Raw genomic sequence first — 56,701 nt, forward strand, 5'->3', positions numbered from 1 at the left:
ACGTCGACCGTGCGGTCGATGACGTACGTTCCCTCGCCCCAGACTTTTTTCAAGATCGATTCGCGGGTGAGGACCCGGCCGGGCGCCGAAAGGAGCGCCTGGAGAATGCGGAATTCCTTCGAGGTCAGGGAGACGGCTTTTCCCTTGAAGCGGACCTCGTGGCGGGAGACGTCCATCCGCAATCCGTCGTATTCGAAGACCTTCTCTTCCATTTCTTCCGGCGCCTTCTGGCTGCGGCGGAAGATGGCCTTGATCCGGGCCACGACCTCGCGCGGGCTGAACGGCTTTGGGATATAGTCGTCGGCGCCCAGCTCCAAGCCCACGATCCGGTCCGTCTCGTCCCCCTTTGCGGTGAGCATTGCCACCGGGGTACGCGCGATTTCCCGGTCGGCGCGGATTTTCCTCAACAGCTCCAGCCCGTCCATCTTCGGCAGGAGGATATCGAGCAGGATCAGGTCCGGTTTTTCCGCCCGGGCCTTCGAAAGGCCCTCTTCGCCGTCCTGGGCGACCAGGGGCTGGAAGCCTTCTTTGCGCAGGTAGTGGACCAGGAGATCCCGGATCTCCTTCTCGTCCTCGACGATGAGAATGGATCGGCCCAACGCTTCTCCCGGGGATGCCGGATCGCCACTCATTATATCCCGTCGCGGAGCCGATTCCCCGATGGAAAGACATGTGCGATCCACTATTGCGGATAAATTTCCAATGGAGGGTCCCGCAAAATGTCTCCGGCGGAGCGTCTTTCCCCCCGGGGGATCATCTCAGATTTCCTCTCCACGGTATGGGCAGGGCCGTCTGCCGGGCTAATCCTAGCGTTCCAGCGCATTCCTCATGATCCGGAAGAGGTCCGTGTTGTTGAGCGCCCGCCCGACCTCGGAACTCCCTGGCCCCTGGCCCCAGACAGGAACGTCGGACCCGGTATGCCCGCCCGTGGTCCAGCCGGCTGTTACGTACTCCCCGGGGCGAAGGAGCCGGTCCGCCGGCCCGTTGACGGCGAATCCCCCCGTCTCGTGGTCCGGGGAAACGATGAGGAGGGTATGTTCCCTCCTTTCGGGACTGGCATCGATCCAGTCCAGGACGGTCTTGACGGCCTCGTCGAAAGCCAGCGTCTCACCGACCTGGTACTGCACGTTATTTGCGTGGTTCCCCCAGTCCACCTGGGAGCCCTCCACCATGAGGAAAAAGCCGATTCTCCTTTTCTCCAGAAGGCCCAGCGCCGCTGCGGTCATCTCCGAAAGCCGGGGTTCCGAGGTGCCGGGTGTGCGCAGGCGATCGGGGGTCATCCCCTTCATGGCGAACAACCCGAGCAGCTTGCAAGCGCTATCCGATACGGCCGCATCGAGCTCTGCCTTGGTGCGGACGATCGTGTAACCGGCCTTCATGGCACGCGGGATCAAGTCGCCGGAACTCCCGCAGGGGTCCGCTTTTGCCGGTTGAAATTTGCTCAAACCGCCGCCCAGGAGCACGTCGGGCCGGGTTGTTTCAATGTACTGCCTCGCAATTTCCGTTTCGCAGCTGCGGTTCGCCACGTGGGCGCCGAACGCGGCCGGAGTCGCGTGCGTGATCGTTGAGGTTGCCACCAGGCCCGTGGCCATGCCCATGCCCTTGGCCAATTCCAGGATGCTGGCAGGGTTGGGCCGTCCATCGCCGTGGAAGCAGATCTCCCCGTTGTTGAATTTCTCGCCGCAGGCCCAGGCGGAAGCCGCCGAGGCGGAATCGGTAATCGTGCTGTTTCCCGAGTAGGTTCTCTGGTAGCCGATGTGCTCCAGGGTTTCGAAGTGGAGCAAGGGGCCGTCGATGCCGTTTTTGTAGATTCGGGCCGCGGTCACATCCGCCAGGCCCATGCCGTCGGGGACCATGAAGATGATGTTTTTTGCTTCCCGCCGGTTTACGTATTGCGAATCGAATGAACGTGCAGGGGAAGGGATCGCTAGCGGCAACGAGATGGAGGCCGCTGCGAGAAGCGACAGCCACCGGACACGGGGTTTCATCGTTCCTCTCCGTTGTCCGGTCGGGAAGCCGGCGTCACCGGGAGAGCGGCGCCGTAGGAGGAAGGGACGACGATCCGGAGCTTGACGTCCGTCATCTCGAACCGGACGGGAAGCGGGCTCAAGTAGTCGCCGTCCACCTGCGCGGCGGAGGGGATCCGGGAGCGCACGAGCACCGACTGCGCCTCCCGGATTTCCACGGCGGAGGAGGAAGCGTGTTTCCCCAGCAGCGCGTTGATCGCGAAGCGGAAGATCGCCCATCTCCCGGTTTTCCGCAGGGCGACGACCTGCAAGGCGTTCCCTTCGAGATTGCCGTCGGGGGCCATCGTCACGCCGCCACCGTACTTCTTTCCCCGGCAGACGATCACGGCCTGGGCCTCCATTCGTTCCCTGTCCGGGAACTCCATCCATAGCGTGGGCTGGGAGCGGAGCAGGTGCCGCATCCCGGAAAGGACGTACGCCCCGATCCCCAGTACGTTTTTCTGCCGGTGGCCCATCCGCTCCAGGACCTCGGCGTCGAACCCGGCGGAAGCCAGAAGGACGAAGTACCGTTCCTCCGCCCGGGCCAGCAGGATCTCGATCGTCTTTCCCTCGTCGAGCAGGTTAAGGCACCCTTCCACGCTCTTCGGAAGCCCCACCTCCTGCGCAAATGCGTTCCCCGTTCCATGGGGGATAACGACAAGCCGCGTACGGCTCCCCGCCAGCCCGTTGGCCGCTTCGTTGATCGTCCCGTCCCCGCCGACGGCGATGACGGTTTCCGCGTCCGCGTAAGCGGATTCCCGCGCCAGGAGGACGGCTTCGCCCGGTCCCGAGGTTTCGACGATCTCGAAGGGAATCCCTCGCTCCGAGAGCAGAACGCGAATCCGATCGATCTTCGAGAAGATTTTCGGGCCGGCGACGGGGTTGTAGATCACGCGGGGCATATCCACACCGTATACGCACCCAGGCTCGGAATCAAAACATAAACCGGGATCACTCGTACTTGATGAAAATTCTTTTCGACTCATCCTCCGTTTCCGCAAATTCCTTTCGTGCCAATTTCAACAGGCCGAGGGGGTTCTTCCCTCGTTCCGTCTTTCGTCGCTCCACCAGAATCCCGAGAGGGATCATCTCTTTGGTCTTGTCATCCAGCCGGTAGACGGTGACGGTTTCCAAGGCCGGTTTTCTCCTCTGGGAGAACTACTTCCTGTGCCTCCTCACCGATAGCGGGCGATGCATCATCTCAACCCGGACTCGCCTTGCCGGTGAGGAAGTCTTTCAGGTTATCCTCGGTAACGTGCCATCGCTTTCCGAATTTGACTCCCTTTATCCTTCCTTCCCGGAGCATCTTCTGCACGGTAACGCGGTTGAGGCGGAGGAGTTCTACGAGATCCTCCACCTCATATACCTTGATCCCGCTGATCACCTTCATTCCGAAGATTACTTCCCTTGGGGCGGTTCATCCTGTTTCAGGTAGAGATGAGCCATCCGGTTCACCTTCCCCATGATGATCAAAAGCACAAACAGGGCCGCTATCAGCCCACATCCCTTCAGCAGCACCATCCAAACCACCGGTTCCTCCTGTTATTCGATTTTTCCTTCTGCCCGCAAACCATCCAAAGGAACAGGATTCCAAGAGCGCAATAAAGACCCCACCCATCCCTTGTGGGGAAACAGGCCGAAAGGACAATTCCAAGGAAGATGCCGGAAGGGAGGAGATCCCCTCGCGGTCAAAGAGGGAGGCCGCCTAAAGGTCGTTCTGAAGTGTGGGAACTTTCCGTATACTATCTCCATGGTTGCTTTATATGACTGATTTACTGTTTTTAATATATCTTGTCAAGACTTTTCATGGCCACTCAGGTCATACCATCACTTCATGTTATATAACCATTTCTTAATGTGGATTTACAGATCGGTCCAGGAGTGGGGAATTCTGTCCGAAATCAGGGTGTACGCGGTATCATAATCTTATGGAAAAATCAATCCTCGGACGGCGGGGGGGGGCTCCGCTCATCGTGGCGCATCGCGGGGCGCCGGATCGCGCCCTGGAAAACTCCCTCGCCGGAATCGCCCTTGCCGCGGCCGACGGCGCCGACATGATCGAGTTCGACGTCCGCCTGACCTCCGACGGCGAGCCGGTGGTCCTTCACGATGCCCGTACGGGGCGAACGGCGAAAAAGGACCTTCCCGTCGCCTCGACTCCCTCGGCGCGTCTGCGGGAGATCCAGCTCAAGAACGGGGAGCCGATACCGTTTCTCGCCGACGTGCTGGAACTCCTCCGGGGGAAGATCCCGATCAACATCCATGTCAAGACTCCCGGGGGGGTGGCCGCCGTGTGCCGGGTCCTCTCGGGCGCGGGATACGAGGGGAAAGTGGCGCTTTCTTCCGGCTTGCGGAAAGAGTGCCTGGCGGCACGCTCGCTGCGCCCCGATCTCCCCTGCGGGCTCGTCACGGACCGTCCCTCCGCCTCCGACATCGCCTTCTGCCTCCGGCATTCGCTCCCTTCGATCCATCCGGATCACCGGAGGCTCTCTCTCCTTCGCGTCTGGAAGGTGAAACGAGCGGGGCTGCTGCTGATCCCCTACACGGTGAACGATCCGAAAGTTTTTTTCCGCCTGGCCGACGGCGGCGCGGACGGCGTCTTCTCGAACTGTGCCGGAGTCCTGCGGGCGGCGTGGCGGGAGCGGACCGCCGCGGGAACGGGTGATCCATAGCACCGTGCGCATCGCGCCAGGGGCGCCCGGTACCGGCTCCGCCGTACCCTCCCGCAGTATGCGCCTTCCGTTAGGTGCACGTACCGCCGCGGCTGCAAGTTCCCTTTCCTCGCGGGATGCCGCATCGGAGAGGAAGCCCCCTGCGAGGAATCCAGCGGAACCTGGAAACGCAGCCGATCGCGGCGACGAGAACGCAACGACGGACGGACTCAGCGGCCGAGGTTCCCGGCGAGGATGTATTCCTTCGCGGAGTTGACCGCCGTTGCGGCCTCTCCCGACCCCGCTGTGATCAGCAGGACTTTTCCCGGGTAGGTGACGATGTCGCCTGCCGCGAAGACTCCCGGCAGGTTGGTGGACATGTCGGGGGCGACGGCGATCCCGCTCCCAACGATGTTCAGGCCCCACTGGCGGAACGGCTCCAGGTTGGTGAGCATACCGATCGAGAGGACGATCGCGTCGACCGCGATCTCCTCCTCCTTGCCGCTCCGCTCGTTCCAGATCACCGCGCCGGTGACGTGGTCCTCACCGAGGACGGCCTTCAGGGTGAAGTAGGGGAACTTCACGTTGACACTGGAGGCAAGGAGCCTGTCGACCATCGCCTCGTGGGCCTGGAACCTGTACATCCGGTGGGCCAGGGTGACCTCCGAGGCGATTCCCTCGAGGGAGAGCGCCCAGTCCACGGCGCTGTTCCCCCCGCCCACGATGAGGACCTTCTTTCCGCGGAGCGCCTCGAAGGACCTGAGGTAGTAGTGGATTCCGTGCCCCTCCATGTCGATGAGGTGCGGGATATCGAGCTTGCGGGGGACGAAGGCGCCGCACCCTACCGCGATGATGGCCGTCTGCGCGTAATGGATCCCGTTGACCGTCGTCAGTTCGATCACTCGCTCACCAAGGACGCGGAGCCCGGTGACCCGCTCGGAAAGGACGATCGTGGGCCGGTATTGCATCGTCTGCTCGGTGAGCAGCCGGACCAGGTCGGCGGCGACGATCTTCGGGTGGCCGGCCACGTCGAAGATCTCCTTCTCCGGGTACATGGAAATGAGCCGACCGCCCACCTGGGGGTACATTTCGATGAGCTTGGTCCGGCAATCCCGGAGACCCGCGTAGTAGGCGGCATAGAGCCCCACCGGCCCGGCGCCGACGACGGTGATGTCGTACAACTCGCTTCGCAGCACCATGGCGCATAATATAGCAGAAGAATTGCCGAAAACGCCGGCGTTTCCTTTTACCGGCACTTGCCGGCCGCCTATGGTATAGTCTTACGAATTGCCCGCGGGAGAGACGATTGACGGAGTTGAGATATCTGCCGGTGGCCTGGAAGCGGGGGACCGATTTCCTCGGCAGCCGGTACGCGATCCTTTGCGGAGCCATGACCTGGGTGTCCGAGTCCAACCTCGTATCCGCCATTTCGAACGAGGGGGGGTTCGGGGTCCTCGCCGGGGGAAACATGCCCCCGGACCTGCTGGCGAAGGAAATCGAAGCCACCCGCCGGAAGACGAGGTTCCCCTTCGGGGTCAACCTGATCACGGTCGCCCCGAACTTCCGGGAACAGATCGACGTGGTCGTCCGGGAAAAGGCCCCGTTCGTCTTTTTCGCAGGGAGCATCCCTTCGGGGAAAGACATCGAGCAGGTCAAGGTTTCCGGGGCCAAGCTGATCTGCTTCGCTCCGGTGCTCTCCCTCGCCAGGCGACTCATCAAGCAGGGGGTGGACGCCCTGGTCATCGAGGGGAACGAGGCGGGCGGCCACATCGGGCCCGTCGCCACATCCGTCCTCGCGCAGGAATTTCTCCTGAGCATCACCGAGGTTCCCATCTTCGTGGCGGGGGGGATCGGCACGGGGGAGATGATCGCCCAGTACCTCATGCTTGGCGCGGCGGGGGCCCAGCTGGGGACACGGTTCGTCGTGGCGGAGGAGTGCGTGGCGCATCCCCGTTTCAAGGAGGCGTTCATCAAGGCCCAGGCCCGGGACGCCATGCCGAGCTCGCAGTTCGACGCGTCGCTTCCGACCATCCCGGTGCGCGCCATCTTGAACGAGGGGACGAAGGACTTCAACCGCCTCCAGTTCGAGCTTCTGAGCAAGGTCAAGTCCGGCGAGATTCCCCGCGAGGAGGCCCAGGTCAAGCTCGAGGAGTTCTGGGTCGGCGCCCTGCGCCGCGCCGTGGTGGACGGGGACATCGAGCATGGCTCCCTGATGGCGGGCCAAAGCGTTGCCTTCGTCAAGAAGATCCAGCCCGTGCGCGAAATCATCGAAGACCTGGTGTCCGCGGCGGAGCGCAAACTGGCCGATCTGGCAAACGGTGGACCGCAACCCGCCGGCGGTCAACTTCGCCGATAAGCGCGTAGAACGTTTTTCCGACACTTTCCCACAACCAGAAGGAGTCGCTCCATGTTCCGCATTCTCCCGACTGACCAGGAATTTTTCGTCCTGTTCGAGAAAGCGTCGAAGAACATCCGGGAAGGTGCCGAGCTCCTCAAGAACCTCCTGGACAACTTCGAGAACGTCAAGGAGATGGCTCGTCAGATCGAAGAGGTCGAGCACCGGGGAGACGCGATCACCCACGACATCGTCAAGAAGCTGAACACGACCTTCATCACCCCGATCGATCGCGAGGACATCCTGGCGCTCGCCTCGTCGCTCGACGACATCATCGACCTGATCCACTCTACCTCCACGCGCATCACCCTTTACAAAATTACCGAGTCGACCCCCCAGGCCAAGGAGCTGGGGTTCCTGATCCTCAAGTCCGTACGGGAGCTCCACCGCGGGATCTCCCACATGGGGAAGAACATGGGGAAGAGGATGGACGGGGTGTACGAGCACTGCGTCGAGGTGCACTCGCTGGAGAACGAGGCGGACCGCGTCTGCCGCGACGCGATCGCCTACCTCTTCGAGCACGAGAAGGACCCGATCACGATCCTCAAGTGGAAGGAGGTCTACGAGACCCTGGAGACGGCCACCGATCGCTGCGAGGACGCCGCAAACGTACTCGAAGGGGTAGCGCTCAAGAATGCCTGAGAGCTCGTTCGCGCTCCTTGCGCTGGTCATCGTTGCGGCGCTCGTATTCGACTTCATCAACGGCTTCCACGACACCGCCAACGCGATCGCCACCTGCATCTCGACCCGCGCTCTCTCGATCCGGGACGCTATCCTCATGGCCGCGGGGCTGAACTTCGTCGGGGCGCTGGTCTCCACGCACGTGGCCACGACGATCGGCAAGGAGATCGTCGACCCGTCGCAGGTGACCCAGGTCGTCGTCCTGTCCGCCCTGATCGGCGCCATCTTCTGGGACCTCCTCACCTGGCGCTACGGGATCCCGTCCTCCTCCTCGCACGCGATCATCGGCGGGCTCATCGGGGCGGTGGTGGCGGAACGGGGATGGGGCGTACTCAAATGGGAAGGGATCACGAAGATCCTTGCGGCGATCGTCATCTCTCCGCTGGCGGGGACGCTGATCGCCTTCCTCATCATGGTCGGCATCTTCTGGATCTTCCGGGGCTATCACCCCTCCCCCCTGAACCGGGGGTTCCGAAAGCTCCAGATCGTGTCGGCCGCCTTCATGGCGTTCTCCCACGGCTCCAACGACGCGCAGAAGTCGATGGGCGTCATCACGCTGGCGCTCACCTCGTACGGGGCGATCCATACCTTTCACATCCCGCTTTGGGTAATCCTCTCCTGCGCCGTCTCGATGGCCGTGGGGACGGCGATGGGGGGATGGCGGATCATCAAGACGGTCGGGACCGATATCGTGAAACTTTCGCCCGTCCACGGCTTCTGCGCGGAAACGTCGTCGGCGGGAGTCATCCTCACCGCCTCCGCGATGGGGATCCCCATCAGCACCACCCACGTCATCACCTCGGCCATCCTGGGCGTCGGCCTTTCCCAGGGACACCGGAGGGTGAACTGGATGGTGGGCGCAAGGATCGTGTGGGCCTGGATCCTCACCATCCCGGCCGCCGCCGCCGCCGGGTACTTCTCCTACGACATCCTCGGGCCGCTCTTCCTCCTCCATCGATAGCGGCCGCCCGCAAGGAGGTTCAGACGATGATCCGAAAGATCCAGCACATCGGCGTAGCGGTCCGGAAGCTCGACGACGCCATTCCATTTTACCGCGACGTCCTGGGGCTCGACCTGGTCGGCATCGAGGAAGTCGCCGAGCAGAAGATCCGGGCGGCGGTGTTCCGCGTGGGGGAGAGCACCATCGAGGTGATCGAGTCGACCTCGCCGGACGGCCCGGTCGGGAAGTTCCTCGAGAAGAACGGGGAGGGGATCCACCACCTCTGCTTCCAGGTGGAGGACGCGGCCGCGGCGCTCGCCCGCGCAAAGGAGAAGGGGGCCCGCCTGATCGACGAAACCCCGAGAGTCGGCGTGCACGGCATGAAGATCGGCTTTCTCCACCCGAAGTCGACGTTCGGCGTCCTGACCGAGTTCGCCCAGGAGGGGGACGACCGCCCGTGAGTACCTCTTCCCCCGCTCCGGCTTCCGTCCGAACGCTGCTTTTGTGCTTCCATAACCACCAGCCGGTGGGGAACTTCGATTTCGTCCTCGAGGAGGCAAGCAGGAACGCCTACCTGCCGTTTCTCGAGACCCTCGAGCGCTTTCCCGGGATCAAGCTGACCCTCCACTATTCGGGCTTTCTCCTCCATTGGCTCGCCGACAACCGACCGGACATCCTGCGGCTCCTCAAGGAGTTGGCGTCCCGGGGACAGGTGGAGATTATCGGCGGAGGGATGTACGAGCCGATCCTCGCGCTCCTCCCCGAGCGGGACCGGCTGGGCCAGGTGCGCGCCCTGGCGGAGAGCGTCCGGACCTTTTTCGGGAGGCGGCCGGAGGGTGCCTGGCTCGCCGAGCGGGTCTGGGAACCCGACCTGGTGGCGCCGCTCTCAGCGGCGGGAGTGAAGTATTTCCCCTTGGACGATTACCATTTCCTGCGGGCGGGGCTGGAGCCCATGGAGCTGGACGGAGTCTACCTCACCGAGGCCGGCGGCGCGTCGGTTCGCGTGTTCCCGGGAAGCGAGCTCCTCCGGTACCTGATTCCGTTCGGCGACGTGGAGGAGACGCTGCGCGCCATCGACCGGATGACGTCGAGGGATGTTCCTTACCCGGCGGCGATCTTCGCGGACGACGGGGAGAAGTTCGGCGTCTGGCCCGGGACGCGGAAAAGCGTTTACGAGGAGGGGTGGCTCCGGCGCTTCTTCGAGGGGATCTGGGCGAGGCGGGACGGATTCACGACCATGACCTTCGGGGAATACGCCGCCCGAGCGCCGGTGCGGGGAAGGGTCTATCTTCCCACCTGCTCCTACATCGAGATGGGGGAATGGGCTCTTCCGCCGGGCCGGGCCGCGCGGTTCGGGGACCTGCTCCGCGACTTCCGCGCGGGCGGGATGGCGGAGATGAAGCCGTTCGTACAGGGGGGATTTTTCCGGAACTTCCTGCGCAAGTACGAGGAGGCCAACCAGCTCCACAAGCGGATGTGGTGGGTAAGCGGAAGGGTGGAGGAGGCCGCCCGCAAGGGCGCCGACGCTGCGGGGCGGGATTTCCTCTACCGGGCCCAGTGCAACGATGCCTACTGGCACGGGGTTTTCGGCGGGTTGTACCTGAACCACCTCCGCGAGGCGGCCTACCGGAACCTGCTCCGTGCGGAAGAGGCGTCGGACCGTGTGCTTCACGCCGGCAAGACCCGCTGGACGGAAACCGTCCGGGGCGACCTCGACCTCGACGGCGGGGCGGAGGTGCTCCTGAAGACGCCCGCCCTCACGCTCCTCGTCCACGCGCACGACGGCGGCGCCATCACGGAGATTTCGCTCCCTCCGCGGGGAGTGACGCTCGGGCACGTCCTGACCCGGCGGGAGGAGGGGTACCACGCGAAGCTCCGGAAGGCGGGCGGGTCGTTCGACGGCTCGACCAGCATCCACGACATCATCGTCCTCAAGGACCCGTCGGTGCTCTCGGCGCTGTCGGTCGACCCCTGGCAGCGGGCCTCCTTCCGGGAGGCGATCTACCGGGAGGAGGATCCCTTGGAGAGGATTCTCGGGGATGCCGTTTCCCCCCTGTGCGCCACCGCGGGCAGGGAAACACGCGTGGAGATCACCCGCAGCGGCCCGCGGATCGTCCTCTCCCAGCACTTGCCGCTCTCGGCTCCGGGGGTCGAGCTCACGCTGGAAAAAGTGCTGAAGGTCAACGCGGGGGACGAGGGGTTCCACGTCCGGTACCGCCTCATCAACCAGGGGAAGGAGACGGTCTCCGGCAGGTTCGCTTCGGAGTGGAACCTGAACTTCCTTTCGGGGAGCGGGCCGGACCGAAGATATGAAGGGGTGGGGCAGGATGCGGCGCTTTCCTCCCGCGGCGTGACGGCCGTCCTGCGGGAGTTCCGGATCGTGGACGGATGGCGTAAGGTGTCGGTCAACGCGAAGACGGACCGGGAGTTCGCGCTCCTGCGCTATCCGGTGGAGACCGCATCGCTGTCGGAGTCGGGTGTGGAAAAGCTCCACCAGGGGGTTTGCCTGCGGCTTCTTTTCCCCATCCGCATTCCTCCCGGAGATAATGAACAGTATTCATTGTTTTGGTCCGTATTTTCTATTGCCCCCTGATTTGCAAAACGGTATGTTAAGGCAATTTCGGATCGGTGCTGAACTACCATTCAGAAGGAGGGAGACGATGAGAGTCGCGAGAGGATTGTCCGTACTGGTGGTCCTGATGTTCTCGGCCACGTCGGCGATGGCGGCCGGATTCCGACTTCCCGAGGCGGGGGCCAAAGCGATGGGGATGGGGTTCGCCTTCACCGCGCAGGCGGACGACCCTTCCGCGATCTATTTCAATCCCGCGGGCATCGTCCAGCTCGAGGGGAGCAACTTCAAGGGTGGTATCACCTACGTGAAGGAAAACGGGGGAACATTCACCGGCACGACGCCCCTCACCGGCGGGGCAACCGTAGCCGAGACGCAGAAGGACCTGAATTTCTTCATCCCGAACCTGTTTTTCACGAGGAAGGCTTCCCCGAACTTCGCCTACGGCGTCGGCGTTTTCTCGCCGTTCGGTCTGGGCCAGGAGTACGAGAACCCCAACACGAGCATCTTCCGGAACCAGACCACAAAGATCGACCTGATGACGATTGTCGTCAACCCCACGGTGGCGTGGAAGGTCAACGAGGTCCTGTCGATCGGTGCGGGGATCGATTTCATGTACGGGAGTGCAATATTGGAGAAAACCCCTTTCAGCGTCGCATTGGGAGGCAATCTCTACAATTCGAAACTGGAAGGAAACGGGGATGCCTGGGGATACAACTTCGGGATATTGCTTACGCCATCGAAGGATTTGAAAGTGGGAGTTTCCTACAGGAGTCCATTTTCATTGGAGGTCAAAGACGGGGATGTGGAAATCAGAAATATCAATGGCCCCACGTCCGCCACTTTTTTCGGAGGGGCGACCTCATTTGACACCAAGGGATCCGCGACAATCAACATGCCGGCGACCGCTACGATCGGAGTTGCCTACACAGTCAACCGGCTGACCCTTGAAGTGGACGCAGACTGGACCTTCTGGCACAGTTTCCATAGTCTTGATATCAACATAAAGGATGAAAGGCCTCCTGTCCTGGTGGATACTACCACGGCGAAAAACTGGAAAGACGTGGTGGCGTTGCATGTCGGGGGAGAATACCGTGTATCGGATCCTTTGGCGCTCAGGCTCGGGTTCCGCTACGATCCCACGCCGGTCCCGGCCGAGACGATGGGTCCCGAGCTTCCCGACGCCGACAAATTGTATTACACCGCCGGGGTGGGATACAAATTGAGGAACTGGACGTTCGATATTGCTTACATGTACGTAGACAAGAAGGACAGAACGGTGAACAATCAGACCGCCTCCGCAGGTTTCAACGGCACATGGACGGGAGATGCTCACCTCGTGGCGCTCGACGTCGGGTACAAGTTCTAAACGCCCGGCGCAAGCCAGGAACTCCGAGGGGGCGGCCATTCGGTCGCCCCCTTTTTTTCCGAATCCATCCGCGCCTCTTCCGCTTCTAAAGGTCGATTTCGGACTTCTATAAGGTACATCCACAACATTTAAGGAGGTGCAAGGATGCCTGCGATGGTAAAAAGCCGTGCGCCGGAGTTCACTCTGGACGGGGTGGTCGGGAAAGAGTTCAAGACGGTAAAGCTGACCGATTACAAGGGGAAGTGGGTCGTTCTCTTCTTCTACCCGCTCGATTTCACCTTCGTATGCCCCACCGAGATCCTCGAGTTCTCCCGCAGGGAGAGGGACTTCCTCCGGGAGGACTGCCAGATCCTCGGCGTGAGCGTCGACAGCAAGTACTCCCACCTGGCATGGGTCGAGCACGGGCTTGGGGAGATCTCCTTCCCGCTTCTGGCCGACATCCGCAAGCAGACGGCCCGCGATTACGGCGTTCTCCTCGAGGATGCCGGCGTCTCCCTTCGCGGCACGTTCATCATCGACCCCGAGGGGGTCATCCGGTGGATGCTCGTCCACGATCTGGGCATCGGCCGAAGCGTGGAGGAGGTGCTCCGCGTCCTGCAGAGTCTGAAGACGGGGGAGTTGTGCCCCGCGGAATGGCGGCCGGGGAAGGCGTTCATCCGCGCCTGAGGGGCGTGCCGCCTGCGCCGCCTCGGAGGGGGGCTCCGTTCGTGGCTTCTCGCCGTGCGGTGGACCCGCACGGCTGCGCTTTACCTCACTGCGCCCCCCTCCTGCGGCGGCTCCGCCGAACCCCCTGCAGTTTGCACCTTCCGCTTGTGGCACGCACCACCCGCGAAGCGCCTTCCGTTGAGGGCGCGTACCGCTGTGGGTACGAGTTCCCTGTCTCCGCGGGATGACGCAGCGGGGGGTTCCTCGCAGCGGCCTGTGGAGCGAGGTGCGGATTGCGGCGAGCGTAGCGGAGAGGAAGCCCCCCGCGAGGAATCCCGCGGAACCAGGAAACGCAGCCGATCCCGCCGGGGTGCGTATGTGGCGGGGCGGGGCTAGAGCGCGGAGAGCTCCTTCTCGATCAGTTGGACGTGGCCCTTTTCGAAAGCTGCGAGGTGGTCGAACACCTTCTTCACGTCCGGGCTTTTCGACTTCGAAGAGGCGTCGCTGAACAGCCCCAAGGCTTCCTTCTCGAGCGAGAGCGCCAGCTCCAGGACTTCCTTCTTCCCCTTCAGTTTCGCGATCTTTCCGAGCAGCTCCTTGTGGGTGTCCTGCACCAGCTCGTCGATGTCGGGAAGTCCTTCCCTGCCGAGAATGTCCTTGTAGGGGGCCCAGCACTCGGAGCGCACGTTCTCGTCGAATTCGTTCTCCAGGATGAGAAAGTGCCCCTTCTCGTCCATCGCGAGCTTTTCGAGGGTCTTCCGGAGCGATTCGTCCGCGACGAGCTTCCGGGCGCGCTTGTAGAAGACGTACGCGGCGATCTCGGACTCGATCCCCAGGTTCAGATACTTGAGCGCCTCTTCGCTGAATTTCATCGATGGGGTCCTCCGGCGATAGTGGATGAGGCAGCGCCAAGAATACCACGGCGGGAGAGGCACGTTCAACCCCGGCGGGGCTGCGCTGCCTCCCTCGGTTTCACCTGCCGGGGCTTCGTTTTCGCGGCGCACGGCCGCGGCCCTCACACCGCTCAGGTGCCCCCGTAGCCGATGGTCACCTTGCCTTCTTCCAGGAGGACCGGCACGTCGCGGCCCCCCCGGGTCAAGGACGTCATCTCGGCCATCGCCGCCTTGTCGTGCTGCACATCCTTGTACGTCACCTCCGCACCGGCCTTCTCGTAGTCCCTACGAGCTTGGATGGTGTAGGGTCAGCTGTCCTTCCCGAAGATCGTCACCTTTCGCTGCATGTCTAGCCTCCTACTCCTGCCATGGCTCTCAGTCGTTGGATGCGCAGCTCCGTCGGCGGGTGCGTGGACATCAGCGCGGAGGAATCGGCCGTGAACGTGCGGAGCGGGTTCACGATGAACAGGTGCTGGGTGCCCCGGTTCTCCCCCGGCACCTCCGCCCCTTCCCGGGAGATTTTCTCCAGCGCGGAAGCCAGCCCCAGCGGGTTTCGCGTGAACTCCGCCCCCGCGGCGTCGGCGTGGTACTCCCGCTGCCGGGAGATGCTCATCTGGAGCAGCCGGGCGGCCAGCGGGGCGAGCACTGCGAGCACGATTCCCAGGAGCAGGAAGGCGACGTTTCCACGGCCTCCCCCCCCGCCCCCGCTTCGTCCCCTTCCCCGGAAGAAAAACGTGTCGCGCAGGAACAGGTCCGAGAGCAGGACGATGGCGCCGACGAGCACGACCGCGTTGACATTGTACAGCGTGTCGCGGCTTTTCACATGCGCCATCTCGTGGGCGATGACGCCCTGGAGCTCCTCCCGGCTCAGTCGGCCAAGGAGACCCGTGGTCACCGTGATCGTTGCCTCTTCCGGCTTCCTCCCCGTGGCGAAGGCGTTGATTCCCTGTGCGTCCATCACGTACACTTTCGGCATGGGCAGTCCCGCCGCGATTTTCATCTCCTCGACGACGTTCCGAAGCTGCTGATGTTCCTCGGGATCGGCTTCCCTGGCATCGTGGATCGAGAGGACGATCGAGGAACCGCTGAAGTAGGCGGTGGAAGCCAGGATGGCGTACAGGATCAGGGCGAGGGATAGCCCGAGCTCGAGACTTCCGTAGGCTTTCCCGATGACCCCCCCGAGCCCGAAAAAGGCGACGAGCAGAAGAAGGAAAAGGAGCCTCGACATGCGCACGTTGCTCGCCGCGGCCTCGTTGAAGGGAAGCATCTGCACGGGGCGCAGGGACGAGAACCCCCTGTGCGCGAAAGGCTCCTGGCAGAGGTTGCAGTAGACCGCGTCGGCGGGATTTTGCGTCCCGCACTTGGGACACGATCGCCCGAAGGTTTGGGGGACATTCCGATCTCGAGTCTCGCGTCGAGGAGTGTCCCCCCCCATGGGTTTACCTCAGGTCGGCTTTCGGGACGGCCTTGTCTTCCTCTCCGGCGGTGAAATATTCCGAGGGCCTGAAGTCGAACACCGATGCGATCACGTTGGAGGGGATCGACTGGATCGTATTATTGTACGTCATTACCGAATCGTTGTAGTACTGGCGCGCGAAGGAGATCTTGTTCTCGGTGCCGGTCAGCTCTTCCTGCAGCGACGCCACGTTTTGGTTGGCTTTGAGATCCGGGTAGTTCTCCGCGACGGCGAAGAGGCTTTTCAGCGATTCCGTGAGAGCGTTCTCCGCCTCGGCCTGCGCGGCGGCCCCCTTTGCGGAGACGGCCGTGCCCCTCGCCTCGACCACACGGGTAAGCGTCTCCTGTTCATAGGTCATGTAGTCCTTGACGACCTCGACAAGGTTGGGGATGAGGTCGTGGCGGCGCTTCAGCTGCACCTCGATCTGGTGCCAGGCGTTCTGGATCTGGTTGCGCAGCCGGACGAGCCGGTTGTACGTCCCGACGAACCAGGCCACGACGGCCACCGCGACGATTGCCGGAATCCAATGCATGTCTCTGGTCTCCCCGTTGGTTTTTTCCCGACGGACCGCTATTCCCCGGCCAGTCTAACGGATGTAAGATGAATGTCAACTTGAAGCCCTCTTCCGACAAAAACAGGGACGCAAAGCCTTCGGGCGGCCCGCTGTTTCCCGAGCTCCTGGCTCCAGCGGGCTCCGTGGAGGCGTACTTCGCCGCGGTATCGGCGGGGGCGGACGCGGTCTACCTCGGCCTCCAGAAGTTCAGCGCCCGCGAGCGGGCGGAGAACTTCACGCTGGAGGAGCTCTGCCGCGTCCTGCCGCACGCGCGGCAGCGCGGGGTTCGCGTCTACCTTGCGATGAACACCGTCCTCACGGAGGCCGACCTCCCCGAGGCGATCGCGATGCTGCACCAGGCGGCGCCCCTTCTCCCCGACGCCGTCATCGTGCAGGACCTGGGCCTCCTGCGGATCGTGCGAGAGTTCTTCCCCGGGATCTCTCTCCATGTCAGCACGCAGGCAGGGTGCGCCTCGGCCGCGGCCGCGGGGGAATTCGCCCGACTGGGAGCGGAACGGGTGATCCTGGAACGCCACCTGCGGCTCGAGGAGGTGCGGCAGATCGTCGCCCGATCCCGGGTCGACGTCGAGATCTTCGTGCACGGCGCGATGTGCTACTCCTATTCGGGGAAGTGCTTCTTCTCCTCCTATCTCGGGGGCAAGTCCGGCAACCGCGGGGCGTGCGTGCAGCCGTGCCGGCGCCTCTACGGACATGAAGGGGGGGAGGAGGCGGTTTTTTCGACGCGCGACCTTTCCCTGGTCGATCTCCTCCCGGAGCTCGTCCCGCTGGGGTTTGCCGCCTTCAAGATCGAAGGGCGGATGCGAAGCGCGGAGTACGTCGCCGGCGTGGTGTCCGCCTACCGGACCGCACTGGACCTCATCCGCTCGGGAAAGCCCGCGGAGGGTGTCGCAGAGGGAAGGAAGATCCTGTCCGAAGTGATCGGCCGGGAAGAAACGCGGGGGCTCACGGGGGGGGCGTTCCCCGGCGAGGTCGTCGCGGGGGGAAGCACCGGGAACGTGGGGGAACTGCTGGGCGCCATCCGCGAGGTTCGCGACGGGTGGGCGTTTCTCCCCGGAGAGGTGCCTGTTTCGCGGGGAGACCGGCTCCGGGTGCAGTTCCAGAGCGACGGCTCGGGGAAGGGCTTCACGGCGCTTTCGATGAGGGCCGATCCGCGCGGCTTCTACGTGACGGTTCCTTTCCCCGTTTCCCCGGGGGATCTCCTGTTCCGCGTGGGAGGCGGAGGACGCGCGGAGATCACCCGCCAGGCCAGGAAGGAAATGGATGCGATCCGGCCGGAGGGGGCGCGCTTCCACGTTGTCGTCGGGGAGACGGTCGTCGCCGTCGAAGCGGCTTACGGGAGGGTGAAGCAATCGTTCTCCTTCCGTATTTCGGGAGGGAGGGACTCCGCGGGGAGCAGGCTTCCACCCGACGCCGAAGGAAAGCTGGCGGCCGTCTACCACTGCGACCTCCCGCTGGGGGAGATCCGCGTCGAGGGGCACGGCGCCGGGGTTTCCTGGCCCGACGTGGAGGCCCTGTTCGTCAAGGCCGCCCGGAAGTTCGACAAGGATTTCTATCTCGCAGGAAAGGAGCTGCGCCTCTCCATCCTCCCCGCGCTCCGTGTGGCGGGGAACCGACAGGAGAAGATTCCGGCGGTTTTCTTTACCGGCTGCCGGGCCGACCAGCTGGCGTACCTTCCCGCGGGAGAAGAGATCGTTCCCGTTGTGGAATTTTCCCGCGGGCTCGCGCGGGATCCCTCTCCGGCCGGCCAGGGAGCGTTCCGGAACCGGGCCTACCTCCGGCTGCCGGCGCCCTTCCTGGAGGCCGACGCCGCGTTTCTCCGGCGGACCGTCAAGGAAGCGGTCCGAAAGGGGCACCGGCGATGGGTGGTTTCCGACGTCGGCCATTTCGGGCTATTCTCCGGGTTCGACCTGCGGCGGGAAGTGACCCTGATCAGCGATTCCTACCTGTATGCCTTCAACATGGGGGCGCTGTCCGTCCTGTCCCGGATGGGCGCTTCGCGGATGGTCCTCCCCATCGAGGCGCCGCTTTCCTCCCTCCGGGCGGTGGGAAAATATCTGCACGGGCTGGGAATCGCGGTGGCCTACGCATCCATCCCCCTCATGATTTCCCGGCTGGTCCCCGCCGGTGGGGTCCGGGGAGGGGAAGTCGTGAGTCCGAGGGCGGAACGGTTCACCGTCGAGGTGGACGAACGGGGTTCGACCCTCCGGCCCGTGCGGCCGTTCTCCGCCTCCGGGGCCCTGCACGAGATCCGCGCCGCGGGGATTCAGGATTTTTACGTGGACGTGCGGCACGTTCCCCCGCAAGAGATCGGGGCGATCTTTATCGCACTGCGGGAGGACCGGAAGATCCCCGATGCGTCCACCTTCAACCTCTTCCGGGGTAATTTCTGACTTGGCGGCGATAGAAAAGGTCCGCAACATCGGGATCATCGCCCACATCGACGCCGGGAAGACGACGTTCACGGAGCGTGTGCTGTTCTACGCGGGGGTCACCCACCGCATGGGGGAGGTCCACGAGGGGGACGCCCAGATGGACTACCTCCCGCAGGAGCGGGAGCGCGGGATCACGATCACGGCGGCGGTGACCCAGTTTTCCTGGCTGGGGGCGGAGGTCCACCTGATCGACACGCCGGGACACGTCGACTTCACGATCGAGGTGGAACGCTCGCTGCGTGTGCTGGATGCCGCCGTGGTGATCTTCGAGGGGGTGGCCGGCGTGGAGGCGCAGTCCGAGGTGGTATGGAGACAGGCGGACCGGCACCGTGTCCCCCGCCTGGCCTTCATCAACAAGATCGACCGTCCGGGCGCGGACTTCGACCGGGTGATCGCGGAGATGAAGAAGAATCTGGGCGCCCGGGGGGTGCCGGTGACCGTTCCGCTCTTCCTGGACGGGGCATTCCGATCCGTGGCCGACCTCCTCACCATGGAGCGGCTGGAGTTTTCGGAAAACGGCGAGGGGTCGGAAGTCCGGCGAGCGCCCTTGTCGGACGAAGAGAAAACGGGCGTCGCCCGCTATCGCGAGGCACTGCTGGAGGCGGCGGCCGACGCCGACGACGCCGTTGCGGAAAAATTCCTTGCCGGCGAGGAGATCCCCCTCCCGCTGCTCCGGGGGGCGGTGCGCAAAGGCACGATCGCTGCACGTTTCTTCCCCGTGTACGCCGGCGCCGCGCTACGCAACAAGGGGATTCAGCCGGTGATGGACGGGATCGTCCACTTCCTGCCGTCCCCCGTGGAGGCCCCCCCCATGAGAGGGGACAATCCCCGAACGGGAGTCCCCGCGAAACGGGAACCCAGCCCGCAGGCCCCCTTCTCGGCGCTCGTGTTCAAGGTGCTGATCGAAGAGGGGCGCCGCACGGTCTACCTTCGGGTCTACTCCGGAAAGGTGTCGGAAGGGGACGTGGTGTACAACGCAACGACCGGCGGGGAAGAAAAGATCGCGCGCCTGTTCCGCATCCACGCGGCGAAGAAGGAGCGGATCGAGGAGGCGAGGGCGGGGGACATCGTCGGAGCCATGGGGGTGAAATCGGCGCGCACCGGCGACACGCTCTCCGATCCGAAGGTTCCCATCGTCTACGAATCCATCGAGATCCGGAAGCCGGTGGTGTCGATCGCCGTGGAGCCGAGGACCCTTCGCGACATGGACCGCCTGAGGGACACGCTGGACAACATCATCGACGAGGATCCCACCCTTTCGTGCAGGGAGGACGCCGACACCGGCCAGATCCTCCTGTCGGGAATGGGAGAGCTCCACCTGGAAGTGCTGGTGGAGCGGCTGGCGCGGGACTTCGGGCTCGCCGTCCGCACGGGGAAGCCGCAGGTCGTCTACCGGGAGACGGTCTCCGAGGCGGGCGAGGCGGAGACGGTCTTCGAGCGGGAGATTGCGGAGCGGCTGGTGAGCGTCAAGATCGCCCTCTCCGTGCGGCCTGCCCCCCGCGGCTCCGGCGTGAAGATCTCCGACCGGCTGCGGCTGCTTTCCCTTCCCCAGGAGGCGGCCGACGCGGTGGAGCAGGGGGTCCGCGAAGGGACGTTCACGGGCATCCTCGGGTACCCCGTGGACGACGTAACGGTGGAGGTCTCCCACGTGGAGTTCCTCTCCGGGACCGCGTCGCCGCTTGTGGCCAAGGTGGCGGCCGTTCGAGCCTTCCTCATCGCCTGCGAGAAGGGGAGGCCGTACCTGCTGGAGCCGATCATGGAGGTGGAGATCCATGTGCCGGACGAGTTCCTCGGCGGAGTCATCGGCGACATCAACTCCCGGAGGGGGCGCGTGACCCTGGTGGACCGGCGGCAGGAGGCGAGCCTCCTCAGCGCCCAGGTGCCGCTGAAGGAAATGTTCGGGTACGTGACGGCCCTCCGTTCCCTGTCGCAGGGGAGGGGGACGTACCTGATGAAATTCTCGCACTACGATCGGGCCTAGAAGCGCTGGAGGCGGAATGAAGACCTTCGACGAGGAGTTCTACAAGCAGCGCGTGAACACGTTTCCCTTCGTGAAGCTCATGGGGATGCGGCTCCTGTCCTCGGGCGGCGGAAAGAGCGTGATGGAGTGCAGGATCCGGCCGGTCCTGAAAAATTCGGGGGGGACGCTGCACGGCGGAGTGATCGGGGCGCTGGTCGACATGTCGGTGGCCACCGCGCTGCGGAGCGTGATGCCGCTCTCTTCGAGGATGACCACCGTGGAGTACAAGGTGAACTTTTTAGAGTCCGTCCCCGAGGGGACGGTCACAGCGCACGGGAACATCCTCCGGCTCGGGAGGACGATCGCGGCAGGGGCCACGGAGATCCGGAACGAGGCGGGCGAGGTCGTCGCCTTCGGCTCGGCGACCTACTATATCCTGAACGTCCGGTCCGCGGCGGAGACCCCTGCTATAATGGAGAGGAAAACGACGCGGGGGAGGAAGCCGAAATGACCAGGGAAGGGCTCATCAAACCGGAAATGATGGTGGGGGACGTCCTCAAGGAGTACCCCGCCGTCCGGGGAAAGGTCAAGGAGCTCTTCGGAGCGGAGTGCCTGCAGTGCCGCTCGAACCGGCTGGAGACGATCCTCTATACGTCCTGGCACAAGGGGCTGGATCCCGCACAGGTCTGCCGCGAGCTGAACGCCGTCCTCAAGGCGAAATAGCGACGTACCGGTCCCCCTCGCGGGCCGCTTCTCCCCTTGCGAGCATTCCTTCCAGGTGCTTGGACAAAAGCGCCCACTCTCCGTAATCGAACCACGGGCCCGGATGCCCTTCCCCGTAGATGATCCTGCGGTCGATGATCTCCCTTATGCTGTGCGGCTGCCGCAGGAAATCGCGCAGCGTCTCTTCCCGGCGGTCGATGTGAGAGAGGTACGCGTCCATCTTGGGGCCGATGTTTCCCCGGTGGACGGCGATCTCGTGGGAGACGACATGGATCCCGGAGCCGATCTCCGCCAGCCGTTTCGCAGAGCGGCGGAACGCCTCGATGCCTCCGGGCTTGTCGCCGTACCAGGGACCGAAATCGGTGAGGTCGTAGTCGGCGAGAAACAGGACACCGACGGAGGGAAACAGGAGGCACAGATGGCCGGGGGTGTGCCCGGGCGCGATCACGGCGACCGCCTCGGTGCGGCCGAACCGAAGGCGCTCCCCGTCGGCGATCCGCCGGGCGATCCGGCGGGGCCGGAAGGAAAATTTCTCCGTGAGCAGATTCCGGAAGAACGGGTCCCACTCCGACCCCACGACGCCGTATCGGTCCAGCAGGACCTCCAAGGATTCCAGCGCGGGCGCGTCCTCCTCCGTCGCCCACACCTCCACCTCCGGCAGCAGGTGGAGGAAGTGAAAATGGTCCTCGTGGTAGTGGGTCATCACGATGACCCTCAATCCCTCTTCCTTCTTCAGGCGGAGGATGTCCTGGAGGTCCGATCCGCAGTCGAACAGCACCCCGCCCCCGTCGCGAAGATAGAGCGAATGGGCGTACGGATACCGCCCGCCCTTGCCGCCCTCGATCAGCCATATCCGTTCGGTGAGCCGCTGGATCATCCGCCTCCCTCTATTGCGTTCCGTTTCGCCGCAACCGGCTCCGCTGCCTCGCAGGGGGGCCTGTCCCCCGGTTGCATTATGCGCCTCGGACGGAAGGCGCATACCACAGGAGAGTCCGGCGCAGCGGGCCCTTCCCGCGGTGCAGCGCCTTCCGTGCCTGTGGCGCGTGATTCGCCGAATCGGGTTATGATGGTGGATATTTTACGCAGGGAGGATGGGCGCCGCATATGCGAAAAATCCTGCTGCTCCCGTTTTGCCTGGCCCGGCCGGCGCAGGAAGAGATCGAGCGGATGGCCGCCGAAAGCGGCTACGCGGTGGTCGTCGCGCGCTCGACCGCGAAGGCGCTGAACGAGGTGCGCCGGCACATGGGACCCGGCAGCGGGGAGCCGGTGCGGATCGTGGGCGTGGTGTGCGACGGGAGGGCGAAGAAGGTCTGGGCGGGGCTCCTGCTCCTGAAGGTCCGCCAGTGGGGAAAAAAGGCGCTGGGTCTCAAGGTCCGCAGGATCGAGCTGGCACGCGTGGGGATCGTCGGAGGGACCAAGGCGCTCTTCGGCCGAAGGAGCTGCAACGTGGGATTCAATCTTGCCGACGAGGAGGGGTTGCGGCGCGCCCTGTCCGGCGGCGACACCTACATGCGTTTTTAGGCAGGCGGCGCGGAAGGGGGTTCTGCCTCGGGCGGCCCGGGAGGATGGAAGACGTCGCTCCTTCTCCGGATCGATTTTGCCGTCCCGCTGCGCAACAGGAGGGCGCAGAGGAAGTAGACCGCCGCGATGACCGCCCCTCCGGCGGCGAAGCGGAGGACCGCCCCCGGAAACGTTTCCCAGGAAACCCACCGGGAGGAAATTCCCATCGCATACGATCCGGCAAGGGCGGCGGCTCCCCCCGACAACGCCATCTTCGAGTACTCGAGGATCTGCCCGAGCCCCTTCTTCCCTACGGTCTTCCCCATGAGGATTCCGTAGAGCGCCGTGGCGTGGAGGAAAATGCCGATGCTGCTTGCCAGCGCCAGTCCGAAGACGCCCAAATTCTGCCGGAGGAAGTAGTAGGCGGGAAGGCTCAAAAGCCACGCTCCGGTCCCGACCAGCGTGGGGGTCCAGGTGTCCTTCATGGCGAAGAACCCGCGCGAGGCGATCGCCTGCCCGCACCAGAACGGGATCCCGATGGCGAAGGCGGTAAGGGCGGAGGCGGTCGAAATCGTGTCGTCGATGGTGAACGCGCCGCGCTTGAAGACGGCCAGCACGACCTCCCGGGAGAGGACGCCGGTGATCGCGGCCGCCGCGCAGGAGACGAAGAAGACCCACCGAAGCGTCGCCGACAGCGTTTCCCACATCGCCTCCTTCTCTCCCCGCGCGGCCTGCGCCGAAAGGAACGGGTAGGAGGCCACCCCCGATGCCTGGCCGAAGATGCCGATGGGCACCTGCATCAGCCGCCGCGCGTTGTTGAGCCAGGTGATCGCCCCCGCCAGGAGGAACGAGCCGAAGAGCCGGGTCATCCACTCGTCGACGACCACCAGGGAGAACCCGAGCATGATCGGGATCGAGAGCCGGACGAACTCCCGGAACCCGGGGTCGGCGAAGTCGAGCCGCGGGGAAAATTCCAGGCCCGACCTGCGGGCCCCGTAGAGCTGAATGGCGAAGTTCCCGAGGAACGAACCGATGAGGACTCCCCAGGCGAATCCGGCCATCCCGAGGAAAGGTCCCAGGGCAAGCCCCCCGGCGATGATCCCGGCATTGTAGATCAGCGGAGCGGTGGCGGGGAGGAAGAACTGGTTCCGTGCGTACTGGACGGCCATCAGCAGCCCTCCCAGGTAGAAGAAGATCTGCGCGGGGAGGACGATCCGCGTGAGCCTTGCGGCGATGGCGATCTGGTCCGGCGGGAACCCGGGGGCGATCAATGGAATCAAACGTTCTGCGAGGAATTCCCCGAGGATCACGAAGAAGAGCATCGCGACGCCCATGATGGTGGCGATCGTCGAGAAGGAACGATGCCCTTCGGCCTCCCTTCCCTCCGCGAGGGTTCGGGCGAAGATCGGGATGAACGTGATCGAAAGGGCCCCGCCCGCAAGGAGATAGTTGAGGAAATCGGGGATCGTGAAGGCGGCGAAGAAAGCATCGGTCTCGGGGGTCGCCCCGTGCTGGTAGGCGATGACCGCGTCGCGGGCGTACCCCAGGATGCGGCTCAGGAAAACGGACGCCATCATGAGGGCCGCCGCGCGGCCCATCTGTTTCCGGGCGGAAGGGGACATCGATGTGACTATAATCGAAGCGGGTGGGGCGCTCCACTGGAAAAAACCCGCGCTTGATGCGGGTCAAGGAGGGGGAAGCCCCCAAGGCATAGGGTGGGATTGAAAACAGCCAAGGAGAATCGGAATGGGCCTCTTCGGAAAAAAGGAACGGGCGAACACGGTTACGGAGGAGACCGTCCTTGCGGCGCTGGGGAACGTCATGGACCCCGAGCTGGGGAAGGACCTGGTGACCCTGAACATGATCCGCAACGTGGCGGTGTCGGAAGGTACGGTCTCGCTCGATCTCGTTCTGACCACTCCCGCCTGCCCGATGAAGTCGGAGATCGCGGCGGCGGTGGAAGGGGCCGTGAGGTCGATCCCCGGGGTTTCCGCGGTGGACGTGCGCGTTTCCGCGGACGTGCGGGCCGCGAAGGACCCGATGGAGGGAAGGCGCCCCGTCCCCGGCGTGCGGAACATCCTGGCGGTCGCGTCGGGCAAGGGCGGGGTCGGCAAATCCACGATGAGCGTGAACATCGCGGTGGCGCTGCAGCGGGCGGGAGCCCGCGTGGGACTGCTCGACGCCGACATCTACGGCCCCTCGATCCCCACGCTCCTGTCCCTGAAAGGCCACCAGCTGAAGGGAGAGGACGGGATGATCCTCCCCGCGGAGCACAACGGGATGAAGGTGCTCTCCATCGGGTTCATGCTTGAGGATGACACCCCCGTCATCTGGCGGGGACCGATGCTGATGAAGGTCCTGGAGCAGTTCCTCCACGGCACGAAGTGGGGGGAGCTGGACTACCTTGTCATCGACCTTCCCCCCGGCACAGGGGACGTGCAGCTCTCCCTCGTCCAGATGACCCCGGTCGCGGGGGCCATCGTCGTGACGACGCCGCAGGACCTGGCGCTGATCGACGTGAAGAAGGCGGTCCGGATGTTCGAGAAGGTGGGGATCCCCGTCCTGGGCGTGATCGAGAACATGAGCTACTTCCTGTGCCCGCACTGCGCGGGCAGGAGCGAGATCTTCGGCCACGGCGGGGCAGAGGAGACCTGCAAGCAGATGGGGCTCCGGTTCCTCGGCGAGGTTCCCCTGCAGATGGAGCTGCGGGAAGCCTCGGACGAGGGCCACCCCCTCGTCTCACGGAATCCGGATGCGCCTGCCGCGCGCGCCATCGAGAAGGCGGCATCCGGGGCGGCAGCCGCACTCGCTGTCCTGGAGGCGGTTTAGCCCTCCATCTCGCGGGCGGGGTAGGAGAAGTACTCGTGGGTCTGGATGTTCGCCCAGAACTCCTCCAGATCCTTCGTCAGGACGAGCAGGTCGTGACGGACCCCGATCTGGTCGCGCACGTGCCCTCGAAGCACGGCCTCCTGCCTGAACCCCAGCTTCTCGAAGACTTTCTTCGCCCCCTGCTGGGTCTCCATCATCTCCGCCACGATCTTCTCCAGGCCGGACTTGAGGGCATGGAGGAACAGCTCGTTCGCGAGGACGCTCCCCAGCCCCTTCCTCTGGTATTCCGGGGCGATCACGATCCGGATGGTGCCCACGTGCTTCATCCAGCCGCCGAGGTTCTTGTGGAGCGTGGCGTCCGCAACCACATCGTTTCCCTTCCACGCGAGGATGGGGAAGACTTTCTCGTAGTTCAGCTCGGTCGCCCAGCGCTCGACGACGGAGGGATCGGTGACGTTGTCCTTCAGGAACAACCGGTCGGATTCGGGGAGCCTCGCGAAGAACGCGAAAAGCGCGTCCTTGTCCTTTTTCTCGAAGGGGCGCAGCACCACCGTGCTCCCGTCCTTGACCTTCACCTCTTTCGGATATTCCTGTGCCATGTCGCGGGTCCTCCTTCCAAAGGATGATGGCAAAGATAAAATAGCGTTTTGAAATTATAATTGCCCGCTTCGCGGTTGTCAATGTCCCCCGTCTCCGTATTGCGCGCCCGTTCTTTTTTCCATATAAAAGATACGAATGCCCCGACGAGGGGGGCAATGGAGGGACCATGGGAGGAAAGGTCATCGTCGCGAGGGACGGGAAGGTGGCGACCGTCACGCTCTCGAACCCGGCGAAAAAGAATGCGCTCAACCTGAAAATCCTCGGAGAGCTCCGAAAAACGTTTGAGAGTCTGGCGGCGGAGGATGTCCGGTGCGTCGTCCTGCGGGGCGAAGGCCGGGAGGCGTTCTGCGCGGGGTACGACATCACGGCGATCCCCGCAGGGGGGTCCGGCGAGGCGCAGGTACTGCTCTCCTCGAACCCCTTCGACGACATGATCCGCACGGTGGAATCGTTTCCCGCCCCGGTGATCGGCATGCTCAACGGGTTCGCCTTCGGCGGCGGCCTGGAACTGGCGGTCGCCTGCGACATCCGCGTGGCCTCGGACCAGGCGGCCTTCGGGATGACCCCGGCCCGCCTCGGGATCATCTACCGGCCGGCGGGGCTCATGCGGTTTGTCCACGTGATCGGCCTGCCCGCCACCAAGGAGCTCTTCTACACCGCGCGCAAGGTGAGCGCCCGCCGCGCCGTGGATCTGCGGCTCGTCAACCGCGTCTGCCCCCCCGAGGAGCTTGAGCAGGTGACGTACGAAATGGCGCGGGAGATCACGGACAACGCGCCGCTCTCCATCCGCGGCACCAAGCGGATTCTTTCCATGTGCATGGTGTTCCGCGGACTGCCCCCGGGCGAGGCGGAAGAGGCCGAGGCGTTCATCCGCCGATGCATGGAGAGCGGGGACCTGATCGAGGGGAAGAAGGCGTTTCTTTCGAAGCGGAAGCCCAGGTTCACCGGCAGGTAGGCGCGACAGGCGCCGGATCGTTCGACGTCCCGCCCCGCGTCCCCGGCGCTCGTTCCGTTCCTTCCACCCGGATCCTCGGTTCGTGGCTTAAAAAAAACCCCCGGCTCCTTTCGGGGGCCGGGGGTTCTCGAACCGGTGATGCTCTTAAGGTCGGTTTCCCGACCTTCTCCTATGGAGCTACGAATTCCAGCGACAGCTGCGGCACTGTGACACCCGCCACGCCGCGCGGCTCCCTGATCGACCCGCCCATCGCGATGAAGTGGCTTCTTGCCGTGTCGGAATCGTGGCAATGACCGCACGCCGATGTCGCCGGCGTGTTCACCAGGTCGGTGGCGTTCGGCACGCTGGCCCGGGCCGCGTTGATATTAGCCGCGGTATTATCCGCGCCCGTAGTGGTTTTCGCGGTAGTCAGAAAACGGCCGGTCGTCTGGATGTTCTGGTACAGGTTGTTCAAGTGGCACTTCCCGCAGTGGGTCAGGTCGCCGGGAAAGGCGATCTCGTCCCCTTGGAGGAGGACGCCGTCCAGGCGGTTGCGGATGTCCACGAAGTTGGTGGTCCGCTTGGCGGCCCCGTGCAGCCCGTGGATCAGCTCCTTGAAGTTGTTGGAGACTTCGGGGTACTGCAGCGGATTGCTCCCGAAGAGGGCCACGATGTCGGGGTTGATCGGGCTGGCCGTGATGGTGCGGCCGCTGGAGGACAGGTTGGGGTTGTGGCACATCACGCAGACCTGCGCGTTGCTGACGCGGTTCCCGCCGTGCCCCTCGAAGATCTCGTGGCACTCCAGGCAGCCGACCGGCGTCCCGGTAATCGGATTGTTGCTGTTGGTGTAACCGCTCTCGACGGCCACGCGGCGGACCCGGTCGCCGGTGACCGGTTTCACGACCGAGAAGGTGTGGCGGCCGACGTTATCCAGTCCAGGGATGCCATCCACGTCCGCCCCGTTGGTCTGGGTGAAATACCCCTGGAGGGCGACCGCCCGCATTTGCGCGCCGACCGGGAACGCGTTCGCCCTCTGTACCGAATATTGCGTGAACCCGACGTTGTCGAACGCGACGATCGGCAGGCCGATGATGGAGAGACTCTCCGGCTGCCCCGCGGTCCTGCCGAGGTTGTTGTAGTCAAGGGGTTCTGCGACCCCGTCCTGCGGCAGCGCATAGGCGAACAGGAAGCTCGGGCCGCCGCTGAAACCGCTGGGACGGGTGATCGTGGTGCTGCCGAGATTCACGAAAGCGCCGTCCTTCTTGATCCAGAACTTGATCGTCGCCACGTTGGTGCCCTCGTCCACCGTGACGTTGTCGATCCCGTACTCGAAGCTTACCAGCGTGCCGGGAAGCTGCGGGTTGTTGGGCGTCGCGTTCTCTGTGGCGTGGGCTTCCTTTATGGCAAGCAGCGTACCCGATGGCGGATGGCAAAAAACGCAATTGGCGTCAGTCGTTTGGATGCTGCCTATGCCGTGACCGCCGCCGGTCGCGAAGTTGACGTTGACGTGGCAAGAGCCGCACCCCGTGCGCGTCGGCCGGTTCTGCCAGTTGGCGTAGGTGTTGTCGGCATCCGTCCCCTGGTGGCACCTCGTGCAGTTCCGGATGTCCTGGGGATAGGTCACCTCGCTGAAGTTGCCGAGTTCGCCGATATTCTGGACGAGGCCGGGGGTGTTGGGGGTGTGGTTGTGGATCTTGTGCACGAGGTTGACCAGGTTGGCGTTATCCCAGCCCCCGCCGGCCGGGTTGCCGGCGATCTCGAGCTTGGCATTGTGGCAGATCTGGCAGAACTTGTATTCGCGGCGGCCGCCGCCGTGGATCGCCAGCGGGTCGTGGCACACGTTGCAGGCTGAGGTGGAGACGTCGTTCTTGGCGGGATACGCGCCCGGCGCCGGAATCGCACCCGTCCCCCCGCCGACCGGGGGCACCACGTCCAGGAATGCGTTCGCGGCCGGCCTTCTGCGGGACGTCGTGTGGTAGTACGTGTCGGTCGTGAAGAGATTGAGAGTTGCCGTATTGAGCGTATTGGGATTTCCTATTGAAAACTGTGTTCCCGCCCGCACGAGCACGTTATCGGCGTAACCGTCCGAAACGCGGACGGCGGTGGTCGGGAAGGTATAGGAGTAGACGCCGGTGGCGGGAGTTCCGGTAAAGACCGCTCCGGCGGCTCCGTCGGGCCGGTTCGCTCTGAAGGGCCCGCTGCCGCTCGCCCCGGGGGTTAACACGAAGCCGTTCCACTCGTCGGCGCCCCCGTTCGTGCCGGGAACCATCTTGGCGAGGAGGAACGACACGAAGGCGAGATTGTCATTGATCCCGGAGCCGGACTTGGTACGCAGGTCGATGCTGGGGGTGATGTCGACTCCGTTGGCGTCGCTCGCAGCGAAGGTGAAGTTCACCGTTACGGGAACGTTGTCCCCGCTGGGCGCGCCGAAGTCGACGGAAGTGATGGTGATCGTTGCGGAACCGGTGGGCAGGGGGTTCCCGGTCGTCGGGTTGAGGCGGTGCATCGCGTGGACGCTGAACGGTTGCCCCGCGGAGTGGCAGAGGAAGCAGGTCTCATTCGACTGGAGCGCCGGCCCGGGACCGCCGGGAGGACCGGGAGGGCCGGCGGCGCCGGGAGCGCCGGGAGCGCCGGCGGCGCCATCCGAACCGCTGCATCCGAAGAACAGGAGCGGCACGATCAGCGAGAAAAGCCCTAACCATAAAAGCGTCTTCCTCATCTTTTCCTCCTTTGGTCTGGTTGGTTGTTAACAACGGTGAAGCATGACAATCGATAACGGGTCCGCGCCCGCGCGCACGACATATTGAGGTCCTCCTGCCCGTCGATGGGAAAGCCCCCGCCGGAGCGGGGGCTTTTTTTCGGATCCTTTCCTGCCGGCCCGGTCACGGCCGGGTGAGCAACGTGGGCGTGCCTGCGGCGGCCGGGTCCAGGTCCCGGATGGAGTCGTAGAGAAGCTGGAGGACGTACCTCGGGTTGTGCACGTAGCCGCACGGCTCCTTCTGGACGACCTGGTAGTTGTAGGCCGCCCGGAGCAGCTTGGCATCGAAGACGTTGTACCGGTTTGCGAAGACCGCCTCGTTCGCGTCGACGTTGCCGTTCCCGTTGTTGTCCTTGAACCAGTATGGGTATGTTGCCGGGTCGTAGGCGATCTGCGCCGGCCGGTTCGCCGCCGCATACGCCTGGATGGCAATCAGCAGCCGGTTCACGACGTTGTCGGTGCCATTGACGCCGGTGCCCCAGATCTCACGGTAGATCCCCTCGGTTACGTTTCCGTTCCCGTTGTAGTCGGTCCCCCCCAGTGGAGGGAACCTGATCGACCGGAAGCGGGCCGCATCGGCGGCGTTGTCCGGCACCGGGACCGACAGGTGGCAGACCGCGCAGTACTCCGTCTTCGGAAACATCGTGTGGTTGTTCTCGTTCAGGTCGGCCGTCCTGCCCATGTGGCACTCGATGCACGTGTCGCGGGCGGGGGTGTGGACGAGCCTTCCCGAGTAGACCTGGTTGTCGTATTCGTAGCCGCCCCTGACCTCGGTGCCGAAGAAGGTCGCCGCGGCGGCGAAATAGTGGATGTTGATGAACGTCAGGTTGTTGATCGAGTTGTCCAGGGGATCGTTCGCGATGGCGGTGTCCACCTGGACCTTGGAGGCCTGGCCCTGGTGGCAGACCATGCACAGGTTGCTGGCATCGGCCAGGGTCTTCCCTACCCCTGAGGGGAAGACCACGTTGTCGAGCGCGTCGCCGGCGGCGCGCCGGGCGTACCGCGTGGTCCCGTCGCCGTCACTGCTGTGGCAGGCGGCGCAGGAGATCTTGCTGCCCAGCTTGGCGGAGGTGTTGACGACCCCGTCCTTCACGAAGTCGATGTAGCCGTACTTGCTATGGCACTTGGCGCAGGAGGTCGGAATGGACCCGTCCACGTCCCAGTGGCGGAACGGCTCGCCGGTGAAGTCGGCGTGGCCCGACCTCGACCATTCCGCGAGCGGCTTGACGTACTTGGGACTCGCGGGGTCGTTGCTGTGGCACGGGGTCGTGCCGTAGCAGGAGCTGACCATCGCGGCGTTCACCTTGAGCTGCCCGTTGTCGTAGGCCACGACGTTCACGCTGGGCCAGATGATGTTGAACGAGTGATTGTGGATGTCCCCTTCCTGCAGCCCGAGCCCGAAGGTCTTGCGGATCGCCGATGAGGAGGTTTTGGGCATGTGGCAGGTCGAGCACCGGCCGACGCCGGTCCCCTCAGGGTCGTAGGGAGCCTGGGCCATGACGGCCTCTTCTCCGATGTGCCGGACCACCGCGGTCCGGACGGCGGCGGGGTTGGACTTGACGTCGTTGGGCGTCAGGCTGAAATCGTCAGCGTGGCAAGCGAGGCACAGGCTGTTGTCGGAATCCTTCGTCGCGAACGTCACGCCATCCCGGGTGACGGAATCCTTGATCTGGTGGTCGTCTCCGGGGTTCGCCTTCGGGTTCCCAGCTGCTTTATGCGGATTGTGGCATCCCCAGCAGGTGGTGTCGGTGCTCTTGTCGGGCCCGTGCGGCCCCTGCTCCAGGTCGGTCCACGCCTGGTGGTGCTGCAGGGATGCGATGTACTTCGGAAAGTTGTATCCCAAGTACCAGTTCCGGTATGCCGTATAAATGCTCAGCGTGGGGGACGCGGCGCCGTAGTATGCCGTCGTTGTGTTGAGGATGACGAAGGGATTTCCCGCGGAGTTGTCGATCGAACTTTCGCCCGGGAACGGGAACGTAAGGACGCCCCCGACCAGGCGGGCCGGGAACTCGAGGTTGAGCGACATCCCCGCCAGCGTGGCGTTCCCCTCGCCGCGCTGGTGGCAGTTGCCGCAAACTTGGTCGGCGAGCCGGATGCCGGCGACCCCGAGGCGCTCGAGATTCGCGGGATTGGTGATGAAGGCCGGGTTCCCGCTGCTGTTCACGTGCTGGGCGCCCGGCCCATGGCAAGCCTCGCACCCGATGTTGAGCTCGACGTAGCCGGAGACGACCTCGGAGACGTTGGCGCCGGCGTATGCCTGGGTCTGGGAGGCGAGGGACAGCCCGGTCTGGTGGCAACCCGCGCACCGGTTCTCCCAGGACCTCGCCGTCCCCAGCTTGGTCGCCGTCGCGTTCAGCGCGCCGAACTGGGCGACCAGGTTGTCGGTGCCGTAGGCCTGCGTGTACCGGGGGGTGTTCGTCCCGCTGTACCAATGGGTGGCGTTGTACGCCTCGTACTTTTTCGTGACCTCGTTGTACTGGACGGGGGAGATGTAGTAGCTCTTGCCGACCTTGGTGTGGTACCGTTGCTTCCAGTACCCGTTTCCGCCCTGCGTCCTCTGGACCTCGAACTCCACGCCGGCGATGCTGATGATGTGCTTCCCGTTGACGATTTTGAGGATCGGTGCGTTGGGGCGGCTGTTCTTCAGGGCGGTCCCGTTCGCGTTCGCCTCGATGAGGCTGTCGGTGGCAGGGCTGTTGAAGTCGAGCGTGTCCTTGAAGTCGTCCTGCCCGTTCCCGTTCGCGTCGTTGACGAAGATGGCGTCGCCAAGCTCGGCCACGGTCTTCAGCGGCGCGTTGTGGAGCGACTTCGACCAGCCGGTGAACTGGTCCGGGTGGCAGTTCTTGCACGCTTCCGAACCGATGTAGCCGCCGGCGGCGGCGAGGGCCGGGTCTCCCTTCTGGACCGTCCCCGTCGGGGTGACTCCCGGACCGATCGCCCCTTCGCGGTTCCCGGACCCGCCGCAACTGGCCAGGAGGGCCAGAAGGAGAAAACTTGCGGTGACGGTGATGTGCATTCCGATCCTTTTCATGTAGAAACCCTCCGTCGGTGGATATCGGTTAAAAGTCATGGCAGACCCGGCACGAGCGGTTGTTGCTCTTGGACCGGATGCGGTTCGCCTTGAAATCCTTCGGATGCGGGTTGACGCGCAGGTTCCCCGTCCTGGCCGAGTGGCAGGTGAGGCAGACGTCCCCCTCGGGATGGCACGACTGGCACGACGCCAGGTTGCGCCTGGCCTCGGCGGCGTGCCCGTCCGGGAAGGAGGCGGTGTACCGCTGCCCCGACGGGGCGCTCAGGTTGTGGTCCTTGACCGACCGGTTGGCGAGCCCAAGCCGCGTGTGGCAGTTCGAGCAGAATTGCTGCTCGTGGCAGCGGGCGCACTGCTGCTGGTTCGTCTGGGCCTGCATCGGGTGGATGGAGACCCAGTCGCTGCGGTGGCTGTCGGGCTTGATGTCCCGCTTGTACTGGCTCCGGGAGAGATTCGCGTTGATGCCCCCGCCCTTGTGGCAGTCCTGGCATGTCCCCTGGTCGTGGCATTCAGCGCAAAGGGCGTCGGGCCGCGATGCGAGGACCCGGTGCTCCTTGTCCCAACCGCTGCCGTGGTTCGGCTGGATCCCGGAATCCTTGTGGCATTCGGCGCATTCGGGGAGCTTCAGCTCCCGGTAGGCCTTGTGGTCCTCCCGGCCGAACGCCGTGACCGCGATCATGACCGCCGGGAGAAGGATCAGGAAGATGCGAATCAGCGGATTTTTCAAGTGTCTTTCCTCCTCTATCGACCGGGCGTCAGAAGCGTACATCCAAGGCGACCCGTCCCGAGAATTCGTTCTCGGACTGGCGGGTCACCTTGTCTTCCACCCGGAGCCTGGCGGTCATGTTCTTCCGCACCTCGTACGATCCCCCCGCCCAGTACTTCTTCGCCGAGAAGTCGTCCGTCATCGAATCCCTCTGGAAGACGTCGTAGGCGACCCCCGCTGCGAGGTTTGCTTTCTTGAAGGTGTAGTCGGCCGAGAGGTCGAGGCCGGTCAGGTCCCCGGGGTATCCCCGGCGGACGTCCACGGCCGCCCGGATCCCGAGCCCCTCGACCTGCTTCGGACGGAACCGGGCGCCCAGGGAGCCGATGTCCGCCGTCGGGCCTTCATAGTCGGCCCGGGTGTAGGAGCCGAAGAGGGTCACCTGGGGAGTGACGATGTAATCCACCCGCCCCAGTACTTCCTTGTACCGTGTGACCGCAAAGACCGTGAAGATCGAGTCGGCGTCGAAGTTGGGGTACGACTGGAAGTACTCCCCCGTGATCGTGAGCAGGCTGGTGAAGGGGATGAGCTTTACGCCCGCGAGGAGCTCGCTGCTGGCCTCGTGCAGGATGTCGTAGCGCCAGTCCACGTAGGCCTTCGCCTTCTTGTAGAATCCCTGGTCGGCGTGGACTCCCAGCATCTCCCGGACAATGTCGGTATCGTTGTACTTCCGCAGGTAGCTCAGCTCGATATTCGTGTTGTGGAGGACCGTCCCGTCCTTGAGGAACGACGCGCCCGCCGAGGCCCCGAGGAGGAAGTCCCCGGCCCGGCTCAGGTCGGTGGTTTCCCGGAACCGCACGTCGTACCCGGCGAAGGCCGAGAGCGCCACGGGACCCAGGTTGCGTGCGTCGACCCTGACGCCGTCGATCGTCCCCGCACCCGCGCCCACGACGACGAATTGCCGCCCCAGCCGGATGTCCCCGCGGCTCCCCGGAAGGGCGTAGTTCACGTAAAGGTAGTAGAGCCGGCCCAGGATATCGTCCGAGTCGCTGAAGACTCCATCTTGGCCGGCGCCGAGCTGCTTGGAGACCCGGCCGTACCCAAAGGCGCTGAACCGGCCGGCGTTGTCGATCGCCGTCGCGCCGATCTTGAGGTACTCCACGACGTCGCTCTGGTTTTTATCCAGGAACGGGTCGTTGTACCAGAGGTACTGCGTCGAGCTCTGGAACCGGACGTCCGCCGCGCGGGCCGGCCCCGGAGCCAGGAAGAGAAGGAGAAGCACGACGGGGAAGAGCCATCTCTTTCCTTTCATTACGCCCCTACCTCCTGTTGGTGTGAACGCGGAATGCGCGCTGAAAGCGGAAGAGTGAAGATCCTTTTCCGGCAGGATGTGCTGACCTTCGACGGTTATCGTCGACGATGGCGAGTACTTTCTTTTGTGGCATGTCGCTTTATGCTAGCAAGTTGTATGCCCTGAAAGAGAAGGATGCACCTAACTATAATTACTTGAAAAACAAGAAGTTAGCAATTCATCAGGCGATGCGGAAATGCCGGTTGGTTGAAATGGTGGGCAAATTCCCGATCGGCTTGGGGATTTTCCCGTACGGCCCCTAGATCCATCCAAGGTGTTGCACTTGTACATGAATTCCTCTTCGAGGAAAGCAAGACCGCGCCCCCGGCCCGGGATTCTTCTCCGTCCATCCATAGGGGTGCGTGAACCCTTGCCGCGAGAAAATAAGTGCCCCGATGGGGTTTATGAAGGGCTAAAATAAAAAAATATGCCGTTCCGGACGCCAACCATCCCAAAGACCGCTTTTTCCCGGATAGGCGAGGAGATAAGAGGGCGCGATCCCACCGGCACCCAGCGGATGGGAACGCGTCGAAAAAAATGAAGCGCTGGTTGATCCTTTCGATGTGCTTGCTGGCCGTTTCAGGTTGTTCCCGGGAGGAAAAACCGTCTCAGGCGAAGGTCCCCCCGCGGGAACAATTCCTGATCGGGTTGATTCCCGAGCTGAACATCTTCAAGCAGCTCGAGCGGTACGAGCCCATGGCCGGTTATCTCTCCGGGAAAACAGGCTTGAGGGTCACGCTGAAAATCTTCCCGCGGTACGGGAACATCATCGACAATTTCCGGCTGGCGGGGATGGACGGCGCCTTTTTCGGAAGCTTCGCCTACGCGCTGGCCCACGCGAAGCTGGGCGTGGAAGTCCTCGCGCGCCCGTTGGCTCTCGACAACGCTTCGACCTACCACGGGTTGATCTTCGTGAGGAAGGACAGCGGGATAAAAACCTTCCGGGACATGAAGGGGAAGCGGTTCGCCTTCGTGGACAAGGCGACGACCGCCTACCTTCTCACGCGTGCGTACTTTCATTCTCACGGGATATCGAATTGCAAAGTATACCTGGGGGAATGCTATTTCGCCGGGACGCACGAGGACGTCGTCTTCGACGTGCTCAATAACAAGGCCGATATCGGAGCCGCCAAGAATACCGTTTTCAACCGGCTCGCGAAGGCGGACCCCCGGATTGCGAACGAGCTGGTGATCCTGGAAAAATCCCCCGAAGTGCCGGAGAACGGCCTCGCCCTCCGGAAGGAGATCGACGAATCCTTGCGAATCCGGATGAGGGATACGCTGCTGAACATGCACCTGGATCCGGAAGGGAAGAAGGTGCTGGAGCAGTTCGGTGCGCAGAAATTCATCGAAACCGCGAACGCGGATTACGCCATCGTCGTGAAGTATGCGGAAGAGATCCACCAGAACCTCGCCACTTACGACTACATCAACGACTGATGAAAAGAAAGATCGTCCTAGGACTAACCGTTTATTCCGTTGTCTTCCTGCTGGCCGGCGTGTACGTCGTCCACACCATCCGCACCGCCACGGCGGATCTCGACCGGCTGATCACGCTCCACCAGGTGGAAATCCTGCGGGAGCACTATCTCGTCCAGATCCAGCGGATCCAGACGGATCTGACCCTGAAGGACACGAGCCACGAGAGGACGTTCGATACCGTGTTCCGCAATATCGTCAACATGGGGGACATCATCGATACCTGCTTCGACTGCCATCATTCCGAGCAGGGGACGGAAAGGCTCAAGGAGCTGAAGAGGCGGACGAAGGAGTACAAGGAGGGCCTGAGCAGGGTCCTGACCATTCGCGCCAACCCCTCGCGGCTGAAGGCGGAGGCGGAGGCTGCCTTCCAGGTCGGGGAGGAGCTGACCACAAGAGTCCGGGACATGATCGACATCACGACCTCCCGGCTCGGGGAGATTACCAAAAAGGCGATGAACAGGATCGAGCTCACCAAGAACATCCTCTACGGGCTCGTGGCGCTTGGTCCATTGGTATCCGCGTTCCTCGGGTTCATCTTCATCTCGGGACTGACGCGCCCCGTCAAGGTCCTGCTGGAGTCCACCCGGAAGCTGAAAGGCGGGGATCTGGAGCACCGCGTGGAGGGGCTGAAGGACGAGTTCGGCGAGCTGGCCACCTCGTTCAACGAGATGGCGACTTCCCTGAAGGAGCAGATGTTGAAGATGCAGCGCACGGAGAAGATGGTGATCGTAGGCGAGCTGGCGGCGGGGCTGGCCCATGAGATCAAGAATCCGCTCGCGGGAATCAAGGTGGCGATGCAGGTCCTGTCCGAAGAAGCCGGCCTGTCCGAGGAAGACCGGGGGGTTGTAAAGAAGGTGGGCCAGGAGGTCGCGCGACTCGAATCGCTGATGAAAAACTTCCTGAACTTCACCCGGCCGGCGAAACCCCAGATGTCGGAACTGAACGTCAACAACCTGATCAATACCATCCTCACCTTCTACGTGAAGAGCCGGTCGATCTCGCCGGGCCGACCCGACGGGATCCGGATCGAGAAGGATCTTCAACCGCTTCCGGACACGATGGCCGACCCGATGCAGCTGCAGCAGATTTTCCTGAACCTCGTCCTGAACGCCCTCGACGCCATGCCGGGCGGAGGGACACTGGGAGTCCGGACGTTCCTCGAAGAAGGGTCCGACCTCATCCATATCGAGATCTCGGACACGGGCAGGGGGATCAGTGATGAGAACGCCGACAAGATCTTCCAGCCGTTCTTCACCACCAAGCCCAAGGGGACCGGGCTGGGGCTCGCGATCTCCAGGCAGTTGATCGAGCAGCACGGAGGCTCCATAACGGCAACAGGGAAACCGTCCGGCGGAACCGTATTTAAAATTCAACTGCCCCTGAAAACCGCTGCCGGGTCGACGGCATGAAGACAAAAGGCCGTGTTTTCCTCCTGGACGACGACGACCTCATCGTATCCATGCTTGCGAGGGCGTTGAAGGGCGAGGGGTACGACGTCCAAGCGGAAACCGATCCGGGCGAGGCCGTCGAAAAAATTCGGTCGTTCTCCCCCGACATCGTCATGCTCGACCTCAAGCTGCCCGGCATCAGCGGGATGGACATCCTGAAGGAGATCACGAACCAAAGGATCGGGACCCAGGTGGTGATGCTGACGTCGGACGACAGCGCGGAAAGCGCGGTGAAGGCGATGAAATCAGGGGCTGTGGATTACCTGACCAAGCCCTTCGACATGGACCTGGTCAAGATCGTCGTCGCATCGATCGTGGAGAAAGGGAACCTGAAGCAGGAGGTCGAATACCTCCGGAAGATCAGCTCCGACCTGGTTTACAACGAGATCATCGGGGGTACCGGGGTCGTCAAGAAGTTGAAGGAGAAGGCCGAGAAGCTGGCGCAGGCCGGCGTTCCCTCGGTGCTGATCACCGGGGAAAACGGGACCGGCAAGGAGATGTTCGCGAGGTACATCCACCACGCGATGCACGGCGAGGGTCCCGGCGGGTACGCGCCGTTCGTCGGGGTGAATTGCGCCGCGATTCCGGAGTCCCTCATCGAGAGCGAGCTCTTCGGCCACGAAAAGGGGTCGTTCACCGACGCCAAGACGGAGAAGAAGGGCGTCTTCGAGCTGGCCTCCCAGGGGTCCATCCTCCTGGACGAGATCGGGGAGATGAAGCCGAACCTCCAGGCCAAGCTCCTCCGGGTGCTCGAGGAGAGGAAGGTGCGGCACGTGGGGGGGAAACACGACATCCCCATCGACGCGACCGTGTTCACCACCACCAATCGGAACCTCGAGGAGGCGGTGGAAAAGGGGGAGTTCCGGATCGACCTGTATTACCGGCTGAACGTCTTTTCCCTGCACATCCCCCCGCTCCGGGAGCGGCAGGAAGACATCCTTCCCCTCGCGCGGTATTTTCTCGAATTTTTCTCCACAAAGTACAATCGTTCGGCCATCAAGGGCTTTTCCCCGGAGGCGGAGAAGCTCCTGCTCTCCTACGGCTGGCCGGGAAACGTGAGGGAGCTCAGGAACGTCGTCGAAAGGATCGTCGTCCTGGAGAGCGACGAGAGGGTCCTCCCCGATCATCTCCCGAAGGAGATCCTGTTCGGGAAAGGGGGTGCGAGAACGGTGTCCGCAGGCTCCGGAATCACCCTCCCCGATGCGGGACTGTCGCTCGACGATGTGGAAAAAAGCCTCATCCTCCAGGCGCTCGAGAAAACCGGGGGCAACAAGACCCAGGCTGCGAAGCTCCTGGGCGTCACGTACGACTCCCTCCGCTACCAGATCAAGAAGTTCGGGCTGGAGTAAGTCAGCAGGAAAGGAACTTCAGGCCCGCCGTGACGCAGTCCTGGGCAGTGGCGACCCACACCACTTCGGCGGTGGCTTCCGGAGGGACGAGTTTCAGAACCGGATCGTTTCCGGCGGCGACATGGGCCCGGACGCCTTGTCCCACTCTCAGGGGATATTCCGTTCGAAGCCTTAAGCCCCCCGTACCGACATCCACAATCTGGCCGCTCAGGTTATGAAGGTCGTACTGGGCTTCTTCGGGAGCGGGCTCTAGGATCGAGATGCGCAGGGGGATGCGGCAGATGTGCCTCGCATGTTTCCTTTTCTGTGCGTATTCGCCGGTGCTCTTCAAAATGCCGTGAACCTCGGAGAGGTCGAACGGCTTCTCCAGGAATTGCACCGCCCCGCCGTTGTAAGCGCGTTGCCGGTTCACTTCGCTGGCGTCCCCGCTCATGATGATCACGGTTGCGCCCGGCGAGATCTTGTCGATCTCCTCGAGGATCTCGAAACCGCTCATGTCCGGCAGGTGAATGTCGAGGAACACGTAATCGAAACGCTGCCTGCGAAGCTCGGCGAGCGCATCCGCTGCGTTTCCGACGATACAGGTATCGAGATCCAGGCCAGTAAAGTCTTTTTCAAGCGCCCAGCAGATCAGGTTATCGTCGTCGACGACGAGCACTTTCTTCTGTGGCATGTCGCTTCCTACCAGCAAGTTGCATGCCCAGAAAGAGGAGGATGCGCCTAACTGCAATTCCTTTGAAAACAAGAAGTTTGCAATTCATCCGACGATGCCGCAATACCGGTTGGTGGACATAGTAGGCAAATTCCCACTCGGCTTGGGGATTTTCCCATACGGCCCCTCGTCCATCCAAGGCATGGCACCAGAAAAGATCCAGGAGCCCCCTCTCCGAAACGGTTGATTTCGGCGCCCGGTTTGCGTATCCTGATACGGCTTTCCGCCAGGGATACCGCCGGCAGAATCCGCACCGCAATAACCGATAGAACACTCAACTTGGTGAGGAGGACGCACGTGGGAAGGAACATCGTTCAGAAGATCATCGATGTGCACCATGCGGGAGGGGAAAAGAAGCCCGGCAAGGAGATCGCCATCCGTATCGCGCAGGGCGACCAGGTCGAGATCCTCCTGGCCGGCGGGCGGCTGGCCTACACGAATGAGAAAGGGTCCTTCTGATTGGCCCGCGACGACTGGAAATATTACGACGACGAAATGGAGGAAGGGGAGGAGGAGAAGAAGGCTCTCCTCCCCGAGAAACAGTGTAAACACTGCCTCCACTGGGTTCCGCAGGAGGCGCCGTCCTGCTCCTGGTGCGGGAAGCCGTTCGAGGAGTAGGGACGGTCCCTGTTTTTCACTCGATCAGCGCATACCGGGGCAGGACGCTCGAGGGAATTTCCTCCACGAACCGGGACGGTTTCGATAATACCGTCCCCGACGCCCGCTCGTAGATGTTGACCGGGTAGGTCATCACCAGAAGGTCCTTGGCCCGCGTGGCGGCAACGTATAGGAGCCGCCGTTCCTCCTCCATCTCCTCCTCGTCCTCCGCCGCCCGGGAGAGCGGCAGTTTCCCGTCCAGGACCCAGAGGATGAAGACCGCCTTCCACTCCAGCCCCTTGGCCGAGTGGATCGTGGAGAGCGTCAGGAACTCCTCCTCCCCGTCCGGCGCGGCGATGTCCCCCACGGACGCCTGGGGCGGCTCGAGCGTGATCTCCGAGAGAAACTCCGAAAGCGTCCCGTAGCGGGCACACAGCGATTCCAGGTGGTCGAGATCCTTGAGCCGCCGCGGGTAGTCGTCGAACCGCGCTTCCATCAGGGGCCGATAGTACGCGATCACCCTCGCAACCATCTCCGTCACCGGGAGGCTTCCCGTGCCGGCATCGGCCCGGGGGCCTGCCAGCCCGGCCAGCAGGCTCGCCAGCCGCCCCGCCTCCTCCGACCGTTTCCGCGTTTTCAGGGAAGAGAGGACGGGGAGAAGGGACGCCTCCTCGTACGCCTTCCGGGAGAGGTCGGCGCCCGCCTTCCTCCCGATGCCCGGCACGAGCAGGAGCGCCCGCGAGAGGCTTAAAGAGTCCCTCGGATTCTCGATCAGCCGCAGGTGGGCGATCACGTCCTTGACGTGGGCCGTCTCCAGGAACTTGAATCCTCCGAACTTCCGGTACGGGATGTGTCGTTTGGCGAGCTCCACCTCGAGGTCGAAGGACAGGTAGGCGGCGCGGAACAGGACGGCGATCTCGCTCAAGGGGATCCCCTCCTCCTCGTACAGCTCGAGGATCCGGTCGGCGACATAGGCGGACTGGATCCGCTCGCCAGGGGCGGACATCAGGACAGCCTTCTCTCCCCCGGTGCGGGAGGTGAACAGGCGCTTGGGAAATTTCTCCCTCGCCCCCGCGATGATCTCGTTGGTGACGTCCAGGATCGGCTGCCGGCTGCGGTAGTTTTCTTCCAGAAACACCACCTTGGCACCGGGAAAGTCGGACGGGAAGTCCATGATGTTCCGGAAGTTCGCGCCGCGGAACGAATAGATGCTCTGGGAGTCGTCCCCCACCGCCATCACGTTGTCGTGGACCGCGGCCAGGAGGCGCAGGATCTCCGCCTGGATCCGGTTGGTGTCCTGGTATTCGTCCACCAGGACGTGCCCGTAGGTCCCCGAGACGGCGCGGCGGATCGCCTCGTTCTCCCGCAGGAGGGACGCCAGGCGGAGCAGGAGGTCGTCGTAGTCCATCAGGTTCCGCTCCCGCTTCGTCTCCCCGTACAGGCGGGAGATCTCGAGGATGTCGTCCAGGCAGTAGAGGAAGTGGGGCGTCTCCTTCTCCACGGCCGTGGCAATGTCCTCTTCACGATTCGCCGCCCGGCTGAACAGGTCCGCAAGCGTCTCTTTCCTGGGGAAGCGAACGGTCCGGTGCCCCCCGTGGACCTCCTGCCGCAGCAACCCGATGAGGTCCGCGGAATCGGCGCGGTCCAGGATGGTGAAGTTCTCGCCGTACCCGGCCGCGCTCGCGTAGCGCCGCAGCAGGCTGTTGGCGAAGGCGTGGAACGTCCCCCCGGAGACTTTCTCGCATCGCCGGTCCAGGAGCAGCGCGGCCCTCCGGAGCATCTCCTCCGCGGACCTGCGCGTGAAGGTGAGCAGCAGGATGGAAGCGGGGGAGTGGCCAAGCTCCACCAGCCTGGCGACCCGGTAGATGAGCGTGCGCGTCTTTCCCGTTCCCGCCCCGGCGATGACCAGGAGCGGTCCGTCGCCGTGGAGGACCGCCTCCGCCTGCCGCGGGTTCAGGGCCTTCCCGTAGTCGACCTTCCCCCCGCCTTCGGGGATCTCCCGGATGAAATATTTTTTCGGCATGCGGGTCATTCTATCCCGAGCGGTCTCCCGACAGACAGGTTTCCGCGGGGGATTCCCGGGCGGCGCCGGGGATTTTCGGTCTTGACAGTGTGGAAGAGCCGCAAGGAAACGGCCGCCCGAAGTGAAAGACAAAGGTTCAGCGGTTATTTGCCCGGGGGCATCCCCGGGGAAGGCCCTTGCGGGGACGCGGGGCCGGGAATTGCCGGGATCGGCGTCCCGCCCTTCATCAGCGTGGGCGAGGACCTGCCGCCGGCGAAGTAGGCGAGGAAGAGGGAGGTCAGCATGAACACGATCGCCGCCCCCGCCGTCAGCTTCCCCAGGAAACTGGTTGGGCCGCTCGATCCGAACAGGGTCTGGGACGACCCGCCGCCGAACACGGCGCCGATGTCGGTGCCCTTCCCCGTCTGCAGGAGGATGATCAGAATCAAGGCCACGGATACGATCACATGAAGGACGATGACCAGGGTGTACATATCGTTTTCTCGGGTTCCTCCGTTAATTGAACTTTACGATGCCTGCGAACGCGTTCGCCTTGAGGCTTGCCCCGCCGACGAGTGCACCGTCGATGTCCGCCTTCGACATCAGGTCGGCGATGTTTTCCGGTTTGACGGACCCTCCGTAAAGAATACGGACCGCATCGGCGGGATCGGCTCCCCATCGTTCCTTCAGGATCCCGCGCAGGAAGGCGTGGACCTCCTGTGCCTGTTCGGGGGTGGCCGTCTTTCCCGTCCCGATCGCCCAGACCGGCTCGTAGGCGACGACGATCTTCGGCGCCTCCGCCCCCGCGATCCCTTCGAGCCCCGCTCGCAGCTGCCGTCCCGACACCTCGAACGTTTTCCCCGCTTCCCGCTCCTGGAGCGTCTCCCCCAGGCACAGGATGGGGATGAGCCCGGCGGCGAGCGCGGCCTTTACCTTCAGGTTCACGGAATCGTCGGACTCGGAGAAATATTGCCTCCGCTCCGAATGGCCGATGATCGCGTACCGCGCGCCGGCGTCCCTCACCATCGCGGGGGAGACCTCCCCCGTGTAGGCGCCTTCCGTGGCAAAGTGGACGTTCTGGGACGCCACCCCGACGTTCGTCCCTCCGGTCAGGGATGCCACCACGCTCAGCGACGGGAAGGGAGGCGCCAGGACGATCTCGACCCCCGCGACGCCCGAGACCAGGGGAAGAAACTCCTTCACGAAGGCCGCGGACTCCCCCGCCGTCTTGTACATCTTCCAGTTGCCGGCGATGAGGGGGGTGCGCATCCCCCTACTTCGCCTCGCCGACGAACTTGGCGAGGTCGGCGAGACGGCACGAATAGCCCCACTCGTTGTCGTACCACGCCAGGACCTTCACCATCTTCCCCTCGATCACCTTGGTCGAGAGCGCGTCGAACTCCGCGGAGTAGGAGGTGTGGTTGAAGTCGACGGACACCAGCGGCTCCTCGACGTACTGGAGGATCCCCTTCAGGGGGCCTTCCGCCGCCTTCTTCATCGCCGCGTTGACCTCCTCCGCCGTCGCCGCCTTCGACAGTTCCACCGTAAGGTCGACCAACGAGACGTTCGACGTGGGGACGCGGATGGCCATGCCGTCCAGTTTTCCCTTCAGCGCGGGGATGACCAGGGAGACCGCCTTGGCCGCTCCGGTCGTGGTCGGGATCATGGACAGCCCGGCGGCGCGCGCCCTCCGCAGGTCCTTGTGCGGCAGGTCGAGGATCTTCTGGTCGTTCGTATAGGCGTGGATCGTGGTCATCAGCCCCCGCTCGATCCCGAACGTGTCCAGGAGCACCTTGGCGACCGGCGCGAGGCAGTTCGTCGTGCAGGAGGCGTTGGAGAGGATGAAGTGCTTCGCCGGGTCGAAGGTCTTTTCGTTGACGCCCATCACGAAGGTGGCGTCGGGATTCTTCGCGGGCGCCGAGATGATCACCCGCTTGGCCCCCGCCTTCAGGTGCTTCTCCGCCCCTTCCCGCTCCGTGAACTTGCCGGTGGACTCGATGACGATCTCGACGCCGAGCTTCCCCCAGGGAAGCTCGGAAGGGTCCTTGGCGGCCAGGACATGGACCGTCTTGCCGGCGACGACGAGCGCGCTGTCCTTGACCCCCACCTCCTCCTCGAACCGTCCGTGGACGGAGTCGTACTTGAGGAGGTGCGCCAGCGTCTTGGCGTCGGTGATGTCGTTCACGGCGACGATTTCCAGCGCGGGGTCCTTGTACGCTGCGCGGAAGAAGTTCCGCCCGATCCGCCCGAACCCGTTGATCCCGACCTTCACGGCCATGTCGCGGTCCTCCTGCTGGGAAGTTTCGATTCCGGGGAATTAAAGGAATTAAATTATACTCCCTTATGCCTCCCTGTCAAATCGGTCGGGGGCAGCCCAGCCTCCTCAGCTCCAGGTCGCCGATCGGGTCGTTTTTGCCCGCCCGTTCCATCACCTGTATAATTACCAGAGATAAGGGTCTATAGATATTATCCGATGACAGTCCGATTCCGGTAACGTATTGTTGCTCCATCTGCATCCGGCTTGCAACCGGCGGCTCGCAGGAGCCTTGGCGAGCGCCGCGGCTGAAGCCGGGCTTCTTGTCCTTTACGCGCATGCGTTATTTGGAGCAGGAGAAAGGCTTGGGTGCATCGCTCCCTAAAGTGGTTGTGACCCGGCGGCTGCCGGGGGTTTCCCTGTCACGTCTGGCTTCGCTGGCCGCCGTCGCCGCCCCTCCCCCGGATTCTCCCCTGCCCCGGGAGGAACTGCTTCGGCAGGTTCCGGGGGCTGCCGGCATCCTCTGCACCCTCGCGGACCGGATCGACGCGACCCTCATGGACGCGGCCGGCCCGGGGCTGAAGGTCGTCTCCAACTATGCGGTCGGCGTCAATAACGTCGACGTGGCGGAGGCCGGCCTCCGCGGCATCCGCGTGTGCAACACGCCGGACGTCCTCACGGAGGCGACCGCCGACCTCGGGTTCGCGCTGCTGTTGGCGGCCGCCAGGAGGTTTTCCGAGGCGGAAGGAGCCCTGCGCGCGGGGAAATTCACCGGTTGGGATCCGTGGGGGTTCCTGGGAGTCCCCGTCTACGGCAGGACGCTCGGAATCGTCGGGATGGGGAAGATCGGCAGCGCCATCGCGGTCCGCGCGACAGGGTTCGGGATGCGCATCCTCTACCACAACCGGCAGCCGCTTTCCCCGGAGCGGGAGAGGGTACTTCGCTCGGAGTACCGGAAGCTCGATGATTTGCTCGCCGAAAGCGATTTCGTCGTCCTGAGCATTCCCCTCACCGGGGAAACGCACGGGCTCATCCACCGGGATCGGCTGGGGAAGATGAAGGCGACGGCGGTCCTGGTGAACATCTCCCGCGGGGAGGTGGTGGAGGAGGGCGCCCTGGCGAAGGCGCTCGCGGAGAGGAAGATCTTTGCCGCGGGCCTCGACGTCTACGAGAAGGAGCCGGTGGTGCACCCGGACCTGCTGGCCGCTCCCTCCGCGGTGCTCCTTCCGCACGTAGGGAGCGCAACCCTGGAAACGCGGGAGCGGATGGGGCGGCTGGCCATGGAAAACCTGCTCGCGGTCCTTGCGGGGACGAAGCCCCCCTGCGCCGTCAATTAAACCCGAATCCCTTCCTCTTCAGGAGATCGACCGGATCGAAGGAGCCGGTCCGGGAGAAAGGGATATGGACGACCCCGATGACCGGAGCGTTCACGCCCACGGAGCCGTTGAACTCGTAGTCGATGCGCCGGGCCTGCAGTACGTGCCGGACCGCATCCTGGAAGGATTCCGGGGGAAGCTTGAGGGGAACCCTGACCGTCGTCACCTGGGAAGCCTCGATCCGTATGTCCGAGCGGTAATCCCCCTCGGCGACCGTCTCTCGCCCGAGGATCGCTGCATAGGCGACTCGGGCGATGTCCAGCGGATAGTCGTTGGGGTTGTTCACCTCGAGGGTCAGGGTGAATTCCCACGGCCCCTTTAGATCGTTGAGAGGGTTCGACGCGAGCGACACGTCCGCAACACGGACCTTCGGGGACTTGAACGCCTCCTTGAGGAGCGGCCTGCAGGAGGTCGCCGCGAGGGAGAAGGCGAGCAGGACAAGGAAGGAGAGAAAGCGTTTGGCGATCCGCATTACCGACATCCGCGTTCCGCTGGAATTCCCGGAGGAAGATCTCCTTTCGCGCGTTCTGACCATTATAGGGGTCCCCGGGGAGGAGGTGGAGTATTTTTCCGTCCTCCGGCGGGGCCTCGACGCCCGGCGAAAGGGGGGGATCCTCCGGGTCTACGCGGTGGAATTCTCCCTGTGCACGGCCGGCCTGGAGGAGGCGGTCTGCTCCCGCCTGGGCTCCGCGCGGAGGGTACCGCCGGCGCCCGACCTGTTCCCGGCAGGAAGGGTCCGCAAGCCCGCGGTGCGGCCGGTGGTCGTCGGAGCGGGACCCGCCGGCCTGTTCGCCGCGTGGACACTTGCCCGTTACGGCGCCTCCCCGCTTCTTCTCGAGCGCGGCAGCCCCGTCGAGGAGCGATCGCGCCACGTGGCGGATTTCTGGAAGAGGGGGACCATCGACCCCAACAGCAACGTCCAGTTCGGCGAAGGGGGCGCGGGGACGTTCTCCGACGGAAAGCTCACGACGCGCATCGGCGACCCGCTCGTTTCCCACGTGGTCGGGATCTTCGGGGAGTTCGCGGGGCTGCCCGGCCTGCGGACGGAAGCCAAGCCACACGTCGGGACCGACCGCCTGAAGGGCTTCTGCCGCCGGATGCGGGAGGAGCTGGTTTCGCTGGGTGCCGAGGTCCGTTTCGGGGCGCTGGTTGCGGAGGTGGCGGCCGAAGGGGGACGGGTGCGGGCCGTCCGCCTTGCGGGAGGGGAGGAAATCCCGTGCGCGGACCTCGTGCTCGCCATCGGGCACTCGGCGAGGGACACACTCAGGATGTTGCTCTCCCGGGGGGTGAGGATGTCCGCCAAGGCGTTCGCCGTCGGCTTCCGGGTGGAGCACCCGCAGGGGCTCATCGACCGGATCCAGTACGGCAGGGCCTCGGAGAGGGCCGTCCTTCCCCCCGCCGATTACCGGCTGGCGGCGCGCGCCCCCTCGGGCCGGGGGATCTATTCCTTCTGCATGTGCCCAGGGGGAGAGGTAATGGCCGCGTCCTCCGGGCCGGGCGGGATTCCCGTCAACGGGATGAGCGGGCACGGGCGTACTTCCGGGTTCGCCAACAGCGGGATCGTGGCCACGGTGTCCGGGGAGGACTTCGGCGAGGGCGACGTTTTCGCCGGCGTCCAATTCCAGGAACTGGTCGAGGCGCGCGCCTTCCGGAAGGGGGGAGGGAATTTCGGGGTCCCCGCGATGAATCTGATGGGGTTCCTCGAAGGGAGGGACCTGAACCTGTCCCGTGGAAGGGTGCTGGCCCCCCGGGTAGCCCGGGCGAACCTCTCCGGGATCCTGCCGAGGAAAGTGGAAGAGGATCTCCGGTTCGGACTGCGGGCGTTCGGGAAGACGCTGCGCGGGTTCCTCACCCAGGAGGGAACGCTCTACGCCGTGGAGTCCCGGACCTCTTCCCCCGTCCGCATGGAACGGGAGAATTATGAATCGGTTACCTTGAAAGGGCTGTATCCTGTGGGAGAGGGGGCGGGGCACGCCGGCGGGATCGTATCCTCCGCCGTGGACGGGATCCGGGGTGCCCTCCGCATCCTCGAGAAATTCTCCACATAAGGACGGTGCGTCGATGGGAAAAACGAAGTTCGTCAAGGACATAAAGGAAGGGGAGCAGATCCGGGACCTGTTCCTGGTGGGCAGCAAGACGCAGCTCGTGAGCAACGCGGGGAAGCCCTACTTGAACCTCTCCCTGCGCGACCGGACGGGGCAGTTCGAGGGCCGCGTCTGGGACCGCGCGGAGGAGATCGGGAAGCGGTTCGACCGGGACGACATCGTCGAGATCAGCGGGACGGCCATCCAGTACCAGGGGCGGATGCAGATGAAGGTCCACGACGTTCAGAAGGTCGCGGGCGCGAAGCCGGACCTGGGCGATTTCCTTCCGGTGACGAAGCGCGGGATCGATCCCCTCTGGCGGCAGCTGCGGGAGCTTGTGGCGGGGGTCGCGGACCCCGGCCTGCGGAAGCTGCTCGAGAGCGTATTTCCCGATCCGCCCGGGACGGACATGGCGCGCCGCTTCCGGCAGGCGCCGGGCGGGAAGAGCCTGCACCACGACTACATCGGCGGACTGCTGGAGCACACGGTGTCGGTGGCCGTCATCTCCCGCTTCCTCGCCTCGCACTACGAAGGGGTGGACGGCGACCTCCTGGTGGCGGGGGCGCTCCTCCACGACATCGGGAAGGTGGAGGAGCTCGCGTACGAGGGGACGTTCGACTACACCGACGAAGGCCGGCTGCTCGGGCACATCTACCTGGGCGCGGAGTGGGTCTCCCGCGGTTGCGAGAAGATCGCGGGATTCCCGCCCGAAAGAAAGTTGCTCCTCACGCACATGATCCTGTCCCATCACGGGGAGCTGGAGTTCGGCTCCCCCCGGCGGCCCAAGACGCTCGAGGCGATCCTGCTTCATTTCGTTGAGAACATGGACGCCAAGGCCAACGCCTTCACCGAGGCGATCGAGGACCTGCGGGAGGGGGCCCGCTGGACGGAGTACAACCGGATGTTCGAGCGGTACCTCTTCTCCGGGAAATTCGACAAGTAACCCGCCGGAAATCCCGCTGGATATCGTTATGGTGAGTGTGCGATAATAAGTTAAGCAACTTATGGGACATTGGGGGATTTATGCCGACTCGGGCGCACGTTGTGCTTCCGGAGGATCTGCTTCTTCGGATCGACAAGATGATCGGCAAAAGGAAGCGAAGCCGTTTCCTCGTGGAGGCTGCGGAGGAAAAGCTGGAACGGGACCGATTATTGGCCGCCATTGATACTGCGGCCGGCGCCTGGAAGCCTGAGGATCATCCCGAATGGAAAAGGAAGGGAGGGGCTGTTGCCGCCGTCCGTGAAATGCGGAGAGAGTGGGACCGCCGCGGTAAAAAGGTTTGAGAGGTTACCTGCTCGACACGACATTTCTGATACGCTTTTTACGGGGTGAGGAGGCGGCGGTTTCCTGGATGCGTAGGATGGCCGAAGAGGGTCACTTCCTGGCCTGTTCCGCAGTGAACGTAGCAGAAATTTATTCGGGAATGAAAGAGAGGGAACGGCCGGCAACGGAGGCGTTGATCGGGGCGCTGCGGTGTTTTCCGGTATCCTTTGATGTGGCGCGTCAGGCGGGAGAGTGGCGGGCAAAATACCGGGCCAAAGGGCGTGAGGTTTCCCTGCCGGACGCCATTATCGGAGCGACGTCGCATATCCATCGTCTCGTCCTTGTGACCGACAACAAGAAAGATTTCCCCATGCCCGGCCTGACAATTTTCTCTCCGTAGACCGGGGTCCAATCCGATCAGGCTTGAGCAGGATTACCCCACCTCGGCGTAGGGGCGAAGGCGGAACGTGACGCCTTCGATCGATTCGGCAAGACGCCGGACGGCGTCGTGGTCCAGGTCCGGCAGGGCCACGGCGGTGGCTACGACCGACGGGATGTGGCGAGGTGCCTCCCGGAGGAAGTCGAGGAGAGCGGGGAACGACGCCGCCCCATAGCGGTTGGGGCAGATCCTGGCGTACGTCCCGGCGTCCGGCGCGTTGAGCGAGACGGAGAGGGCGTCCACCAGGCCCGAGAGCTCCGGCAGAACATTGCGGCCATGCACCAGGTTCGCCAGCCCGTCGGTGTTGATCCGGATCTTCGCGCCCTTGCCTTTCAGCGTCTTCGCGATCGCCTTGACGTCGGCAAGCCGCAGGAACGGCTCCCCGAACCCGCAGAAGACGATCTCGTCAACCTCCGTAGGGTCGCCCACCTCCGCGACGACCTCTTCGACGGAAGGCTCCCCCGGCAGCTTCAGGTAGTGCCCTTTTACGTAGTAGTCGTCCCGCTTTGCGCAGAAAGTGCAGGTGTTGGTGCACCGGTTGGTGATGTTGAGGTACAGGGAGTTGCGGATCTTGTAGGAGACGCGGACCTCCTCCTCCGCCGGGATGCGGAAGATCCGCAAGGCGGAAAGGGTCGCGACCCGGCCGACGTCCTCCCCGGCGACCCCCTTGATCTCGCCGATCTTTTTCGCCACCAGCGGGACATAGGCCGGCTCGTTCGTCTTCCCCCGGTAGGGCAGCGGGGCCAGGAACGGGCAGTCCGTTTCGATGAGGAGCTTCTCCAGGGGGATCTTGCGGACCGCCTCCGCTTGCGTCCCGGAGCCCTTGTAGGTGATCGCGCCGGGGATGGAGATAAGGAAGTTCATCCCGATCGCCCTGCGGGCCATTTCGCAGTCCCCGGAAAAGCAGTGGATGATCCCGCCGACATCGGCGGCGTTCTCCTCCGCCAGGATGGAGAGGATCTCGTCGTGGGCGTCCCGGTCGTGGACGATGATCGGGAGGTTCCGCCGCCGGGCGAGGCGGATCTGCTCCCGGAAGGCGGCCCGCTGGGCCTCCCGGGGGGAGCGGTCGCGGTAGAAGTCGAGGCCTGTTTCGCCGATCCCCACCACCTTGTCGCACCGGGAGAGCTCTTCCAGGCGCGCAAGGAGAGGTTCCGAGCAGGCGGAGGCATCGTGAGGGTGGAGTCCCACCGAGGCGTACACGCCCGTGTGCCGGTGGGCGATCGCGATCGCCTTTTCGCTGCTTTCGGGACCGATGCCGATCGTGACGATGCGCGTAACCCCCGCCTCATGCGCCCGGCGGACGACTTCTCCTTCCGCGTCGCAGAGCGGTTCCAAATCCAGGTGCGCGTGCGTGTCGAAGTACATGCTTCAGTTCCTCGTGTGCCGGAAGGCGCACGCCGCAGAAGGGTCCGGCGGAGCCGCCGCAGGAGGGGGGCGCAGTGAGGTAAAGCGCAGCCGTGCGGGTCCATCGCACGGCGAGCCACGAACGGAGCCCCCCTCCGAGGCGGCGCAGCCGAAGGGGGATCCGGCGCTTCGAGGGGCCGCGATTGCTTGCATCGTCCTACTCTTCGATGCGGGGGAACGCGACGGCGGACCGGGGCAGCGTGGCGCCGGATGGGAGCCCGCCCCACGCCCCGGCGGAGGCGAGGTTCATCTTCTCGACCGCGCCCGCGCAACCAAGCGCCTCCCACATTTTCTGGGCCGCGGCCGGGAGGAAGGGAGCGGAAAGCAGCACGCAGATCCGGGCGGCCTCCAGGATATTGTACAGGACCGTCCCCAGGCGCTCCCGTTTGGCGGCGTCCTTGGCCAGCGCCCACGGGGCCGACGCGTCCACGTACCGGTTGCAGGCCTTCACAAGGTCCCAGACGGCCGAAAGCGCCTTGTGGAATTCGACCTCCTCCATGGCTCCGTCCACGGCGTTGCGGACTTCCCCGGCAAGGGCGATGAGCGAACGGTCTTCCTCGCCGGCGGGGGAGGGGACGGGCACCGTTCCGTCGAAATATTTCCCGAGCATGCCGAGCGTCCGGTTCAGCAGGTTACCGAAATCGTTGGCGAGGTCGGAGTTGATCCGGTGCACAAGGGCCTTCTTCGAGAAATCCCCGTCGAGGCCGAACGGCACCTCCCGCAGGAGGAAGTAGCGGAACGCGTCCGCACCGTAGGTCTCCACCATCTCGTACGGATCGACGACGTTTCCCAGGGACTTGCTCATCTTCTGCCCCTCGACGGTCCACCAGCCGTGTGCGAAGACGCCCAGCGGAGGGGCAACCCCGGCCGACATCAGGAACGCCGGCCAGAAGACCGCGTGGAACCGAAGAATGTCTTTCCCCACCATGTGGACGTCCGCGGGCCAGAACGTGTCGAACCTCTCCCCGCCGTCCGGGTACCCTACGCCGGTAATGTAATTGGTGAGCGCGTCGTACCACACGTAGATCACGTGTCCCGGGTGGTCCGGGAGGGGAATCCCCCAGGCGAGGGAGGTGCGGGAGACCGAGAGGTCGTTCAGTCCCCCCTCCACGAAAGAGACAACCTCGTTCCGGCGGCTCTCCGGGCGGATGAACTTCGGGTTCTTCCCGTAGTATTCGAGGAGCGGCTTCTGGTACTTCGAGAGACGGAAAAAGAAGGAGGGCTCCTTCCGCTTCTCGACGGCCCTTCGGCACTCGGGGCATTTCCCTTCGAGAATCTGGAGGTCGGTCCAGTACGACTCGCAGGGAGTGCAGTACCACCCCTCGTACTCCCCGAGATAGATGTCCCCGTTGCGCAGGGACTTGCGGAACAGCTCCCGCACGGAGGCGTAATGCCTCGGCTCCGTGGTCCGGATGAAGTCGTCGTTCGTGATGTTCAGCGCGGGAGAGAGCCCCTGGAACCGCGTGACAACGCGGTCGGCCAGCTCGCGGGGGGCAAGGCCCTGCTGAACAGCGCTCTTCTGGACCTTCTCTCCGTGCTCGTCCGTCCCCGTGAGGAAGAACACCCTCTGTCCCTTCATCCGGTGGTACCGCGCGAGCGCGTCGCAGGCGATCGTCGTGTAGGCGTGACCGATGTGGGGAACGTCGTTGACGTAATAGATCGGGGTGGTGATGTAGAACGTGGGCTTCACGACGCCCCGTCCTCCTCGTCGCCGAACCGGAACGAGAGGTCGTCGCCCTCGCCGGCGTCGGGAGGGGGAGGGGCCGCGCCGTTCCCCGCCGCGCAGGTCCCGCACGCCTTGGCCCGCGCGTACGACTCATGCTCGTAGATGAGGCAGCACATCAGGCGCCCGCAGACCCCCGACAGCTTCGCCGGGTTCAGGGCGAGCTTCTGGTCCTTCGCCATCTTCACCGTGATGGGCTCGAAGTCGCCGAGGAAGGTGGCGCAGCAGAGGCCCAGCCCGCAGGGTCCGACCCCGCCCACCACGCGCGCCTCGTCGCGCACGCCGATCTGCCGCATCTCGATGCGCGTCCGGAGCTCGTGGGCCAGGTCCTTGACCAGCTCCCGGAAGTCGATGCGGCCGTCGGCCGTGAAGTAGAAGATCGCCTTGCTCCGGTCGAGCAGGACCTCGGTCCGCGCCAGCTTCATGGGCAGCTCCCGGGCCTCGATCCGCTTCAGGCAGAAGGAGTGGGCCTCCGCCTCGCGCCGCGCGTTTTCCTGGTGGGCGCGGATGTCGTCGGCAGTGGCGGCCCGGACGACCCTGGCGTAAGAGGACTTCTGAACGGCCGGAGCGTGGGCGTCGATCCGCTGGACGACCTCTCCCAGCACCGGTCCCCGCTCCGTCTGGACGACGGCGTAGTCCCCCCGCTTCAGGGGAGTCCCTGTGCAGTCGAAGTGGTGCATCTTGCAAACGCCCCGGAGCCTGATTCCCGCAAGATCCATCCGTGTTTCAGTCCTTTCCGTGCAACCCAAATAAAAATGCCTCCAGCGCCAGCCGCTTCTGGGCCTGGGGAGGCAATCGGGACGTGGACAGAAGCGCCTGGAACGCCAGGGTCCATTCGTAAGGGGTTTTCCGGGCGGCGACGGCGCTTAAGGGATCCCCGAAATCCTTGTTTATTATATCCGCTTTCCCCCCGGAAGATAAGAGGGCCAGGTCCCGCACCAGGGACAGGGGCACGGCGATCTGCCCCTGCCGCTCCCCCCCTTTCCTCCACGTCTCGCCGGCTGCGGCGGCGTTCGCCGGGTCCAGGCGGGAAAACAGGCCGGCCCACATCCTGCGGCCCTCTTCCATCTCGTCGAGAAGAAGGAGCGCGCGCCCCGGGCTTCCCCCCGCGCAGGCGGCCGCCGCCCGGACCGTCCCGACGGTGTGCCGCGGGCCTGCCTCGGGGATGCCTCGGAGGATCTCCTCCACGGCATCCTCCGAGAGCGTGGAGAAGGGGATCTTCTGGCAGCGGGAGACGATCGTGGGGGGAAGCCGGGAAAGCCGGTGGGCCACAAGCACGATGTGCGTCGCAGGCGGGGGCTCCTCGAGAGTCTTCAGCAGGGCGTTGGCCGCCTGCAGGGTCATACGGTCCGCCGGGCAGATGAGCGCCGCGCGCGCGCGGTCGGAAAACGCCTTCAGCGAGAGCTCCTCCTTGAGCCGCCGTATCCCGGCAATCTGGATGAAGTGGTTCTCCGGCGAAATCCGCAGGAGGTTGGGATGGGCGCCGGAAGCGAGCAGACGGCACTCGGGGCAGGCAAAACATCCGCCGTCGGGGGTCCGGTCGCGACAGAAAAGGGCGGCGAGGAACGCGAGCGCGGCCCTCTCCTTGCCGATCCCCTCCTCTCCATGGAAGAGGAGGCCGGGCGGGACGTTCCCCGTCTCCAGGTAGCGGCGCAGAAGGGAGATCGCCCGATCCTGCCCGCGGAGGGAGGAGAAGTTCCCTACCATCCGAAACGTGCCGACACGGTCTCGCGGATGCGGCCGAAGACGTCGTCCGCCGGGAGGGAACCGTCGATCCGGCGGATCCGGTCCGGATCGCTCGCTTGAAGGCGCAGATATCCTTCGCGCACCTTCCGGTGGAACTCGAAGGATTCGGACTCGATGCGGTCCGGGCGGGTGCCGCGTCCGCGGATCCGGGCGGCCCCGTCCTCCGGGGACACGTCGAGGAGGAAGGTCAGGTCGGGGGAGAGCCCGCCGGACGCGAAGGCGTTCAGCCATTCGACCTGCGGACCTTCGATCCCCCGGGAGAACCCCTGGTAGGCCGTCGTGGCGTCGTAAAAGCGGTCGCACAGCACCGCCTGCCCGGAAATCAGCGCCGGCAGGATCACCCCGCGGACGTGCTGCGACCGGGCGGCTTCGTACAGGAGCAGTTCGGTTTCCGGGAAGACGGGCTCCTCCCGGGGCGACAGTAGAAGGGAGCGGATTTCGTCGGCGAGGGGAGTGCCACCCGGCTCCCGGGTGACCCGGTGGGGAATTCCCCTTTCCTTGAGATATTCGGACAGCCGCCGGACCTGGGTGGTCTTTCCGGACCCCTCGATCCCCTCAAACGTCACGAACGGTGCAGAGAGGGACATTCCTATCGGGGCGGAGGGAAGAAGCGGCGCCGCGCGAGGAATCCCGCGATGGCGAGTGTGCTATTGGTTCTACGCGTGTCCCCGCCCGTCAGCATTCCGACCACCCGCACGATCGGCACTTGAGGCACGCCTCCTGCATCTCGACCTGGCTTCCGCAGTCGGGGCAGGCGCCGCGCGCGATCTCCCGGTCCTCGGCACGGGAAGGGGCCGCCTGGGAAGAAGCGGCAAGTTCGGGATCTCCCGCGGGTCCGGGGAGTCCGGCGAACATCGTGTCGACGTTCTCCATGTACCAATCGATGGCCTTGGAGACCGCGTCCGCGCACGACAGGATCTTCCCGCCGTTTCCGCCCCAGGCGGGGAGATGACAGGAGATCCCCTTCAGCTGCTTGATGATCTGGTCGGGCTGGACCCCGGAGCGGAGGGCCAGGGACACGAGCCTCCCGATCGCCTCGGACTGGGAAGCCGCGCACCCGCCGGCCTTCCCCATCTGGTTGAAGATCTCGAAGATCCCCTGGCGGTCGCGGTTGATCGTAATGTAGAGCTTCCCGCAGCTCGTCTTCATCTCCTTGGTGACGCCCAGCAGGGTGTCGGGGCGGGGCCGCGGGGAGACGAACCCCGGCTCGGCCTCGGGGACCCCGGACGCGGCGGCCTCCTTGCGGTTGACCTCGCCGATGTTCAGCACCTGCTCGTCGCGGCTTCTGTCCCGGTAGACGGTGACGCCCTTGCAGCCCAGGCGGTAGGCCAGGACGAAGACCTTCCGGATGTCCTCCCGGGTCGCCTCGGCGGGGAAGTTGACCGTCTTGGACACGGCGTTGTCGACGAACTTCTGGAAGGCGGCCTGCATCCGCAGGTGCGCCTCCGGGGAGATGTCGTGCGCCGTCACGAAGATCCTCCGGACCTCGTCGGGGATCCCCTCCACGTGCCGCAGCGAGCCGGACTGCGAGATCTCCTTCATCTTCTCGACCGAATAGAGCCCGCGCCGCCGCATCTCCGCCTCGAAGAGGGGGTGCCCTTCGACCAGGTGGTCGTTGTCCATCACGTTGCGGATGAACGACAGGGCGAAGACCGGCTCGATCCCGCTGCTGCAGCCGGCGATGATGCTGATGGTCCCCGTCGGGGCGATCGTCGTCGTCGTGGCGTTGCGCCGGGGGATGCCGCCCCGCTCGGGGAAGACGCTGATCCCGTAGTTCGGGAACGGCCCCCGCTCGCGGGCCAGGTGGCAGGAGGCCGAAACCGA

53 protein-coding genes and 1 pseudogene (1 of these 54 cut by a window edge) are annotated in these 56,701 nt (G+C 64.3%); 23 read left to right on the forward strand and 31 right to left on the reverse strand.

The features are described 5' to 3' along the window. The 5 genes from A2Z13_03130 to A2Z13_03150 all read right to left on the reverse strand — a co-directional run. Positions 1-599, reverse strand: a 599-nt coding sequence (locus A2Z13_03130) for a DNA-binding response regulator (GenBank protein ID OGP77058.1), incomplete at its 3' end; no start/stop codon positions are given. Between the two features lie 207 nt (positions 600-806). After that, the gene (locus A2Z13_03135; protein ID OGP77059.1) at positions 807-1,988 is read right to left on the reverse strand and encodes a hypothetical protein; all 1,182 of its coding nucleotides are present in this window, start codon (positions 1,986-1,988) and stop codon (positions 807-809) included. Next, entirely contained in the window at positions 1,985-2,899 is a 915-nt protein-coding gene (locus A2Z13_03140) for a hypothetical protein (GenBank protein OGP77060.1), read from the reverse strand. The genes A2Z13_03135 and A2Z13_03140 overlap by 4 nt, the downstream gene beginning before the upstream one ends. 58 nt (positions 2,900-2,957) lie before the next feature. After that, positions 2,958-3,140: a hypothetical protein gene (locus tag A2Z13_03145; protein ID OGP77061.1), complete on the reverse strand. Its 183-nt coding sequence runs from the start codon at positions 3,138-3,140 to the stop codon at positions 2,958-2,960. Positions 3,141-3,207: 67 nt separating this feature from the next. Further along, positions 3,208-3,396: a hypothetical protein gene (locus A2Z13_03150; protein OGP77062.1), complete on the reverse strand. Its 189-nt coding sequence runs from the start codon at positions 3,394-3,396 to the stop codon at positions 3,208-3,210. A gap of 538 nt (positions 3,397-3,934) precedes the next feature. Here A2Z13_03150 and A2Z13_03155 point away from each other — a divergent pair. Further along, the gene (locus A2Z13_03155) at positions 3,935-4,678 is read left to right on the forward strand and encodes a hypothetical protein (GenBank protein OGP77063.1); all 744 of its coding nucleotides are present in this window, start codon (positions 3,935-3,937) and stop codon (positions 4,676-4,678) included. Between the two features lie 209 nt (positions 4,679-4,887). Here A2Z13_03155 and A2Z13_03160 read toward each other — a convergent pair whose 3' ends face one another. Continuing rightward, a complete protein-coding gene (locus A2Z13_03160; GenBank protein ID OGP77064.1) occupies positions 4,888-5,856 on the reverse strand; it encodes a hypothetical protein in 969 nt (322 codons plus the stop codon). Positions 5,857-5,963: 107 nt separating this feature from the next. Between A2Z13_03160 and A2Z13_03165 the strand changes: the two genes are divergently transcribed. The 7 genes from A2Z13_03165 to A2Z13_03195 all read left to right on the forward strand — a co-directional run bounded on the left by A2Z13_03165 (position 5,964) and on the right by A2Z13_03195 (position 13,277). Further along, positions 5,964-7,013, forward strand: a complete 1,050-nt coding sequence (locus tag A2Z13_03165; protein OGP77065.1) for a 2-nitropropane dioxygenase — start codon at positions 5,964-5,966, stop codon at positions 7,011-7,013. A gap of 51 nt (positions 7,014-7,064) precedes the next feature. Further along, the gene (locus A2Z13_03170) at positions 7,065-7,694 is read left to right on the forward strand and encodes a phosphate transport regulator (GenBank protein OGP77066.1); all 630 of its coding nucleotides are present in this window, start codon (positions 7,065-7,067) and stop codon (positions 7,692-7,694) included. Further along, entirely contained in the window at positions 7,687-8,694 is a 1,008-nt protein-coding gene (locus A2Z13_03175) for an inorganic phosphate transporter (GenBank protein ID OGP77067.1), read from the forward strand. The genes A2Z13_03170 and A2Z13_03175 overlap by 8 nt, the downstream gene beginning before the upstream one ends. A 26-nt stretch (positions 8,695-8,720) precedes the next feature. Beyond that, positions 8,721-9,134, forward strand: a complete 414-nt coding sequence (locus tag A2Z13_03180; GenBank protein ID OGP77068.1) for a methylmalonyl-CoA epimerase — start codon at positions 8,721-8,723, stop codon at positions 9,132-9,134. Then, entirely contained in the window at positions 9,131-11,266 is a 2,136-nt protein-coding gene (locus A2Z13_03185) for a hypothetical protein (GenBank protein ID OGP77069.1), read from the forward strand. The genes A2Z13_03180 and A2Z13_03185 overlap by 4 nt, the downstream gene beginning before the upstream one ends. A gap of 85 nt (positions 11,267-11,351) precedes the next feature. After that, positions 11,352-12,611, forward strand: a complete 1,260-nt coding sequence (locus A2Z13_03190; protein OGP77070.1) for a hypothetical protein — start codon at positions 11,352-11,354, stop codon at positions 12,609-12,611. Between the two features lie 144 nt (positions 12,612-12,755). Beyond that, a complete protein-coding gene (locus A2Z13_03195; protein ID OGP77071.1) occupies positions 12,756-13,277 on the forward strand; it encodes a thioredoxin peroxidase in 522 nt (173 codons plus the stop codon). Between the two features lie 371 nt (positions 13,278-13,648). On the opposite strand, the gene A2Z13_03200 is transcribed toward A2Z13_03195, so the two are convergent. From A2Z13_03200 to A2Z13_03220, 5 genes and pseudogenes are all read right to left on the reverse strand, one after another. After that, positions 13,649-14,128, reverse strand: coding sequence for a hypothetical protein (locus tag A2Z13_03200; protein OGP77072.1), 480 nt, complete (start codon positions 14,126-14,128; stop codon positions 13,649-13,651). A 152-nt stretch (positions 14,129-14,280) separates the two neighbouring features. Continuing rightward, a pseudogene (locus A2Z13_03205) lies at positions 14,281-14,496 on the reverse strand (hypothetical protein). Positions 14,497-14,498: 2 nt separating this feature from the next. Then, positions 14,499-15,377 carry a hypothetical protein gene (locus A2Z13_03210; protein OGP77116.1) on the reverse strand — a complete coding sequence of 293 codons (879 nt, stop codon included), beginning with the start codon at positions 15,375-15,377 and terminating at the stop codon, positions 14,499-14,501. Positions 15,378-15,588: 211 nt separating this feature from the next. Next, positions 15,589-16,137: a hypothetical protein gene (locus tag A2Z13_03215; GenBank protein OGP77073.1), complete on the reverse strand. Its 549-nt coding sequence runs from the start codon at positions 16,135-16,137 to the stop codon at positions 15,589-15,591. Between the two features lie 38 nt (positions 16,138-16,175). Continuing rightward, positions 16,176-18,062: a hypothetical protein gene (locus A2Z13_03220; protein OGP77074.1), complete on the reverse strand. Its 1,887-nt coding sequence runs from the start codon at positions 18,060-18,062 to the stop codon at positions 16,176-16,178. A gap of 469 nt (positions 18,063-18,531) precedes the next feature. Here A2Z13_03220 and A2Z13_03225 point away from each other — a divergent pair, with 469 nt between their 5' ends. Genes A2Z13_03225 through A2Z13_03235 form a run of 3 tightly spaced genes read left to right on the forward strand, consistent with a single transcriptional unit; the run spans position 18,532 to position 21,294 of the window. After that, positions 18,532-20,592, forward strand: a complete 2,061-nt coding sequence (locus A2Z13_03225) for a translation elongation factor G (protein ID OGP77075.1) — start codon at positions 18,532-18,534, stop codon at positions 20,590-20,592. A gap of 16 nt (positions 20,593-20,608) precedes the next feature. After that, positions 20,609-21,082, forward strand: a complete 474-nt coding sequence (locus tag A2Z13_03230; protein OGP77076.1) for a hypothetical protein — start codon at positions 20,609-20,611, stop codon at positions 21,080-21,082. Next, positions 21,079-21,294, forward strand: a complete 216-nt coding sequence (locus tag A2Z13_03235) for a hypothetical protein (GenBank protein ID OGP77077.1) — start codon at positions 21,079-21,081, stop codon at positions 21,292-21,294. Before A2Z13_03230 ends, A2Z13_03235 begins: the two co-directional genes overlap by 4 nt. Here the strand turns inward: A2Z13_03235 and A2Z13_03240 are convergent. After that, entirely contained in the window at positions 21,281-22,171 is an 891-nt protein-coding gene (locus A2Z13_03240) for a hypothetical protein (GenBank protein OGP77078.1), read from the reverse strand. The genes A2Z13_03235 and A2Z13_03240 overlap by 14 nt on opposite strands. Before the next feature lie 227 nt (positions 22,172-22,398). Between A2Z13_03240 and A2Z13_03245 the strand changes: the two genes are divergently transcribed. After that, positions 22,399-22,815 carry a hypothetical protein gene (locus A2Z13_03245; GenBank protein ID OGP77079.1) on the forward strand — a complete coding sequence of 139 codons (417 nt, stop codon included), beginning with the start codon at positions 22,399-22,401 and terminating at the stop codon, positions 22,813-22,815. Here the strand turns inward: A2Z13_03245 and A2Z13_03250 are convergent. Continuing rightward, positions 22,812-24,416 carry a murein biosynthesis integral membrane protein MurJ gene (locus tag A2Z13_03250; protein ID OGP77080.1) on the reverse strand — a complete coding sequence of 535 codons (1,605 nt, stop codon included), beginning with the start codon at positions 24,414-24,416 and terminating at the stop codon, positions 22,812-22,814. The genes A2Z13_03245 and A2Z13_03250 overlap by 4 nt on opposite strands. Before the next feature lie 124 nt (positions 24,417-24,540). Between A2Z13_03250 and A2Z13_03255 the strand changes: the two genes are divergently transcribed. Beyond that, positions 24,541-25,623 carry a hypothetical protein gene (locus A2Z13_03255; GenBank protein OGP77081.1) on the forward strand — a complete coding sequence of 361 codons (1,083 nt, stop codon included), beginning with the start codon at positions 24,541-24,543 and terminating at the stop codon, positions 25,621-25,623. On the opposite strand, the gene A2Z13_03260 is transcribed toward A2Z13_03255, so the two are convergent. Further along, positions 25,620-26,222, reverse strand: coding sequence for a hypothetical protein (locus A2Z13_03260; GenBank protein ID OGP77082.1), 603 nt, complete (start codon positions 26,220-26,222; stop codon positions 25,620-25,622). The genes A2Z13_03255 and A2Z13_03260 overlap by 4 nt on opposite strands. Positions 26,223-26,389: 167 nt before the next feature. On the opposite strand from A2Z13_03260, the gene A2Z13_03265 reads away from it, so the two are divergent. Next, a complete protein-coding gene (locus A2Z13_03265; protein ID OGP77083.1) occupies positions 26,390-27,178 on the forward strand; it encodes a hypothetical protein in 789 nt (262 codons plus the stop codon). A gap of 169 nt (positions 27,179-27,347) precedes the next feature. Here A2Z13_03265 and A2Z13_03270 read toward each other — a convergent pair whose 3' ends face one another. From A2Z13_03270 to A2Z13_03285, 4 genes are all read right to left on the reverse strand, one after another. Continuing rightward, the gene (locus tag A2Z13_03270) at positions 27,348-29,876 is read right to left on the reverse strand and encodes a hypothetical protein (protein OGP77084.1); all 2,529 of its coding nucleotides are present in this window, start codon (positions 29,874-29,876) and stop codon (positions 27,348-27,350) included. A gap of 163 nt (positions 29,877-30,039) precedes the next feature. Continuing rightward, positions 30,040-32,946, reverse strand: coding sequence for a hypothetical protein (locus tag A2Z13_03275; GenBank protein OGP77085.1), 2,907 nt, complete (start codon positions 32,944-32,946; stop codon positions 30,040-30,042). Positions 32,947-32,974: 28 nt separating this feature from the next. After that, on the reverse strand, positions 32,975-33,670 hold the full coding sequence (locus A2Z13_03280; protein OGP77086.1) for a hypothetical protein: 696 nt from the start codon (positions 33,668-33,670) through the stop codon (positions 32,975-32,977). Between the two features lie 28 nt (positions 33,671-33,698). Beyond that, entirely contained in the window at positions 33,699-34,958 is a 1,260-nt protein-coding gene (locus tag A2Z13_03285) for a hypothetical protein (protein ID OGP77087.1), read from the reverse strand. A gap of 107 nt (positions 34,959-35,065) precedes the next feature. Here A2Z13_03285 and A2Z13_03290 point away from each other — a divergent pair, with 107 nt between their 5' ends. The 4 genes from A2Z13_03290 to A2Z13_03305 all read left to right on the forward strand — a co-directional run bounded on the left by A2Z13_03290 (position 35,066) and on the right by A2Z13_03305 (position 39,276). Then, entirely contained in the window at positions 35,066-35,260 is a 195-nt protein-coding gene (locus A2Z13_03290) for a hypothetical protein (protein OGP77088.1), read from the forward strand. Between the two features lie 274 nt (positions 35,261-35,534). Then, positions 35,535-36,437 carry a hypothetical protein gene (locus A2Z13_03295; protein OGP77089.1) on the forward strand — a complete coding sequence of 301 codons (903 nt, stop codon included), beginning with the start codon at positions 35,535-35,537 and terminating at the stop codon, positions 36,435-36,437. Next, positions 36,437-37,888, forward strand: coding sequence for a hypothetical protein (locus A2Z13_03300; protein OGP77090.1), 1,452 nt, complete (start codon positions 36,437-36,439; stop codon positions 37,886-37,888). The genes A2Z13_03295 and A2Z13_03300 overlap by 1 nt, the downstream gene beginning before the upstream one ends. Continuing rightward, the gene (locus tag A2Z13_03305) at positions 37,885-39,276 is read left to right on the forward strand and encodes a Fis family transcriptional regulator (protein OGP77091.1); all 1,392 of its coding nucleotides are present in this window, start codon (positions 37,885-37,887) and stop codon (positions 39,274-39,276) included. The genes A2Z13_03300 and A2Z13_03305 overlap by 4 nt, the downstream gene beginning before the upstream one ends. Position 39,277: 1 nt before the next feature. Here A2Z13_03305 and A2Z13_03310 read toward each other — a convergent pair whose 3' ends face one another. The 6 genes from A2Z13_03310 to A2Z13_03335 form a co-directional block, all read right to left on the reverse strand. Further along, complete coding sequence (locus A2Z13_03310; GenBank protein ID OGP77092.1) at positions 39,278-39,949, reverse strand: hypothetical protein; 672 nt, start codon at positions 39,947-39,949, stop codon at positions 39,278-39,280. Positions 39,950-40,622: 673 nt separating this feature from the next. Next, on the reverse strand, positions 40,623-42,617 hold the full coding sequence (locus tag A2Z13_03315; protein OGP77093.1) for a hypothetical protein: 1,995 nt from the start codon (positions 42,615-42,617) through the stop codon (positions 40,623-40,625). Positions 42,618-42,751: 134 nt separating this feature from the next. Next, a complete protein-coding gene (locus tag A2Z13_03320) occupies positions 42,752-43,081 on the reverse strand; it encodes a preprotein translocase subunit SecG (protein ID OGP77094.1) in 330 nt (109 codons plus the stop codon). Positions 43,082-43,103: 22 nt separating this feature from the next. Further along, the gene (locus A2Z13_03325) at positions 43,104-43,856 is read right to left on the reverse strand and encodes a triose-phosphate isomerase (GenBank protein OGP77095.1); all 753 of its coding nucleotides are present in this window, start codon (positions 43,854-43,856) and stop codon (positions 43,104-43,106) included. A 4-nt stretch (positions 43,857-43,860) separates the two neighbouring features. Then, positions 43,861-44,865 carry a type I glyceraldehyde-3-phosphate dehydrogenase gene (locus A2Z13_03330; protein ID OGP77096.1) on the reverse strand — a complete coding sequence of 335 codons (1,005 nt, stop codon included), beginning with the start codon at positions 44,863-44,865 and terminating at the stop codon, positions 43,861-43,863. Positions 44,866-44,941: 76 nt separating this feature from the next. Then, the gene (locus A2Z13_03335; GenBank protein ID OGP77097.1) at positions 44,942-45,181 is read right to left on the reverse strand and encodes a hypothetical protein; all 240 of its coding nucleotides are present in this window, start codon (positions 45,179-45,181) and stop codon (positions 44,942-44,944) included. Between A2Z13_03335 and A2Z13_03340 the strand changes: the two genes are divergently transcribed. Next, entirely contained in the window at positions 45,180-46,178 is a 999-nt protein-coding gene (locus A2Z13_03340) for a D-glycerate dehydrogenase (GenBank protein OGP77098.1), read from the forward strand. The two genes, A2Z13_03335 and A2Z13_03340, sit on opposite strands and share 2 nt — an antisense overlap. Here A2Z13_03340 and A2Z13_03345 read toward each other — a convergent pair. After that, complete coding sequence (locus A2Z13_03345) at positions 46,171-46,689, reverse strand: hypothetical protein (protein OGP77099.1); 519 nt, start codon at positions 46,687-46,689, stop codon at positions 46,171-46,173. The genes A2Z13_03340 and A2Z13_03345 overlap by 8 nt on opposite strands. Between A2Z13_03345 and A2Z13_03350 the strand changes: the two genes are divergently transcribed. The 4 genes from A2Z13_03350 (at position 46,676) to A2Z13_03365 (ending at position 49,965) form a co-directional block, all read left to right on the forward strand. Next, positions 46,676-48,265, forward strand: a complete 1,590-nt coding sequence (locus A2Z13_03350) for a hypothetical protein (protein ID OGP77100.1) — start codon at positions 46,676-46,678, stop codon at positions 48,263-48,265. The genes A2Z13_03345 and A2Z13_03350 overlap by 14 nt on opposite strands. A gap of 13 nt (positions 48,266-48,278) precedes the next feature. Then, complete coding sequence (locus A2Z13_03355; protein OGP77101.1) at positions 48,279-49,244, forward strand: hypothetical protein; 966 nt, start codon at positions 48,279-48,281, stop codon at positions 49,242-49,244. A gap of 80 nt (positions 49,245-49,324) precedes the next feature. Beyond that, positions 49,325-49,585, forward strand: a complete 261-nt coding sequence (locus A2Z13_03360) for a hypothetical protein (protein ID OGP77102.1) — start codon at positions 49,325-49,327, stop codon at positions 49,583-49,585. Beyond that, positions 49,582-49,965: a hypothetical protein gene (locus A2Z13_03365; protein ID OGP77103.1), complete on the forward strand. Its 384-nt coding sequence runs from the start codon at positions 49,582-49,584 to the stop codon at positions 49,963-49,965. The genes A2Z13_03360 and A2Z13_03365 overlap by 4 nt, the downstream gene beginning before the upstream one ends. Before the next feature lie 33 nt (positions 49,966-49,998). Here A2Z13_03365 and A2Z13_03370 read toward each other — a convergent pair whose 3' ends face one another. From A2Z13_03370 to A2Z13_03395, 6 genes are all read right to left on the reverse strand, one after another. Beyond that, positions 49,999-51,369: a radical SAM protein gene (locus A2Z13_03370; protein ID OGP77104.1), complete on the reverse strand. Its 1,371-nt coding sequence runs from the start codon at positions 51,367-51,369 to the stop codon at positions 49,999-50,001. A 196-nt stretch (positions 51,370-51,565) separates the two neighbouring features. Continuing rightward, positions 51,566-53,098, reverse strand: a complete 1,533-nt coding sequence (locus tag A2Z13_03375) for a methionine--tRNA ligase (GenBank protein ID OGP77105.1) — start codon at positions 53,096-53,098, stop codon at positions 51,566-51,568. Next, positions 53,095-53,850, reverse strand: coding sequence for a hypothetical protein (locus A2Z13_03380; protein ID OGP77106.1), 756 nt, complete (start codon positions 53,848-53,850; stop codon positions 53,095-53,097). The genes A2Z13_03375 and A2Z13_03380 overlap by 4 nt, the downstream gene beginning before the upstream one ends. A 7-nt stretch (positions 53,851-53,857) precedes the next feature. Continuing rightward, positions 53,858-54,838, reverse strand: a complete 981-nt coding sequence (locus tag A2Z13_03385) for a DNA polymerase III subunit delta' (protein ID OGP77107.1) — start codon at positions 54,836-54,838, stop codon at positions 53,858-53,860. Continuing rightward, entirely contained in the window at positions 54,832-55,464 is a 633-nt protein-coding gene (locus tag A2Z13_03390; protein OGP77108.1) for a dTMP kinase, read from the reverse strand. Before A2Z13_03390 ends, A2Z13_03385 begins: the two co-directional genes overlap by 7 nt. Before the next feature lie 88 nt (positions 55,465-55,552). Continuing rightward, on the reverse strand, positions 55,553-56,701 hold the 3' portion of the coding sequence (locus tag A2Z13_03395) for a ribonucleoside-diphosphate reductase, adenosylcobalamin-dependent (GenBank protein OGP77117.1). It continues 1,164 nt past the right edge of the window; only the last 1,149 of its 2,313 coding nucleotides appear in the window; its start codon lies off the right edge, out of view; its stop codon occupies positions 55,553-55,555.

This window comes from Deltaproteobacteria bacterium RBG_16_64_85 (genome assembly GCA_001798885.1).
Lineage (GTDB): Bacteria > Desulfobacterota > Deferrimicrobia > Deferrimicrobiales > Deferrimicrobiaceae > FEB-35.

Bases quoted from the DNA above. Each gene is read 5' to 3' on its own strand.
- A2Z13_03195 (OGP77071.1), top strand. From the start codon at position 12,756: ATGCCTGCGATGGTAAAAAGCCGTGCGCCGGAGTTCACTCTGGACGGG.
- A2Z13_03380 (OGP77106.1), bottom strand. From the start codon at position 53,850: ATGGATCTTGCGGGAATCAGGCTCCGGGGCGTTTGCAAGATGCACCAC.
- A2Z13_03235 (OGP77077.1), top strand. From the start codon at position 21,079: ATGACCAGGGAAGGGCTCATCAAACCGGAAATGATGGTGGGGGACGTC.
- A2Z13_03220 (OGP77074.1), bottom strand. From the start codon at position 18,062: ATGGCCGACGTCGGAAACCACCCATCGCCGGTGCCCCTTTCGGACCGC.
- A2Z13_03230 (OGP77076.1), top strand. From the start codon at position 20,609: ATGAAGACCTTCGACGAGGAGTTCTACAAGCAGCGCGTGAACACGTTT.
- A2Z13_03225 (OGP77075.1), top strand. From the start codon at position 18,532: ATGCGTCCACCTTCAACCTCTTCCGGGGTAATTTCTGACTTGGCGGCG.
- A2Z13_03290 (OGP77088.1), top strand. From the start codon at position 35,066: ATGGCGAGTACTTTCTTTTGTGGCATGTCGCTTTATGCTAGCAAGTTG.
- A2Z13_03180 (OGP77068.1), top strand. From the start codon at position 8,721: ATGATCCGAAAGATCCAGCACATCGGCGTAGCGGTCCGGAAGCTCGAC.
- A2Z13_03135 (OGP77059.1), bottom strand. From the start codon at position 1,988: ATGAAACCCCGTGTCCGGTGGCTGTCGCTTCTCGCAGCGGCCTCCATC.
- A2Z13_03265 (OGP77083.1), top strand. From the start codon at position 26,390: ATGGGAGGAAAGGTCATCGTCGCGAGGGACGGGAAGGTGGCGACCGTC.
- A2Z13_03355 (OGP77101.1), top strand. From the start codon at position 48,279: ATGGGAAAAACGAAGTTCGTCAAGGACATAAAGGAAGGGGAGCAGATC.
- A2Z13_03335 (OGP77097.1), bottom strand. From the start codon at position 45,181: ATGCGCGTAAAGGACAAGAAGCCCGGCTTCAGCCGCGGCGCTCGCCAA.
- A2Z13_03295 (OGP77089.1), top strand. From the start codon at position 35,535: ATGAAGCGCTGGTTGATCCTTTCGATGTGCTTGCTGGCCGTTTCAGGT.
- A2Z13_03250 (OGP77080.1), bottom strand. From the start codon at position 24,416: ATGTCCCCTTCCGCCCGGAAACAGATGGGCCGCGCGGCGGCCCTCATG.
- A2Z13_03255 (OGP77081.1), top strand. From the start codon at position 24,541: ATGGGCCTCTTCGGAAAAAAGGAACGGGCGAACACGGTTACGGAGGAG.
- A2Z13_03345 (OGP77099.1), bottom strand. From the start codon at position 46,689: ATGCGGATCGCCAAACGCTTTCTCTCCTTCCTTGTCCTGCTCGCCTTC.
- A2Z13_03275 (OGP77085.1), bottom strand. From the start codon at position 32,946: ATGAAAAGGATCGGAATGCACATCACCGTCACCGCAAGTTTTCTCCTT.
- A2Z13_03340 (OGP77098.1), top strand. From the start codon at position 45,180: ATGCGTTATTTGGAGCAGGAGAAAGGCTTGGGTGCATCGCTCCCTAAA.
- A2Z13_03385 (OGP77107.1), bottom strand. From the start codon at position 54,838: ATGGTAGGGAACTTCTCCTCCCTCCGCGGGCAGGATCGGGCGATCTCC.
- A2Z13_03240 (OGP77078.1), bottom strand. From the start codon at position 22,171: ATGATCCAGCGGCTCACCGAACGGATATGGCTGATCGAGGGCGGCAAG.
- A2Z13_03150 (OGP77062.1), bottom strand. From the start codon at position 3,396: ATGAAGGTGATCAGCGGGATCAAGGTATATGAGGTGGAGGATCTCGTA.
- A2Z13_03330 (OGP77096.1), bottom strand. From the start codon at position 44,865: ATGGCCGTGAAGGTCGGGATCAACGGGTTCGGGCGGATCGGGCGGAAC.
- A2Z13_03360 (OGP77102.1), top strand. From the start codon at position 49,325: ATGCCGACTCGGGCGCACGTTGTGCTTCCGGAGGATCTGCTTCTTCGG.
- A2Z13_03245 (OGP77079.1), top strand. From the start codon at position 22,399: ATGCGAAAAATCCTGCTGCTCCCGTTTTGCCTGGCCCGGCCGGCGCAG.
- A2Z13_03305 (OGP77091.1), top strand. From the start codon at position 37,885: ATGAAGACAAAAGGCCGTGTTTTCCTCCTGGACGACGACGACCTCATC.
- A2Z13_03260 (OGP77082.1), bottom strand. From the start codon at position 26,222: ATGGCACAGGAATATCCGAAAGAGGTGAAGGTCAAGGACGGGAGCACG.
- A2Z13_03310 (OGP77092.1), bottom strand. From the start codon at position 39,949: ATGCCACAGAAGAAAGTGCTCGTCGTCGACGACGATAACCTGATCTGC.
- A2Z13_03315 (OGP77093.1), bottom strand. From the start codon at position 42,617: ATGACCCGCATGCCGAAAAAATATTTCATCCGGGAGATCCCCGAAGGC.
- A2Z13_03320 (OGP77094.1), bottom strand. From the start codon at position 43,081: ATGTACACCCTGGTCATCGTCCTTCATGTGATCGTATCCGTGGCCTTG.
- A2Z13_03210 (OGP77116.1), bottom strand. From the start codon at position 15,377: ATGTCGAGGCTCCTTTTCCTTCTTCTGCTCGTCGCCTTTTTCGGGCTC.
- A2Z13_03390 (OGP77108.1), bottom strand. From the start codon at position 55,464: ATGTCCCTCTCTGCACCGTTCGTGACGTTTGAGGGGATCGAGGGGTCC.
- A2Z13_03155 (OGP77063.1), top strand. From the start codon at position 3,935: ATGGAAAAATCAATCCTCGGACGGCGGGGGGGGGCTCCGCTCATCGTG.
- A2Z13_03170 (OGP77066.1), top strand. From the start codon at position 7,065: ATGTTCCGCATTCTCCCGACTGACCAGGAATTTTTCGTCCTGTTCGAG.
- A2Z13_03285 (OGP77087.1), bottom strand. From the start codon at position 34,958: ATGAAAGGAAAGAGATGGCTCTTCCCCGTCGTGCTTCTCCTTCTCTTC.
- A2Z13_03215 (OGP77073.1), bottom strand. From the start codon at position 16,137: ATGCATTGGATTCCGGCAATCGTCGCGGTGGCCGTCGTGGCCTGGTTC.
- A2Z13_03270 (OGP77084.1), bottom strand. From the start codon at position 29,876: ATGAGGAAGACGCTTTTATGGTTAGGGCTTTTCTCGCTGATCGTGCCG.
- A2Z13_03370 (OGP77104.1), bottom strand. From the start codon at position 51,369: ATGTACTTCGACACGCACGCGCACCTGGATTTGGAACCGCTCTGCGAC.
- A2Z13_03325 (OGP77095.1), bottom strand. From the start codon at position 43,856: ATGCGCACCCCCCTCATCGCCGGCAACTGGAAGATGTACAAGACGGCG.
- A2Z13_03300 (OGP77090.1), top strand. From the start codon at position 36,437: ATGAAAAGAAAGATCGTCCTAGGACTAACCGTTTATTCCGTTGTCTTC.
- A2Z13_03160 (OGP77064.1), bottom strand. From the start codon at position 5,856: ATGGTGCTGCGAAGCGAGTTGTACGACATCACCGTCGTCGGCGCCGGG.
- A2Z13_03175 (OGP77067.1), top strand. From the start codon at position 7,687: ATGCCTGAGAGCTCGTTCGCGCTCCTTGCGCTGGTCATCGTTGCGGCG.
- A2Z13_03200 (OGP77072.1), bottom strand. From the start codon at position 14,128: ATGAAATTCAGCGAAGAGGCGCTCAAGTATCTGAACCTGGGGATCGAG.